This is a genomic window from Hyalangium ruber, assembly GCF_034259325.1.
Lineage (GTDB): Bacteria > Myxococcota > Myxococcia > Myxococcales > Myxococcaceae > Hyalangium_A > Hyalangium_A rubrum.
In genome coordinates this window covers 230,112-286,252 of the sequence record NZ_JAXIVS010000011.1, presented here as the reverse complement: position 1 = coordinate 286,252, position 56,141 = coordinate 230,112, and the positions used below count along the sequence as shown (strand labels likewise).

At 69.7% G+C, this 56,141-nt stretch carries 49 protein-coding genes and 1 tRNA gene (2 of these 50 cut by a window edge); 28 read left to right on the top strand and 22 right to left on the bottom strand.

Translation table 11 applies throughout. The features are described 5' to 3' along the window. The 6 genes in view from SYV04_RS29415 to SYV04_RS29390 are tightly spaced (at most 21 nt apart) and all read right to left on the bottom strand, a layout consistent with a single transcriptional unit that may run on beyond the window. Nucleotides 1-776 carry the start of a hybrid sensor histidine kinase/response regulator gene (locus SYV04_RS29415; protein WP_321549267.1) on the bottom strand. 1,702 nt of this gene lie to the left of the window's left edge, so only the first 776 of its 2,478 coding nucleotides appear in the window; its start codon is at nucleotides 774-776; its stop codon lies off the left edge, out of view. Then, nucleotides 773-2,584, bottom strand: a complete 1,812-nt coding sequence (locus tag SYV04_RS29410) for a methyl-accepting chemotaxis protein (protein ID WP_321549266.1) — start codon at nucleotides 2,582-2,584, stop codon at nucleotides 773-775. The genes SYV04_RS29415 and SYV04_RS29410 overlap by 4 nt, the downstream gene beginning before the upstream one ends. Nucleotides 2,585-2,587: 3 nt before the next feature. Then, nucleotides 2,588-4,384 (bottom strand): methyl-accepting chemotaxis protein, encoded by a 1,797-nt coding sequence (locus SYV04_RS29405; RefSeq protein ID WP_321549265.1) that lies wholly within the window; start codon nucleotides 4,382-4,384, stop codon nucleotides 2,588-2,590. Next, nucleotides 4,381-4,755, bottom strand: coding sequence for a protein CrdC (locus SYV04_RS29400; protein ID WP_321549264.1), 375 nt, complete (start codon nucleotides 4,753-4,755; stop codon nucleotides 4,381-4,383). Before SYV04_RS29400 ends, SYV04_RS29405 begins: the two co-directional genes overlap by 4 nt. A 3-nt stretch (nucleotides 4,756-4,758) precedes the next feature. Further along, complete coding sequence (locus SYV04_RS29395; protein WP_321549263.1) at nucleotides 4,759-5,193, bottom strand: chemotaxis protein CheW; 435 nt, start codon at nucleotides 5,191-5,193, stop codon at nucleotides 4,759-4,761. A 21-nt stretch (nucleotides 5,194-5,214) separates the two neighbouring features. After that, nucleotides 5,215-5,970, bottom strand: coding sequence for an OmpA family protein (locus SYV04_RS29390; RefSeq protein WP_321549262.1), 756 nt, complete (start codon nucleotides 5,968-5,970; stop codon nucleotides 5,215-5,217). A gap of 212 nt (nucleotides 5,971-6,182) precedes the next feature. Here SYV04_RS29390 and SYV04_RS29385 point away from each other — a divergent pair, with 212 nt between their 5' ends. Then, a complete protein-coding gene (locus SYV04_RS29385; protein ID WP_321549261.1) occupies nucleotides 6,183-7,688 on the top strand; it encodes a sigma-54-dependent transcriptional regulator in 1,506 nt (501 codons plus the stop codon). Between the two features lie 3 nt (nucleotides 7,689-7,691). Continuing rightward, nucleotides 7,692-8,084 (top strand): DoxX family protein, encoded by a 393-nt coding sequence (locus SYV04_RS29380; RefSeq protein WP_321549260.1) that lies wholly within the window; start codon nucleotides 7,692-7,694, stop codon nucleotides 8,082-8,084. A 15-nt stretch (nucleotides 8,085-8,099) separates the two neighbouring features. Here SYV04_RS29380 and SYV04_RS29375 read toward each other — a convergent pair whose 3' ends face one another. From SYV04_RS29375 to dgt, 3 genes are all read right to left on the bottom strand, one after another. Then, nucleotides 8,100-8,774, bottom strand: coding sequence for an SOS response-associated peptidase (locus SYV04_RS29375; protein WP_321549259.1), 675 nt, complete (start codon nucleotides 8,772-8,774; stop codon nucleotides 8,100-8,102). Nucleotides 8,775-8,962: 188 nt separating this feature from the next. Then, a complete protein-coding gene (locus SYV04_RS29370) occupies nucleotides 8,963-10,954 on the bottom strand; it encodes a S8 family serine peptidase (protein ID WP_321549258.1) in 1,992 nt (663 codons plus the stop codon). 198 nt (nucleotides 10,955-11,152) lie between these two features. Further along, complete coding sequence (gene dgt, locus SYV04_RS29365; RefSeq protein WP_321549257.1) at nucleotides 11,153-12,559, bottom strand: dGTP triphosphohydrolase; 1,407 nt, start codon at nucleotides 12,557-12,559, stop codon at nucleotides 11,153-11,155. Between the two features lie 152 nt (nucleotides 12,560-12,711). Between dgt and SYV04_RS29360 the strand changes: the two genes are divergently transcribed. Together SYV04_RS29360 and SYV04_RS29355 are read left to right on the top strand one after the other, a co-directional pair. Beyond that, the gene (locus SYV04_RS29360) at nucleotides 12,712-13,227 is read left to right on the top strand and encodes an OmpA family protein (RefSeq protein WP_321549256.1); all 516 of its coding nucleotides are present in this window, start codon (nucleotides 12,712-12,714) and stop codon (nucleotides 13,225-13,227) included. A gap of 128 nt (nucleotides 13,228-13,355) precedes the next feature. Then, nucleotides 13,356-15,749 carry a glycoside hydrolase family 31 protein gene (locus tag SYV04_RS29355; RefSeq protein ID WP_321549255.1) on the top strand — a complete coding sequence of 798 codons (2,394 nt, stop codon included), beginning with the start codon at nucleotides 13,356-13,358 and terminating at the stop codon, nucleotides 15,747-15,749. 55 nt (nucleotides 15,750-15,804) lie between these two features. Here SYV04_RS29355 and SYV04_RS29350 read toward each other — a convergent pair whose 3' ends face one another. Continuing rightward, nucleotides 15,805-16,086, bottom strand: coding sequence for a hypothetical protein (locus SYV04_RS29350; RefSeq protein WP_321549254.1), 282 nt, complete (start codon nucleotides 16,084-16,086; stop codon nucleotides 15,805-15,807). Nucleotides 16,087-16,259: 173 nt separating this feature from the next. Here SYV04_RS29350 and SYV04_RS29345 point away from each other — a divergent pair, with 173 nt between their 5' ends. Both SYV04_RS29345 and SYV04_RS29340 read left to right on the top strand, forming a co-directional pair. Continuing rightward, nucleotides 16,260-17,288, top strand: a complete 1,029-nt coding sequence (locus SYV04_RS29345; RefSeq protein WP_321549253.1) for an alpha-hydroxy acid oxidase — start codon at nucleotides 16,260-16,262, stop codon at nucleotides 17,286-17,288. A 132-nt stretch (nucleotides 17,289-17,420) separates the two neighbouring features. Next, nucleotides 17,421-19,484, top strand: coding sequence for a hybrid sensor histidine kinase/response regulator (locus SYV04_RS29340; protein WP_321549252.1), 2,064 nt, complete (start codon nucleotides 17,421-17,423; stop codon nucleotides 19,482-19,484). 7 nt (nucleotides 19,485-19,491) lie between these two features. Here SYV04_RS29340 and SYV04_RS29335 read toward each other — a convergent pair whose 3' ends face one another. Next, entirely contained in the window at nucleotides 19,492-20,454 is a 963-nt protein-coding gene (locus tag SYV04_RS29335; protein WP_321549251.1) for an NAD-dependent epimerase/dehydratase family protein, read from the bottom strand. Nucleotides 20,455-20,559: 105 nt separating this feature from the next. Between SYV04_RS29335 and SYV04_RS29330 the strand changes: the two genes are divergently transcribed. After that, on the top strand, nucleotides 20,560-21,201 hold the full coding sequence (locus tag SYV04_RS29330) for a TetR/AcrR family transcriptional regulator (RefSeq protein WP_321549250.1): 642 nt from the start codon (nucleotides 20,560-20,562) through the stop codon (nucleotides 21,199-21,201). 6 nt (nucleotides 21,202-21,207) lie between these two features. On the opposite strand, the gene SYV04_RS29325 is transcribed toward SYV04_RS29330, so the two are convergent. Then, complete coding sequence (locus SYV04_RS29325; RefSeq protein ID WP_321549249.1) at nucleotides 21,208-22,833, bottom strand: GMC family oxidoreductase; 1,626 nt, start codon at nucleotides 22,831-22,833, stop codon at nucleotides 21,208-21,210. A gap of 138 nt (nucleotides 22,834-22,971) precedes the next feature. Then, entirely contained in the window at nucleotides 22,972-23,463 is a 492-nt protein-coding gene (locus tag SYV04_RS29320; protein WP_321549248.1) for a hypothetical protein, read from the bottom strand. Nucleotides 23,464-23,637: 174 nt separating this feature from the next. Here SYV04_RS29320 and SYV04_RS29315 point away from each other — a divergent pair, with 174 nt between their 5' ends. Continuing rightward, nucleotides 23,638-24,090: an ABA4-like family protein gene (locus SYV04_RS29315; RefSeq protein ID WP_321549247.1), complete on the top strand. Its 453-nt coding sequence runs from the start codon at nucleotides 23,638-23,640 to the stop codon at nucleotides 24,088-24,090. A gap of 25 nt (nucleotides 24,091-24,115) precedes the next feature. Continuing rightward, on the top strand, nucleotides 24,116-25,072 hold the full coding sequence (locus SYV04_RS29310) for a hypothetical protein (protein ID WP_321549246.1): 957 nt from the start codon (nucleotides 24,116-24,118) through the stop codon (nucleotides 25,070-25,072). A gap of 20 nt (nucleotides 25,073-25,092) precedes the next feature. On the opposite strand, the gene xth is transcribed toward SYV04_RS29310, so the two are convergent. Then, on the bottom strand, nucleotides 25,093-25,863 hold the full coding sequence (gene xth / locus SYV04_RS29305) for an exodeoxyribonuclease III (protein ID WP_321549245.1): 771 nt from the start codon (nucleotides 25,861-25,863) through the stop codon (nucleotides 25,093-25,095). Between the two features lie 130 nt (nucleotides 25,864-25,993). Here xth and SYV04_RS29300 point away from each other — a divergent pair, with 130 nt between their 5' ends. From SYV04_RS29300 to SYV04_RS29280, 5 genes are all read left to right on the top strand, one after another. Then, nucleotides 25,994-26,977, top strand: coding sequence for a tetratricopeptide repeat protein (locus tag SYV04_RS29300; RefSeq protein WP_321549244.1), 984 nt, complete (start codon nucleotides 25,994-25,996; stop codon nucleotides 26,975-26,977). Between the two features lie 99 nt (nucleotides 26,978-27,076). Further along, a complete protein-coding gene (locus SYV04_RS29295) occupies nucleotides 27,077-29,668 on the top strand; it encodes a penicillin-binding protein 1A (protein ID WP_321549243.1) in 2,592 nt (863 codons plus the stop codon). Beyond that, nucleotides 29,665-31,020, top strand: coding sequence for a VCBS repeat-containing protein (locus SYV04_RS29290; protein ID WP_321549242.1), 1,356 nt, complete (start codon nucleotides 29,665-29,667; stop codon nucleotides 31,018-31,020). Before SYV04_RS29295 ends, SYV04_RS29290 begins: the two co-directional genes overlap by 4 nt. After that, on the top strand, nucleotides 31,017-32,402 hold the full coding sequence (locus tag SYV04_RS29285) for a peptide ABC transporter substrate-binding protein (protein ID WP_321549241.1): 1,386 nt from the start codon (nucleotides 31,017-31,019) through the stop codon (nucleotides 32,400-32,402). Before SYV04_RS29290 ends, SYV04_RS29285 begins: the two co-directional genes overlap by 4 nt. Nucleotides 32,403-32,412: 10 nt before the next feature. Further along, a complete protein-coding gene (locus SYV04_RS29280) occupies nucleotides 32,413-34,062 on the top strand; it encodes an ATP-binding protein (RefSeq protein ID WP_321549240.1) in 1,650 nt (549 codons plus the stop codon). Nucleotides 34,063-34,075: 13 nt separating this feature from the next. Here the strand turns inward: SYV04_RS29280 and SYV04_RS29275 are convergent, their stop codons facing one another. Further along, entirely contained in the window at nucleotides 34,076-36,004 is a 1,929-nt protein-coding gene (locus SYV04_RS29275; protein WP_321549239.1) for an MXAN_5187 family protein, read from the bottom strand. Between the two features lie 143 nt (nucleotides 36,005-36,147). After that, a complete protein-coding gene (locus SYV04_RS29270; RefSeq protein WP_321549238.1) occupies nucleotides 36,148-36,507 on the bottom strand; it encodes an HPF/RaiA family ribosome-associated protein in 360 nt (119 codons plus the stop codon). Between the two features lie 145 nt (nucleotides 36,508-36,652). Here SYV04_RS29270 and SYV04_RS29265 point away from each other — a divergent pair, with 145 nt between their 5' ends. Both SYV04_RS29265 and SYV04_RS29260 read left to right on the top strand, forming a co-directional pair. Beyond that, nucleotides 36,653-37,015 carry a response regulator gene (locus SYV04_RS29265; RefSeq protein ID WP_321549341.1) on the top strand — a complete coding sequence of 121 codons (363 nt, stop codon included), beginning with the start codon at nucleotides 36,653-36,655 and terminating at the stop codon, nucleotides 37,013-37,015. Nucleotides 37,016-37,071: 56 nt separating this feature from the next. After that, nucleotides 37,072-37,515, top strand: coding sequence for a putative signal transducing protein (locus SYV04_RS29260; RefSeq protein WP_321549237.1), 444 nt, complete (start codon nucleotides 37,072-37,074; stop codon nucleotides 37,513-37,515). Between the two features lie 10 nt (nucleotides 37,516-37,525). Here SYV04_RS29260 and SYV04_RS29255 read toward each other — a convergent pair whose 3' ends face one another. Both SYV04_RS29255 and SYV04_RS29250 read right to left on the bottom strand, forming a co-directional pair. Continuing rightward, on the bottom strand, nucleotides 37,526-38,413 hold the full coding sequence (locus SYV04_RS29255) for an N-acetylmuramoyl-L-alanine amidase-like domain-containing protein (RefSeq protein ID WP_321549236.1): 888 nt from the start codon (nucleotides 38,411-38,413) through the stop codon (nucleotides 37,526-37,528). Continuing rightward, entirely contained in the window at nucleotides 38,410-39,390 is a 981-nt protein-coding gene (locus SYV04_RS29250) for a HEAT repeat domain-containing protein (RefSeq protein WP_321549235.1), read from the bottom strand. The genes SYV04_RS29255 and SYV04_RS29250 overlap by 4 nt, the downstream gene beginning before the upstream one ends. 163 nt (nucleotides 39,391-39,553) lie before the next feature. On the opposite strand from SYV04_RS29250, the gene SYV04_RS29245 reads away from it, so the two are divergent. Continuing rightward, the gene (locus tag SYV04_RS29245) at nucleotides 39,554-39,895 is read left to right on the top strand and encodes a DUF4398 domain-containing protein (protein WP_321549234.1); all 342 of its coding nucleotides are present in this window, start codon (nucleotides 39,554-39,556) and stop codon (nucleotides 39,893-39,895) included. 20 nt (nucleotides 39,896-39,915) lie between these two features. Next, complete coding sequence (locus tag SYV04_RS29240; protein WP_321549233.1) at nucleotides 39,916-41,355, top strand: OmpA family protein; 1,440 nt, start codon at nucleotides 39,916-39,918, stop codon at nucleotides 41,353-41,355. A 55-nt stretch (nucleotides 41,356-41,410) separates the two neighbouring features. Here the strand turns inward: SYV04_RS29240 and truD are convergent, their stop codons facing one another. From truD to SYV04_RS29225, 3 genes are read right to left on the bottom strand one after another with little or no spacing between them, the layout of a single operon-like run. Next, on the bottom strand, nucleotides 41,411-42,427 hold the full coding sequence (truD, locus tag SYV04_RS29235) for a tRNA pseudouridine(13) synthase TruD (RefSeq protein ID WP_321549232.1): 1,017 nt from the start codon (nucleotides 42,425-42,427) through the stop codon (nucleotides 41,411-41,413). Further along, a complete protein-coding gene (locus tag SYV04_RS29230) occupies nucleotides 42,424-43,740 on the bottom strand; it encodes a DUF4388 domain-containing protein (protein WP_321549231.1) in 1,317 nt (438 codons plus the stop codon). The genes truD and SYV04_RS29230 overlap by 4 nt, the downstream gene beginning before the upstream one ends. 10 nt (nucleotides 43,741-43,750) lie before the next feature. Then, on the bottom strand, nucleotides 43,751-44,734 hold the full coding sequence (locus SYV04_RS29225) for a DsbA family protein (protein ID WP_321549230.1): 984 nt from the start codon (nucleotides 44,732-44,734) through the stop codon (nucleotides 43,751-43,753). Nucleotides 44,735-44,802: 68 nt separating this feature from the next. Here SYV04_RS29225 and SYV04_RS29220 point away from each other — a divergent pair, with 68 nt between their 5' ends. Beyond that, entirely contained in the window at nucleotides 44,803-45,855 is a 1,053-nt protein-coding gene (locus SYV04_RS29220; RefSeq protein ID WP_321549229.1) for an asparaginase, read from the top strand. A gap of 70 nt (nucleotides 45,856-45,925) precedes the next feature. Continuing rightward, the gene (locus tag SYV04_RS29215) at nucleotides 45,926-46,837 is read left to right on the top strand and encodes a GGDEF domain-containing protein (protein ID WP_321549228.1); all 912 of its coding nucleotides are present in this window, start codon (nucleotides 45,926-45,928) and stop codon (nucleotides 46,835-46,837) included. 32 nt (nucleotides 46,838-46,869) lie between these two features. Here SYV04_RS29215 and SYV04_RS29210 read toward each other — a convergent pair whose 3' ends face one another. Beyond that, complete coding sequence (locus SYV04_RS29210) at nucleotides 46,870-48,462, bottom strand: HEAT repeat domain-containing protein (protein WP_321549227.1); 1,593 nt, start codon at nucleotides 48,460-48,462, stop codon at nucleotides 46,870-46,872. A gap of 119 nt (nucleotides 48,463-48,581) precedes the next feature. On the opposite strand from SYV04_RS29210, the gene rpsU reads away from it, so the two are divergent. From rpsU to SYV04_RS29170, 8 genes are all read left to right on the top strand, one after another. Then, nucleotides 48,582-48,776 (top strand): 30S ribosomal protein S21, encoded by a 195-nt coding sequence (gene rpsU, locus SYV04_RS29205; RefSeq protein WP_002614080.1) that lies wholly within the window; start codon nucleotides 48,582-48,584, stop codon nucleotides 48,774-48,776. Between the two features lie 91 nt (nucleotides 48,777-48,867). Then, on the top strand, nucleotides 48,868-49,326 hold the full coding sequence (locus SYV04_RS29200) for a GatB/YqeY domain-containing protein (RefSeq protein ID WP_321549226.1): 459 nt from the start codon (nucleotides 48,868-48,870) through the stop codon (nucleotides 49,324-49,326). Nucleotides 49,327-49,642: 316 nt separating this feature from the next. Next, nucleotides 49,643-51,469, top strand: coding sequence for a DNA primase (gene dnaG, locus SYV04_RS29195; RefSeq protein ID WP_321549225.1), 1,827 nt, complete (start codon nucleotides 49,643-49,645; stop codon nucleotides 51,467-51,469). An 88-nt stretch (nucleotides 51,470-51,557) separates the two neighbouring features. After that, nucleotides 51,558-53,696: an RNA polymerase sigma factor RpoD gene (rpoD, locus tag SYV04_RS29190; protein ID WP_321549224.1), complete on the top strand. Its 2,139-nt coding sequence runs from the start codon at nucleotides 51,558-51,560 to the stop codon at nucleotides 53,694-53,696. Nucleotides 53,697-53,776: 80 nt separating this feature from the next. Beyond that, nucleotides 53,777-54,073 carry an MGMT family protein gene (locus SYV04_RS29185; protein WP_321549223.1) on the top strand — a complete coding sequence of 99 codons (297 nt, stop codon included), beginning with the start codon at nucleotides 53,777-53,779 and terminating at the stop codon, nucleotides 54,071-54,073. A gap of 69 nt (nucleotides 54,074-54,142) precedes the next feature. Next, nucleotides 54,143-54,215: transfer RNA gene (locus tag SYV04_RS29180), tRNA-Ile, on the top strand. A gap of 222 nt (nucleotides 54,216-54,437) precedes the next feature. Continuing rightward, nucleotides 54,438-55,802, top strand: coding sequence for an AHH domain-containing protein (locus SYV04_RS29175; protein ID WP_321549222.1), 1,365 nt, complete (start codon nucleotides 54,438-54,440; stop codon nucleotides 55,800-55,802). 9 nt (nucleotides 55,803-55,811) lie between these two features. Beyond that, nucleotides 55,812-56,141, top strand: the 5' portion of a protein-coding gene (locus SYV04_RS29170; RefSeq protein ID WP_321549221.1) for an imm11 family protein. It continues 234 nt past the right edge of the window; only the first 330 of its 564 coding nucleotides appear in the window; it begins with the start codon at nucleotides 55,812-55,814; the stop codon falls past the right edge of the window.

Below are 56,141 nucleotides of genomic sequence, written 5' to 3'. Positions count from 1 at the left end.
GGAGGCTGCACCGCCGCGTTGGGCCCGGGCCCTGAAGGCGCGGGCGCGGGAGCCTTGAGCGGCGTGGAGGGCTCCGGATTCGGAGGGGTCCGTCGCACGGGGTTGCCCCCGGTCGCGGGAGTGGCCCCCTGCGGCTGAGCCGTCGTCCCTTGAAGCGCTGCCCCCTGGAGCGCCTTGGCGTGCGTCGCCACGGACTGCCCGGTCGCCGTCCCGGTCGAACCGAGGGAACCCTGCGGCAGGGGCACGGGCGTGGAGATCCGCGGGGCCCCCTTGGCCGGAGTGGGCGTGCGGGGCGGCGGGTTCGCCAGCGGAACGGGCGTCCGAGGCCCGCCGACAGTCGGGGACTTCGTGACGGCCGGAATCACCACCGGCTCGGGGGGCGGGCCTCCGAGCTGGGTCTGCTCCACCCGGGTGCGCTCACGCAGCCACGACACCAGCTTCTCCACCTCGGGCGCGTCGTCCGAGGCCACCAGCCCCGAGAGGATCGTCACCGCGTCGGCGGACTTGAGCAGCGCGTCGGCGGAGTCATGGGACAGGGCGTACTGGGCCGGCTCGATGGAGCGGACGAGCTCCTCCATCTCGTGGACGAGCACGTTGATGCTGTCGAAGCCCATCATCCGGGCCTCGCCCTTGAGGCCGTGCAGCTCCCGGAGCGCCTTGCGCCCCGTCTCCACGTTCCCTGTGGCCTCCAGTTCCACGATGGAGCGGTTGATCTTGTCGAGCCGTACGCCCACCAGGTCCCGGAACTGCTTCAGCAGACGATCTCGAGGTGTCACCCGTCACCCCTCGATTGCCCCTGCCCGATCTGGAAGCGCTCCACCACGTTGCGCAGATCCAGCGCGAGCACCAACAGGTCCCCGTTGGCGGTGCTCACCTGCTTGGTGGCGTTGAGGCTCTGCTGGGTGATGCGGAGGATGTCCGCCATGGTGTCGGCGAGCTGATCCGTACCCGTCTGCTGCTGCTGCGTGGCCAGCGAGATGGAGCGCACCGCGTCGGAGGTCTGCCCGGCCAGATCGACGATCTGCTTGAGCGACTCGGAGACCTGCTGTGCCAGCGAGGTGCCCGTCTCCGTGGCGCGCACGCCGCCACCGGTGGCCGCCACGGCGGCGCGCGAGGCCTCGCGCACCTCCTCGATGAGGCCTTCGATCTCCTTGGTGGACTCGAGCACGTTCTCGGCCAGGCGGCGCATCTCCGCGGCCACCAGCGAGAAGCCCCGGCCCACCTCGCCCGCCTTGGTGCCCTCCAACTCCGCGTTGAGCGCCAAAAGGTCCGATTTATCGGCCACGCCGTTGATGAACTCGACGATCTTGCCGATCTGCTGCACGCGCTTGTTGAGCCGGGTCACCGCGCCCGCGATGGCCTGGTTGTCGTTGCGCATGCGGCTCATGGAGGACAGGAAGGCCTCGGCGCTGCCCTGCCCCGCCTGAGCAGCGGCCAGCGTGCGCTGGGCGATCTCCGCCACCGAGCCGGCGTTCTCGGCGATCTGCCGCGCGGAGCGGGCCAATTCCTCGGTGGTGGCGCTCGTCTCATCCAGCGAGCTGGCCTGCTCGGCGGCGCCGGCCTCGTAGCGACCGGAGGTGGCGAGGATCTCCTCGGTGGTGGCGCTGATCTGCGCGCCGGCGCGCTGCAACTGCGAGAGCACATCGGCCAGGTGCGCCCGCATCATCGCGAAGGCGGCGGAGACGGCCCACGACTCGTCCTCGGCGGTGATGAGGCGCGGGGTGGCCAGGTCTCCGTCGGCGATGCGGCGCGCCTCGTCGGCCAGTTGGCGCATGGGGCGCCCCACCAGCGTGCTGCCCAGGTACGCGGTGGTGAGCGCCAGCGCGAACACCAGCAGGCACAGCGCCCCACCGGAGGTGAGCGCCTCCACCCGGAGCTGCCGCACGCGCTGGGGCTGGGCCTCTTGGGGGGTGGAGAGCACCTCCTCATAGGCATGCTCCGCCAGCGCCGAGGCCAGGTTGGCCGAGAGCACCGCGGGCGTCAGCACGGCGATGGCGGTGAAGATGACGAGCCGCGTGCGGATCTGCGCCCGCCGGGGCATGGCGGCGATGATCTGCGACTGGCTGAGCCCCAGCTCCCCGAGCCAGAGCACCACGCGGCGCGCCCGCAGGGTGACGAGGCACAGCACGAGCAGCGAGGTGATGGGGCCGAACAACAACCCCAGCCCGGCGACGCCCAGCCCCGCGCTCCAGCCCCCCTGGCCCATCGTCCCCACCAGCACGCCCAGGAGCACCGTGGTGGCAAGCCAGAGGATAAGCGAGGTGACGAAGCTGGAGTCGGCGGCGCCCGTCGCCTCGGCCACGGCCTGCGACAGCCGCTCCGATGTGGGCGAGAACTCGCCCCGCTCCAGCCCGCGCAGCACGTGAAGGCGGCGGCGCAGCAGGATGCCACCCACGGCCATGGCGATGACGCACGCCACCGAGCCCAAACCCACGAACAGGTGGAAGGCCCCCTGGAGCTTCTCCTCCAGGGTGAGCCAGGCGTAGTGGCAGGCCAGCGCCGCCCCCACCATGTTGGCGAGGGTGACGGGGATGACCAGGTGACGGCTGAAGAAAGCCCGGTGGCGCGCAGAGGTGGAGCTCATGGGCTAGCCCTCCCTGCCGGCGAGCTGGAAGCGCTCCACCACGAGCTTGAGGTCGCGCGCCAGCGAGGACAGATCGCTGTTGGCGGCCACCATCTGCTTGGTGGCGGCGGCGTTCTGCTCGGTGACGCGGAGGATGTCGCCCATGGCGGCGGCGAGCTGATCCGTACCCGTCTGCTGCTGCTGCGTGGCCAGCGAGATGGAGCGCACCGCGTGGCTCGTCTGCCGCGCCAGCTCGAGGATGAGGCTCAGGCTCTCGTCCACCTGGGCCGCCAGCATCGTGCCCGCCTCCGTCGTCTTCAGCCCCGCCTCGGTGGCCATCACCGCCGCGTGGGTGGCGTCACGGATCTCCTCGATGAGCTGCTCGATGGTGCGCGTGGAGCGGATGACGTTCTCGGCCAGGCGGCGCATCTCCGCGGCCACCAGCGAGAAGCCTCGGCCCACCTCGCCCGCCTTGGTGCCCTCCAACTCCGCGTTGAGCGCCAAAAGGTCCGACTTGTCGGCGATCTCGTTGATGAACTCGACCACCTTGCCGATCTGCTGCACGCGCTTGTTGAGCCGCACCACCGCGTCGGCGATGGCCTGGTTGTCCTCCTTCATCCGCTGCATGGCGGTGAGGAAGGCCGCCGCGTTGCGCTGGCCACCCTGGGCCGCCGAGAACGTGCGCTCGGCGATGCCGGCCACCGACTCGGCATTACCGGCGATCTGCTGCGCGGAGCGGGCCAGCTCCTCCGTGGTGGCGCTCGTCTCGTTGAGCGAGCTGGCCTGCTCGTCCGCACCCGACTCCTGCTCGGTGGAGGTGGCCACCAGCTGCTCGGTGGTGCTGGAGATCTGCATGCCGGCGCGCCGCATCTGCGCCAGCGCCTGCCCCAGCTGCGCCTGCATCCGCACGAAGGCGGCCGAGGCGGCCCACACCTCGTCCTCCGAGGGGATGACACGCGGCGGGCGCAGGTCTCCCCGGGCGATGCGCGTGGCGTCCTCGGTGATGGCGCGCAGCGGCTCGGACAGCGCGGTGCCGGCCACGTACGCCGTCCCCAGCACCAGGAGGATGACGATGCCGGACATCAGCCCCAGCGCCAGGCTCCCGGAGCTCCGGGCGTGCGCCACCACCGCCTGCTGTGCCTGCCAGTCCGGCGCCTCCAGCATCTTGTCCATCACCCGCACCGCGCGGGCGATCGACACGTCGAGGATGAAGATGGAGGGGCTGAGCACGGCGATGGCGGTGAAGATGATCAGCCGGCGGCGGATGTTCTGCCGCTGGGGCGGCACCGCGGAGATGAACTCCAGAGCCGAGAGCCCCTCTTCGGCGATGCGCTCGGCGGCCTTGCGGCTGCGGCGCACCACCAGCAGGTAGACGAGCATGGCGCTCAAGGGCCCCAGGCTCAGGGCCACCGCCCCCACGCGCAGGCCCAGCGTCCACTGCGCCTCCGTCAGCGGCACCACGGCGATGGCCACCAACAGCACCCCACCCAACCACGCCTGCAGGGTGAACCAGAAGCAGCGCTCGGGGATGGCGCGCGCCTCCTGCAGCGCCTGGCGCAGGTTCTCCATCGTGGGCGGCAAGCGGCCCTTCTCGATCGCCCAGAGCACGCGCAGCGCGCGCCGCTCCATCAGGCTGGTCAGCCCCAGGCTCGAGCCCAGCGCCAGCGCCAGCAGCGCCAGGAAGTAGCCCCAGGAACTGGAGGGCAGCGTCTGGGACATCTGCCAGTGCGCCAGCGCCAGCACGAGCCCCACGCCGCCGCCCAGCCAGGACGGCCGCGTCATCCACCCCGCCAGCCCCTTGAGCCCCGAGGGCGTGCTCATGCGGCCTCCCGAGCGGCGCCAGACAGGTAGTGCTCGAAGTCCACCAGCCGCACCAGCGGCCAGAGCGCGCCCCGCGTGTAGATGAAGCCCAGCAGGCTGCCGCCCGCCAGCCGCGCCAGCACCGGCGGCGTGTCCATCACCCGATGAACCTCCGAGTCGATCTCCAGCGTGTCCACGCCCACCGTCTCTCCCGAGGGCGCCAGCAGCACCCGCGCCGCGGCCGGAAGCTCTCCGAACGCCTCGCGCGCCGAGCGCGAGCGGCCCGCATGCAGCGCGGGCGCATCAATGACCGCCACGTCCTGGGCGGGAAAGGCGATGCGGAACGGGCCCGCATGGCAGAGCAGCGTCCCGGCGAGGTGCTGGCCCGGCATGGCTCAGCCTCCCTGGCTCAGGTGCTCGAACAGCCCGTCGGGGTCAATCACCGCCACGTCCCGCTGGGCGCCCTTGGCCGGGCCCCGCAGGTGGACGTGGACGCCATTGGCTCCCAACGGCTCGAGGGTGCCGGACACCGGGGACACGCCCGCCACGGTGCTGGCGGTGAGCGCCAGCGTGCCGCGCGGCAGCCGCACCAGCACCGCTCGGCGCGTGGACTGGCTGCCCGTGCCCACCAGGAGCCCCATGTCCACCACGGGGATGACCTCGCCGCGATGGGCGAACACCCCCAGCAGGTGTGACGGGGCACCCGGTACCCGCGTCAGCTCGGGGAAGGTAACGACCTCCGCCGCGCTCTCCGCAGGCACCGCATACCAACTACTCCCACATGCGAATACAAGGTAGGACTGTCGCGCTTCAGACTCAGGTACGCCCATCGGGCGACAGCCTACCTCAGATTAGCGGCGGAACTCGACGCGGCGATTCTGGCCCCACGCTTCCTCGTCTGAGGCGGTGCTGAGCGGGCGAGTCTCGCCGAAGCCCACCGCCTGCAGGCGGTTGGAGGCGATGCCCAGGTCGGTGAGGTAGCGCTTGACCGAGGCGGCGCGGCGGTTGGACAGCTGGAGGTTGTACTCCTCGGTGCCGCGCTCGTCGGCGTGGCCCTCGAGGGTGACCTTCTCGCCCGAGGCCTTCAGGCACTCGGCCAGGGTGGACAGGCGGCTCTGGGCCTCGGAGGTGAGGTTGGACTCGTTGAAGCCGAAGGAGATCGGCTCCCAGCTGCACTGCGAGGCGCCACCGGACACGCAGCGGCCATTCTGGCACTGCTGGCCCTCGCCGCAGTCGGCGTTGCTGGAGCAGGTGTCACGCGGCGCCTGGCAGCGGCCGCGCTCGCACTTGCTGCCGGAGGGGCACTGGGTGTCGGCCGCGCACTGGGCGGTGGCGCACTTGCCCGCCTCGCAGATGCGGCCGCTGCCGCACTGGGTGTCGGTGGTGCACTCCGGGCCCTTGGGCGTACACTTGTTCGCCTGGCAGGTGAAGCCTTCCTTGCAGTTGGCGTCCGTGGCGCACTCCTGGCACTGCCCCTGGACGCAGACCTCGCCCTTCTCCTGGCAGTGCGTGTCGTTCTCGCACTTGGGATAGGTGGGAGTGGACGGACAACCGCTCAGCACCACCACGGCAAGGGCCAGCCCCGCCACCATCGAAATCTGACGCATCGTTCCCTCCTGCGCGAAATCAGGTGCCCGCCTGCTGGGCGGGTCATCGGCGAGGCGTGTAGTCGTAGCAGCCGATCGAGTCAAAGCAATTTGACCCGGCCGAAGCCTTGCAGCGCAGCGGGCAAGCTCCGCCGAAGTCCTTGAAACCCCTACGAGCTTCCCAGACAGTGTGGCACGGCGGCCACACCGTGCCGGCCCGAGGTCCACACCGCATGCCCGCGTCCGTCCTCATCGTCGATGACGAGAAGAACATCCTGCTCACGCTGAGCCAGTCGCTGCAGCTGGCGGGCTACCGCACGGAGCTGGCCAGCTCGGGGCAGGTGGCCCTGGACGTGGTCTCCGCCCGGCCGGTGGACGCCATCCTCATGGACGTGAAGATGCCGGACATGGACGGGCTGACGGCCCTGGGCCGGCTGCACGAGATGAAGCCGGAGCTGCCCGTCATCATGATGTCGGGCCACGGCACCATCGACACGGCGGTGAAGGCCACGCAGCTGGGGGCGCGCGACTTCCTGGAGAAGCCCATCGCCCGCGACCGACTGCTGGTGGCGCTGCGCAACGCGCTCAAGCACCAGGCCGTCATGGAGGAGTTGCAGGAGCTGCGCTCGCAGATGAGCCGCTACGACATGGTGGGCGGCGGCCCGGCCATGCAGCGCATCTTCTCGCTCATCCAGCGCACGGCGCCTTCCGAGGGCCGGGTGCTCATCACCGGCGAGAACGGCACCGGCAAGGAGCTCATCGCCCGGGCGCTGCACCAGAACTCGCGGCGCAAGGGCGCCCCCTTCGTGAAGCTCAACTGCGCCGCGGTGCCGCACGAGCTGATCGAGAGCGAGCTGTTCGGCCACGAGAAGGGCGCCTTCACCGGGGCGGTGAGCGTGCGGCGCGGCAAGTTCGAGCTGGCGCACGAGGGCACCCTGTTCCTGGACGAGATCGGCGACATGCCGGCGGCCATGCAGGCCAAGCTGCTGCGCGTGCTGCAAGAGGGCGAGCTGGAGCGCGTGGGCGGCGCCGAGACCATCAAGGTGGACGTGCGCGTCATCGCCGCGACGAACAAGAACCTGGAGAAGGAGATCTCCGGGGGCCACTTCCGCGAGGACCTCTACTACCGCATCAACGTGGTGCAGATTCACTCGCCCCCGCTGCGCGAGCGGCGCGAGGACCTGCCGGACCTCATCGACACCTTCCTGAAGGAGGCGTGCGCGCGCAACGGGCGCAAGCCGCTGACGCTCTCGGCGGAGGCGCTCTCGGTGATGGCCTCCTATGACTACCCGGGCAACGTGCGCGAGCTGCGCAACCTGGTGGAGCGGCTGGCCATCCTCTGCGAGGGCCCGGTCGTCTCCGGCAACGAGGCCCTGGAGCTGCTTCCCCGGGGCCGGGGCCTCTCGGCTCCCCCACCCCTCAGCGCGGTACCCTCTCCCCTGCCCCCACCGCTCCCCAACGCGGCCATTGCCGCCTCCGAGCCGGCCCTGCCGCGCGCGCCGGAGCCACCGGCCCCCACGGGCTTCCGCCCCCGGGTGGACCGGACCTTCCGCGAGCAGGTGGAGGACGCGGAGCGGGAGATCATCCTCCACGCGCTCTCGCACACGCAGGACAACGTGACCGAGGCGGCGCGATTGCTGGATCTGGAGCGCGGCCACTTCTACAAGAAGATGAAGGCGCTCGGCCTGCGTCGCAGCGCGGCCGACAAGGACCCTTCACCTGGAAGCAGCGGAGACTGAGACATGCTGGGGCGTAATTGGATCGCGGGCTGGACGCTGGTGCGGATCGTCTTCGGAGTCATGCTCTGCGCGGCGCACGGCATACCCAAGGCCATGGGAGACCTGACGCCCTTCATCCAGCGCGTGGGCTCGCTCGGCTTTCCCATGCCCACCTTCTTCGCCTGGTGCGCGGTGCTCACCGAGGTGGTTGGCGGGATACTCATCGCCCTGGGGCTCTTCACCCGCCCCGTGGCGGCCTTCGCCAGCTTCACCATGATCGTCGCCGCCTACCGGCACCAGGCGGACCCGTTCTCGGCCATGGAGAAGCCGCTGCTCTTCCTGACGGTCTTCGTGGCGCTGATCCTCGGCGGCGCGGGCCCCTGGAGCCTCGACGCCAAGGTGCGGCGCAAGGCGTAGCGCCCCTGCTCTCGCCTACGCCGCCACGCGCAGCACGCAGTCGGGCACGTCGTTGGCGGGCGAGTTGACCACGCGCGCCACCTCGTAGGCCTCCAGAATCTCCTCCGCGAACGGCGTGAGCAGCGGCTGGAGCACCGAGGGCTCCATCGGCTCCGAGCGCAGCCACATCTCCTGCGCGCCCGGCGGGAGGATGACGGGCATCCGGTCGTGAATGGGCGCCATCAGCGCGTTGGGGCCGGTGGTGATGAGGGTGCAGGAGCGCACCACCTCGCCGGTGTCCGGAGCGGTCCACTCCTCCCACAGCCCGGCCAGGGCGAAGGGCTTGTGGTCCTTGCGGTGGAAGAAGAAGGGCGTCTTCGGCTTGGTCGTCTGCTTCCACTCGTACCAGCCATCGACGAGCACCATGCAGCGGCGGCGCCGGAGCGCGGCGCGGAAGCTGGGCTTCTCGGACACCGTCTCGCCCCGCGCGTTGATGAGCTTGTTGCCGATGGAGGCGTCCTTGGCCCAGGACGGGATGAGCCCCCAGCGGTAGGCGTCCAGCATCCGCTCTCCGTCATTGATGACGACGGGGATGAGCTGGGTGGGCGCCAGGTTGAACCGGGGGCGATCAATCGACGCGCGCACGCTGGTGAGGGCGAACTCGCGCGCGAGCTCCACTGCCGAGGTCTGCACGGTGACACGTCCACACATGGCCCGGAGTATCGCCCCGACTCCGGGCGCCACCAAGCCTCACGAGGGGTGATCCGTACACCACTGGAACAAGCTGCCCGGGAAACCGGCCAGCCGAGCCAGCGCCCCGTCGCACCCCGCAAAAGAAAACCGGCGTGGGCCGGAGAAGCTCCGAACCCACGCCGGCGAATGTCCCAGAAGGGCGGTGATTACTGGGTGATGTTCAGCGAGGTGTCATCCAGGAAGAAGCTCGTCGCCAGCGACGAGTCCTCGGTCCCGTTGAAGTACACGCGGATCGTCTGGCCCTTGTACGCGGCCAGGTCGAACGTGCGCTGCACGTAGGCCGTGCCCTTGTTCAGGTTGCTGTAGGTGGCCAGGGTCGACAGCACCGTGTTGGCGCTGTTGCGGACCTGGACGGTCAGCTTGTCGTAGGCCGTGACGGTGGTCGTCTCGGAGCTGGTGATCTTCACCCAGAAGCTGAGCGAGGCGCTGCAGGCCGTCGACGGGATGGTGATGTCCTGGTAGGCGAAGTCGGTCATCGTCGTGCCGTAGCCGTTCAGCCACGCCGCCTGAGCGCCGGTGCGCGCGTTGGCGGTGGCGGCGATGACGCCCGAGCTGGTCGTCCAGTTACCCGCGCTCTCGAAGCCCGGGTTGAGCAGCAGGTTGGTCGTGGTGGAGCACGAGCCGGTGGTGTTGCTCACCGTGACGTTGACGGCCGCCGAGTTGGCGCTGTTGCCCGAGGCGTCGAAGGCCCGGCTGGTCAGCGCGTAGCTGCCGTTGGACACGCCCGCGGTGTTCCAGCTGATGCTGTAGGGCGAGGTGGAGTCGCTGCCGATCAGCGTGGCGCCGGCGTAGAAGTCGACCCGGCTCACGGCCACGTTGTCGGCGGCGTTGGCGCTGACGGTGGTGGTGCCGCTCAGGGTGGCGCCGCCCGACGGAGCCGTCAGGTTGGTGGTCGGAGGCGTGGTGTCACCCGGCGTGCCGCCGCCGATGAAGCCGCTGTAGAGCAGCACGTTGGGCGAGCCCGTCTTCGCGTCGGTCACCTTGCCGGCCGAGCCGTTGTTGACCAGCGCGTCACGCACCTGCTGCGGCGTGGCGGCGGGGTTGGCGCTCAGGTACAGCGCCGCGACGCCGGCCACGTGCGGGCTGGCCATCGAGGTGCCGCTGATGGTGTTGGTGGCGGTGGCGCCCGTGTGCCACGCCGAGGTGATGCTCGAGCCCGGCGCGAAGATGTCGAGGCAGGTGCCGTAGTTGGAGAACGACGAGCGGGCGTCCGTGTTGGTGGTGGAGCCCACGGTGATGGCCGTCGGGGTACGCGCAGGCGACTTGGTGCAGGCATCGCCGTTGTCGTTACCCGCGGCGACCGCGAACGTCACGCCCGCGCTGACGGCCGCGGCGACCGCGTCATCCAGCGTCTGCGAGGCGCCGCCACCGAGGCTCATGTTCGCCACGGCCGGCTTGATGTGGTTGTTCTTCACCCAGTCCACGCCGGCGATGACGCCCGCGGTGGTGCCCGAGCCGTTGCAGTCCAGCACGCGCACCGGGTGGATGATGGTGCCCTTGGCAATGCCGTAGGTGGTGCCGCCCACCGTGCCCGCCACGTGGGTGCCGTGGCCGTTGCAGTCATTGGCGGTGCCGCCGGAAGTCACGGCGTCAAATCCGTTGCCGATGCGGCCCGTGAACTCGCTGTGGCTCGTCAGCACGCCCGTGTCGACGATGTACGAGTGAACATTGTTGGCGGTGTTCGCGTAGTTGTAGGTGCTGTTGAGCGGCAGGTTGTTCTGGTCCGTGCGGTCGATGCCCCACGTGGCGCCCGTCTGGGTACCGGTGGCGACGAGGATCTGGTCCTCCTCGATGTAGGCCACGCGCTCATCGGCGAGCAGCTCGCGCATGCGCGCCTCGGGCATCTCCACCGCGAAGCCCTTGATGGCGTTCTGGTAGGTGTGGAGCACCTTGCCGCCGCGCGCGATCGACATCTCCTGGGCGATCCCAGCGGCGCTGACCTGCATCGTCTCCTTCAGGTCGCTCTTCAGGACGACGATGTAGCGGTTCGGGATGGCCCGGGGGCTGCGCAGCAGCTGGGCCATCTGGCCGATCTCCTGCTTGGGCTCGGTGGCCTCTACGTCCTGCTCCATGCCGGTACCGCAGGCGCTGGCAGCGAGGAGAGAGAAGGTGCACGCAGCTTGCTTGAAACGCTTCATACGACCTCGGGGGATTGCGGGTGCGATGGCGGCTTGAACCGCCGGTGAAACCGCGCGTGAAACTACACGTTGTCTTCAAACACGGTCAATCCCCACTAATGTAAAAACCTCTTTTTTCCTTTCAGCACGTTCTTTCTCGGTTTGTCGCAAATTTACAAAGTTCCCTATTTGCAACCGGGTGGCGAGAGCCGACCCGACTCACGAGGGAAGTTTGATGCCGGAGAGCCGCTGGTAGAGCTCCACCGCGAAACCATCCGTCATGCCCGAGATGTAATCGGTAACGCAGAGGAGCCGCTGGTAGGGAGAGAGACTACCTATGGCCTTGTCGCGGTCCGGCTGGTGGGCGCCGGGGCGCTGCAGGAAGTCGATGGGCAGCAGCTGGCGCAGCTTCTTCTGCTCCTTGTTGGGCGCATCCTCCATGACGGCCGAGGCGAACATGTCCAGCAGCCCGCCCAGCGTCTTGAAGCCGGCGCTCTCGATCTGGAGCACGCGCTCGCTCTCGTAGCCCTTCAGGCGGGTGATGCGCTTGATCTCCTTGAGCTGGGCCTTCACCTCCGGGCGAGCTGAGGCCAAAGACTGCTCCCAGCGGCCCTGCTCCATCTCCTCCACGGCCTCGGAGAAGACGGCCACGCACTCGTGGATGAGAGCGCCAATCGCGCCCGAGCGCAGCACGCCCAGGCGGCTCTCGAGCTGCATCTCCTGGGAGGGGCTGTAGAAGTCGCGCATCCGCCGCGCCACGCCCTCCAGCAGGGCGCAGGCCTCTTCCTTGGGGATGAGGCCCTGCATGGCCGAGTCCTCCAAGTCGATGACGGCGTAGCAGATGTCATCGGCGGCCTCGACGAGGAAGGCCAGCGGGTGGCGGGAGAACACGCCCGGCTCGCGCTCGTGCAGGCCGAGCTTGCGGAACGCCTCGTGCGCCAGCTCCTGGTCGTCCTGGAAGTACCCGAACTTCTTCTCCGAGCTGCGCCCCTCATCGGGCTTTCGGCCGGGGATGACGGAGGGGCGCGGGTACTTGCTCATGGCCCCCAGGGTGGCGACGGTGTAGCGCAGACCCCCGTTGCGCTCGCGGGACTGGAGCCGATTGAGGATGCGGAAGCCCTGGGCGTTGCCCTCGAACTGCACCAGGTCCTGCCACTGGGCCTCGGTGGCGAAGGGGCTCGGCTTCTCCCCAGGAGTGGGCGACCAGCGCACGAGATGCTGCTCGGCCCAGTGCTGGATGGCGGCCTCGCCCGAGTGGCCGAAGGGCGGGTTGCCAATATCGTGCGCCAGACAGCCGGCGGCGACGAGGGTGCCCAGGTGCGCGGGCTCTACCTCTACCAGCCCCTGGGTGCGCAGGGCCCTGCCCGCGAGCTGGCCCAGGGTGCGCCCCACGCACGAGGCCTCGATGCTGTGGGTCAGCCGCGTCCGGGGGGTGTAGTCGCTGGTGGACAGCGGGAAGACCTGCGTCTTGTCGTGCAGCCGCCGGAAGGCGCTGGAGAAGACGATGCGGTCATAGTCGCGGTCGAATTCGGTGCGCTCTTCCTGGAGTTCCCCCGGGGGGCGACTGGAGCCCAACCGATGCCCCGATAGCAGCTGCTGCCAGCGCGCTTTGCGTTCCTTGCTCATGGCCGTTGTCTCCTCCCGGTGTGGCGGGCGGCGCATCCTGCTTCGGCTGCTCTTGGGACGCCAACCTTCCCGGTGGAGCCTCAAGGGCATGGACGCGAGCAGCGCGCCTGGGCAGCCTACGCGCGCTGGAACCCATTCACCGGAGGCACTCCATGAAGCTCAAGGCGCTGTGCATCACCGTGTCCCTGCTGGCCACTCCCGGAGTGGCGCTCGCGCAGAGCCCGCTCGACCAGTTCAAGAAGGCGGCGGGGGATGCGGGCAAGGCCACGCTGGAGAAGAAGATCAACGCGAAGCTCAAGACGGAGGCGAGCAAGAACCAGTGCAGCTTCAAGTCCGGCACGGACACGCTGGAGCCCGGCTGCGATCAGAAGCTCAAGAAGCTCGTCTCCGCGCTCGTCGACGCCAAGAAGCAGCTCGATGCGGGCGGGGTGAAGAACTACAAGTTCGAGGTCTCCGGCCACACGGACTCCGTCGGCGACGCGGCGAAGAACAAGGAGCTGAGCCAGAAGCGCGCCGCCGTCATCGTCAAGGAGCTGGTGGCGCGCGGCATCTCCTCCGGGGAGATCCTCGCCGTGGGGCGCGGCTCGGAGCAGATGCTGGTCAAGCCGGATGACACCCCGGCGAAGAAGGCCAAGAACCGGCGCTACGAGATCCAGGTCCGGTTCTAACCTCGCGACTCCAGGGCGCGGATGTGCGCGGGGCGCCGCGTCACGGATCCGCGCCCGGCCAGGACGTTTGTCTCCCCTGCCCTCCGATTGCAGTCGCCTGCTCGGCTGGCCTCCGTACAATCAGGGTCATGCGCCTCCACGAGTCCGCCATCGAGCCCACCCGCCTGCACCTCTGGGGAACGCGCGCCGCGCTGGAAGTCCGGTGTCCCATGCCGGGGGTGCTGCGCCTCCGCCACGCTCCCTCCTCGGCCGGCGTCGGGTTCCTACACCCCCAGCTGACGCCCAAGCAGTCCTGGGCGGTCGTCACCGATGAGGAGCAGCCCATCCAGGTCCGCCGCGAGGGAGACACCTTCCATGTGACGGCGGAGGGCGTGGCGCTGGAGGTGGCGCGGACGAGCGGGACGTGGAGCTTCCGGGACGCCACGGGCCGGGTGCTCGCGCGCTGTGAGGCGGTGTCCGGGGAGTACGCCCCCAACATGCCGCTGAACCACTCGCGCGCGCGGCTGGCGCTGCATGCGCCCGAGGACGAGGCGTACCTCGGCTTCGGCGAGAAGGTGGGGCCGCTCAACAAGCGGGGGCAGCGCTTCAAGTTCTGGAACACGGACGTGATGCCGCACCACCCGGACACCGATCCGCTCTACATCTCCATCCCCTTCTCCATCGGCCTGCGCGAGGGCATCGCGTGGGGCTTCTTCATGGACGAGACGTGGCGCTCCGAGGTGGACGTGGCGTACACGGACGCGGAGCGGGTGCAGTGGGAGTCCTGGGGCCCGGAGCTGGACGTGTACCTCATCACCGGCCCGCACCTGGCCGACGTGGTGCGCCGCTACGTGGCGCTCACGGGACGCCCGCCGCTGCCGCCCCTGTGGAGCCTGGGCGCGCAGCAGTCCCGCTGGGGCTACGAGCACGCGGATGACATCCGCGGCGTCATCCAGGCGTACCGCTCGCGCGGGCTGCCGCTGGATGTCGTGTACCTCGATATCGACTACCTCGAGGGCTACAAGGTGTGGACGTGGGACCGCTCGCGCTTCCCGGATCCGCAGGGGCTGACGCGCGAGGCGGCCAGCGCGGGCGTGCGGCTGGTGCCCATCATCAACCCCAACGTGAAGGCCGAGCCCGGCTACGCTCCTTATGAGGAGGCCAAGGAGCAGGACTTCCTGGTGCGCGCCGACAGCGGCGATGTGCTGGTGGGCGAGGTGTGGGCCCGACCGGCGGTCTTCCCGGACTTCACGCGCGAGGAGGTGCAGCGCTGGTGGGGCGACTGGCACAAGGAGTTCCTCGAGCAGGGCATCGCCGGCATCTGGAATGACATGAACGAGCCGGCGTGCTTCTCGCTGATCGAGGCCACCGGCAGCGTGATGGCGACGGGCGGGCGGAGCGAGGAGGCCAAGCGGACGGAGGGCAAGACGCTGCCGTTCGCAGCACGCCACGGCAGGCAGCGCCACGTGGAGGTACACAACGTCTACGGCATGGCGATGACGAAGGCGGGCTACGAGGGCTTCCGCAAGCACGCCCCGCAGCGCCGGCCATTCCTGCTGACGCGCGCGGGCTACGCGGGCATGCAGCGCTACGCGGCGGCATGGACGGGGGACAACTCGAGCCACTGGGAGCACCTGGAGCTGTCCATGCCCATGCTGGTGGGGCTGGGGCTGTCGGGGGTGGCCTTCACGGGCGCGGACATCCCTGGCTTCATTGGCCAGCCGAGCGCCGAGCTCTTCACCCGCTGGACGCAGCTGGGCACCTTCTACCCGCTGATGCGCAACCACGCGGCCAAGCCCATGCCGATGCAGGAGCCATGGCGCTTCGGCGATCGGTATCTGCAGCTGGCGAAGGCGGCGCTGGAGCGGCGCTACCGGCTGCTGCCCACGCTGTACTCCCTGATGCACGAGGCGTCCGAGAGCGGCCTGCCGGTGCTGCGTCCCCTGCTGATGGTGGATCCGACGGATCCGGAAGCGATTCACGCCTTCGATGCCTTCCTCTTCGGAAGGGATCTGCTGGTGTCGCCCATCACGAAGCCGGGCCACACGAAGCGGATGGTGTACCTGCCCCGAGGCCAGTGGCTGGAGTGGCCCAACCTCGACAAGCCCCGTGCGGTGCGAGAGGGAGGCCAGCACGTCATCGTCGACGGCCCGCTGGACACGGTGCCCCTGTGGCTGCGCGCGGGAGGAGGCGTGGCGCTCACCCGGCCCGCGGCGCACACGACGACGGCGAACTGGGACTACCTCGAGTGGCACATCCACGCCGGGCCCGACGTGCGCCTGAGCCTCTATGAGGATGCGGGTGACGGGTACGGGGAGTCACGCCTCACCACCATCACCGGAGGCATGGACCGGGGGCGCTTCTGGCTGGAGCGCCGCGTTCAGGGCAACCTGGCCACTCCGCGTGAGAAGGAGACGCTGCGCATCTACGGCCTCAAGGGCGTACGCGCCATCACCGGAGCCCTGGAGCTGGGCTCCCTGGTCGATGGAGTGCTCGAGGTGCCCATGAGCGTGAAGTGGGACCGGCTCGTGGTGAGCTTCTAGCCCTCAAGGGAGGCGGCGGGAGCAAATCCCGCCGTGCTCCAGGGAGGGTCGCTCATCAGGTCTTCAGGGGATGGTGATGGTCCTCGAGGAGGGCGTCGCCCGTTGGGTTGCCCAACCTGGCCATCTCCGCCTTGGTGGCATCGCGCTCGTACTGCCAGGGGTTGCTCTCGATGTCGTTGATGTCCCCGGGACGTTGCCCCGCATCCACCCACTCGGTGTTGAAGTAGACCTTCCCGTTGAAGATGACGTGGAACCGCTCCGCCCGAGTGCTCTGTTGCCCATTCCAGGCGGCAAGCGGCTCATCGCGGCTCGACAGCTCCTGACCTCTCTGAAGCATTTCCTTGAGTGACTCCGTTCGATGCATGGGATTCCCTCCTATGCGTTCAACGGTGAGCACTCCCCGTGGAAGATGGGACGCGAGGAGGGAAAGGCTCTGGCCCGCCGGGCGCACGGCAGGCCGGCGAGCAGGGGGTTGGCGCACCGCCCGGGTGATGGTGCCAAGCTAGGGCCATGACGCCCTACGCCATCCTCGAGGAGCGTGCTCGCGCCGTCCTCCCGCGGCCTGTCTTCGACTACTACGCCGGGGGAGCCGGCGACGAGGACACGCTCGCGGCCAACGCCCGCGCCTGGAGCGCGGTGCGGCTTCGCCCCCGCGTCCTGAGAGATGTGAGCCGGGTGGACACCTCCACCACGGTGCTCGGCGCGCGCATCGCGGCGCCCGTGCTCGTGGCGCCCACCGCCTTCCACCGGCTGGCCCACCCGTCCGGAGAGCTCGCCACGGCGGAAGGCACCGCCGCCGCTGGGAGCCTGCTGGTGCTCTCCACGCGCTCCTCCACGCGAATCGAGTCCGTGGCGGCGGCGGCAGGTCCGTGGTGGTTCCAGGTCTACCTGCTTCGCGACCGCGGTCTCACGAAAGAGTTCGTGCAGCGCGCCACGGCCGCGGGAGCCCGAGCGCTCGTCCTCACGGGAGACACGCCCTATGTCGGCCGCAAGCGCCGAGACCGAGGCAGCCTGGCCATCCCGGACGAGGACTTCCGCGCCAATCTGGAGCGGCTCACGGACGTGGCGCTGGCCGAGCAGGCCGCGAACGTGACGTTCGATGACATCGGCTGGCTGCACGAGCTCTCGCGACTGCCAGTGCTGGTGAAGGGCGTACTGCGCGGAGACGACGCGGCGCGCTGCCTGGAGGCGGGCGCGGCGGGAGTGGTCGTCTCCAACCATGGAGGCCGGCAGCTCGACGGGGCGGTCGCCACGGCGGAGGCGCTCCCCGAGGTGGTCGAGGCCATCGCGGGCCGAGGCGAGGTGCTGGTGGACGGAGGCGTGCGCAGCGGCCGGGACGTGGTGCGCGCGCTCGCACTGGGAGCGCGCGCCGTCCTACTCGGAAGGTCCGTGCTCTGGGGGCTGGCCACGGAGGGCGCCGCGGGCGTCCAGCGCGTCCTCACGGAGGTCCAGGAGGACACCGCGCATGTGATGGCGCTCGCGGGAGCCTCCTCTGTCGACGAGGTCACCTCGGACCTCGTCACCCTGGGTGCGGTGTAGCGAGGCCACGAGCACCGCCTTGGTCGACTGCGCCGCATGTCCCGCGACGCCGCTGGCCTGCCAGGCGGCCACCCGTCGTCCCTGGCGGTCGGGCCTTGTGCAACACCGGATGTTTGAGGGCACACTGCCGCCATGGCGCATCCTCCCTCTGATCCGCCCTTGGAGCCGCCCCCTCGTGAGCAACGCGCGGGAGATCGGGAGGATCCACGGAGCGACGCCCCTCACCCTCCGCGCTCCCCTTTCAACATCCTGGAGGAGACGGCGTTCGAAGCGGCCCAGCCGTGGCGGCTGAGCGATGACCTGCCGCTCGGGCTCTATCTGGTGGACGCCCGCTCTGGTCGCGTCCTGTATGCCAATCCCCGCTTCTTCCAGCTCTGGCACATCGAGCCGCTGGAGGAGTCCTGCCGGCGCGGCGAAGGCCTCCATGCGACGGTGCTCCAGCACTGCCTGCCCGCCGTGGCGGACGGCGAGTCCTTCCTACGGCGGTACGCCTCCCTCGGTGACGACGTCTCTCTCGAGCCGAGGGAGGACGAGGTGGTGCTGAGCGACGGGAGGACCCTCCAGCGGTTCTGCTCGGCCATCCGGGACGCGCACGGCACCGCGGGCTGCTGGCTGAACGTGTTCAAGGACGTCACGGACCGCAAGCGCACCCAGCACGCCCTGCAGCGCACCGAGCTGAACTTCCGCAAGCTCATCGAGAGCGCGCCCGAGGGCATCTGCGTCCACCGGAACCAGCGCTACGTGTACGTCAACCCGGCGATGCTCACGTCCCTGCGCTACGAGCGGGCGAGTGACTTGATCGGCCGTCATGTCCTGGAGCTCATCCACCCGGACGACCGGGAGATGGTCACCCAGCGCGTCAAGAACATCATCGCCACGGGCCAGCCAGCGCCTCCCCAGCAGATGCGCAGCCTGCGCAGCGACGGCACCTGGTTCTACAGCGAGACCGTGGCGCTGGCCCTCGAGTTCGATGGCGAGCCGTCGGTGCTCGTGCTGGGGCGTGACATCACCGAGCGCAAGCAGGTCGAAGCCCAGCTGCTCCAGGCCGACCGGATGGTGATGATGGGCACGCTCGCCGCCGGCGTCGGTCACGAGATCAACAACCCCCTCACCTACGTGCTGAGCAACCTCGTCCTGGCCGGCGAGGAGGTGGATCAGCTCACCCAGGAGCTCGAGCAGCACGCCCCCGCCCTGGCGGCCGCGCGAGGCTGGCGCTCGCGACTGAACGAGCTGAAGGAGCTGCTCACAGAGGCGCACTCGGGCGCCGATCGGGTGCGCACCATCGTGCGGGACTTGAAGGTCCTCTCGCGCCAGGGCGAGGAGCGGCGCACCGCGGTGGACGTGCGCGAGGTGATCGAGTTCTCCATCAAGATGTCGCTCCATGAGGTGCGCTCGCGCGCGCGCCTCGTGAAGCAGTACGAGCCCGTGCCCGCCGTGTATGCCGATGGTGCGCGCCTGGGGCAGGTCTTCCTCAACCTGCTGGTGAACGCCGCTCAGGCCATTCCCGAAGGCAACGCGCAGGGGAGCGAGATCGCCGTCCGGGTGCGGCACGATGCCTCTGGCCGCGTGGCCGTGGAGGTGAGCGACACCGGCACGGGCATTGCGCCCGAGGTGCTGCCGCGCATCTTCGAGCCCTTCTACACCACCAAGCCGGTGGGCGCCGGCACGGGGCTGGGGCTGTCCATCTGCCACAGCATCGTCCGGGACATGGGCGGAGAGCTCACCGTCCGCACCGAGCTGGGACGCGGCTCCACGTTCACCGTCCTGCTGCCAGCGGTGCCCTCGGCGCCTCTCGCCAAAGCGCCCTCCCCGGCTCCTCTCGAGAAGCGCCGCGCGCACATCCTCGTCATCGATGACGAGCCGGGGGTGGGCCGGGCAGTGGCCCGGATGCTGGGCCCTCAGCACACGGCCACTGTGGTGGACAGTGGCCAGCAGGCTCTGGAGCGGCTGCTGGCTGGCGAGTCCTTCGATGCCATCTTCTGCGATCTGATGATGCCCGGGGTCTCGGGCATGGATCTGTACGAGCGCCTGGGCGAGCTGAGGCCTGAGCTCACCTCGCGCTTCATCTTCATGACGGGAGGCACCTACACTCCGCGCGCGCGCACGTTCCTGGCGACGATCCCCAACGGCTGGCTGGAAAAGCCGTTCGACGCACAGCAGCTTCTCCGACTCCTGGCCCAGACCCTCCGGGATTGATGGAAGCTCATCGAGTTCCAGCGGCGGCGGGTGTACGCAGCGCCTCGATCGTCCGGCGGATCCCCTCCTCGTAAGGCGTCTTGCGCACCTCGCCCAGCAACCCGCGCAGCGCCGAGTCGTCCATCAAGACCGGCGTGGTCTGCAGGTAGTGCATCTCCGCGAGCTCCCGCATGAAGGGCTGGAACAAGCCCAGGGCGCGCACCATCCAGGGGCCCGCGACGCGGAGCTTCGGCGGCCGGCCCGCCTCGGCGAAGATGCGCACGACGAGCGTGCGCTGCGTGGTGACACCGGCGCCCGCGAGGTTCCAGGTGCGCCCGTAGGCGCGCGGCTCGTCCGCGAGCGCGGTGACCACTGGCCCCACGTCCGGCACGAAGACGTACTCGTGCGGGGTGTCGATGGGCCCGATGAGATCGGCACGGCCCCCTTCATGCGCGGCGCGGAAGGCGAGGTGCAGGAAGCTGCGCTCGACGTTCGGCCCGTAGAAGTCCGGCAGCCGCAGGATGGTGGTCTGGAGGCGCCCCTGCTGGTGGGCCGCGAGGACGAGGTCCTCCTGCTCCTTGCGCATCTTGCCCTTGAACGTGTGGGGCTCTCTGGGGTGGTCCTCGGCCACCCGCTCCGTGCGCGGCCGCCCGAAGGGGTACACCGTCCCGATGAGCACCAGCTTGGAGACCCCCGCCGCGACCGCCCCCTCGATCGTCTGGCGCATCAGCACCGGGTGGAGGCGGAAGTCCCAATACGGTACGCCGACCAGGTAGACGAGTGTCTCCACCCCCTGCGCCGCGGCCTGCACCGAGGCGGGCTCCTCCGGGTTCCAGGTGACGATCTCCGCCAGGGGATCGCTGCCAAAGCTCGCCTCAAGCGACGCCTGGGAGCGCCCGACGACCCGGTAGGGACGGCCCTGCGACCGCAGCGCATCCGCCACACTGGAGCCAATGGCCCCCGCCGCTCCGAACAGCGCGATCTTGCCCATGGAAGCACCCTTCTCTGAACAACCGAATTGAAAGTGAACACTGTTCACTGAACGCTGTTCATTTAATGGTGGCCGTTCGGTCCGTCAAGTCGTAGCTTTCATTTCATGGGGAGCACCGAGCGCAGGCAGCGCCAGAAGGAGCAGCTTCGGGAGCAGATCCTGGAGGCCGCCCGGACCATCGTGGTCCAGGAGGGATTTGACGCGCTGTCGATGCGGAAGATCGCGGACGCGGTGGAGTACGCGCCGGCGACGCTGTACCTGCACTTCCAGAGCCGGGACGAGATCGCTCGGGAGCTGTGCGTGCGCGGGTTCCGGGAGCTGTGGAACTTCCTGGCGCCAGCAGCCCCTCTCGCCGACCCGCTGGAGCGGCTACGCGTGGTGGCCGAGGGCTACGTGCGCTTCGCGATGAGCCATCCGGAGACCTACCGGCTCATCTTCATGGAGGATCCGAAGTACACCGGCACGGTGCTTCGAGGCGGCCCGGATGACCCCGGGGAGCAGTCCTTGCTCCTGATGGTCCGGGCCTTCGAAGAGCTCCAGGAGCAGGGGCGGCTCGCCAAGGACGCGGTCCCTCGACGACTCTCGGAGGTGTTCTGGGCGGGAATGCACGGCGTGGTGAGCCTGAAGATCACCTGCTCCGACTTCCTGCAAACGCCGGCCGAGGAGATGACCACCACCCTGACCCGCGCGCTGCTCGACGGCCTGATCTCCCCCGCGACGCGTCCTCGCGCCGCCAGGCTGCGCTGAGCCTGCTCACCCGACCAGGGCGGCCGGGAGCTTGGCCTCGGGGAGCGCCTGTCCCGACTCCAACCGTTGCCTGGCGGGGATGAAGGTCATCGCCCGCTCGGCCAGCGCGGCGATGGTCAGCGACGGGTTGACGCCCGGGTTGCCCGAGACCGCCGAGCCGTCGATGACGTACAGGCCCTCGTAGCCGAACAGGCGGTGCTGGGAATCGATCGTCCCCGTCTGAGGTGAGTCTCCCATGCAGCAGCCGCCGAGGATGTGCGCCGTCGTGGGGATGCCCAGCACCGTCTCGCTGGCGAGGCTCATCGGCATGCCGTCGAGCTTGTCGGCCACCCGGCGCGCCAGCTCGGCCGCCTCGGGGATGTTGGCCGTGGGGGCGGGGCCCGTGTGCAGCGACGTGGTGACACCCTTGCGCAAGCCGGTCGTCAGCCCGCGCCCGCGCCGCATGCTCAGGTGCCCATCCAGCGTGCGCATATAAAGGAGGATCATCGACTGCTTGGACTGGTCGCGCACGGTCATGACGCGCAGCAGCTTGAGCGGGTGTCGCAAAATCACGCCGATGAGCCGCGCCAGCCGCGTCACCACCTTGTCGCCGGAGACATAGGGCGCCATGAGGGTCCGGAAGAAACCCGAGCCCGCCGAGTAGCGCACCGGCTCCAGGTGCGAGTGCGCGTCGGTATGGAGGATGGAGCCGATGGCGATGCCCTTGGACAGGTCTCGCTCGCGGTTGGGCGTCACCACGCCGATGAGGGCCTCGGAGTTGGTACGCACCTCATCGCCCAGCCGGTCCGACAGCCGGGGTAGCCCGTCCGGGCGCTCCTTGAGCTTGAGCAGCAGATCCACCGTCCCCAGCACCCCGCCGGCGAAGATGACCTGGCGCGCGGTGAAGCGCCGCTTGCGCCGGAAGAACGAAGTGCCCTCCAGCGCCTCCACCTCGTAGCCCCCTTCTGGCAGCGGACGCACCCACGTGGCCTCCGTGTCCGCGTGGATGGTGAGCCCGAGCTTCTCGGCGAAGTAGAGGTAGTTCTTGTCCAGCGTGTTCTTCGCGCCGAAGCGGCAGCCCAGCATGCAGCCGCCGCAGGAGTTGCAGCCGGTGCGCGGCGGGCCCTCGCCGTTGAAGTACGGGTCCGGCACGGTGACGCCCGGCTCCCCGAAGTAGACGGCCACGGTGGTGGGCTGGAAGTCCTCGCGGCCCATCTCCTTGCCCACCTCCTGGAGCACCTGATCCGGGTAGGTGCGCAGCGGGTTCTCCCTCGCCCCGAGCATCCGCCGCACCTCGGTGTAGTGCGGCGCCAGCTCCTGCTTCCAATCCGCGAGGCGGCACCAGGAGCCGTTCTGGAAGAAGTCATCCTTCGGGATGGGCAGGGTGTTGGCGTAGACGAGCGAGCCGCCGCCCACCCCCACGCCCGAGAGCACGGTGACGTGGCGGAAGAAGGTCATCTTGAACAGCCCGCGCCAGCCGAGCTGCGGCATCCACAGCCACCGCTTCAGGTTCCAGTTCGTCTTCGGGAACTCCTGTGGCCCGAGGCGCCGGCCCTTCTCCAGCATCACCACGCGGTAGCCCTTCTGCATCAGCCGCAGCGCGCTCACGCTGCCGCCGAACCCCGAGCCGATGATGAGGAAGTCGCAGTCCATTGCACTCTCCGCCCTGGAGCCCCGGGCCTTCACGCGTGGGGCTCTCGCTTCACTATCGCAGGCAAGGCTTTTCGGAGCAGCCCCTGCTTCCCCGGCGGGGAGCGGACCCTCCCCTGCCTCGCTCGCTCCAGGCCAGGCTCAGCGCTCGCCAGCGCGACCCAACTCATACAGATGGCCGATGGGCTCTTTGTCACTGTCCTCGCGCTTGCCAGCCCAGCTCAAGCTCAGGTGCAGCATGAGGTCGTCGGTGTTCTTCACTTTGACCTCCTCCCGGTAGGGAAGCGTGATGCGGAACTTGATGGGCGTGCCGAGCGGAGGGGGCTGGTCACCCGTGGTCTCGGTGTTGATGGCGTGCCCCTTGAAGTCGCCCAACGCGATGACATCCCGCTCCGCGATGTCCGCCCAGCTCATGACGATCTGATCGCCCAGCACCGTGGAGTCCAGGGTCAGCTCGACGTCGGTCGGGTCGCCCTCCTGGGGCAGCTCCTTGAACGTCAGGGTGATCCACACCTCCGCCGCGCCCACGTTGGCGGCGCCGGGGGTGACGTCGGAGATCTCCGCCTTGGAGCAGGCCATCAGGGCCACCACACACGCCGCCATCCATGGGTACCGCCGCACTGCTGACTTCATGAGCCTCCTGTTCGCGGCGCGGATGGTAGGGGGCCGAGGCTGAGCGCCACAAGCGGGCGCCCGCCCAGTCGAAGAGCCAGCCCCTCGGACACTTGCCCAGGGGAAGGACGACCTCAGTGTTGACAGCGTCAACTTCATGGTTTACATCGTAAACATCAGAGCGCGAGGTGTCCCGTGAACGAAGAGCTGATCTTGAAGGTGCTGAACGTCCCGGTGCTGGTGGGCTGGCTGTCGATGCTGCTGGCGCCCCGCTCCCGCTTCACCCGGTGGCTGGTGGAGAGCGATGTGCTGCCGCTAGGCATCGGCGTGCTGTACCTGGTGCTGGTCGCCCCGCACCTGCCGGGGCTGCTGCGCGAGTTCGACACGCTGGCGCACATCGGCGCCGCGCTCCAGCGCCCCGGCATGTTGCTGGCCGCGTGGATCCACTACCTCGCGTTCGACTTCCTGGTGGGCCGAGTGGTGCTCGCCGATGCCCAGCGCCGAGGCATCCCCCACCTGCTCGTCGCGCCGTGCCTGGTGCTGACCTTCATGCTCGGGCCCGTGGGCTACCTCGCCTACGCGGCCGTCCGGTTGCTGTCCCGACGCTTCCTGCCGGCCGTGGCCCCACTCCCCGCTCCCTCCCACTGATACCTTTCCCTCTCAGGAGAACCCCATGTCCACCCTGCCCGCCCCACGTGGCCTCTGGAACCGAGCCTGGGCCCTCTCGCCGGTCCTCACCGTGAGCACCGTGCTGATGCTCCTCGGCGCCGCGTTCACCACCGCCGGCCTCATCCTCGACACGCGCCAGCTGCTGGGTGAGCCCATCTGGCTCAAGCCCACGAAGTTCTACGTCTCACTGGCCATCTACAACGCCACCGTCCTCTACTTCCTCGGCTTCCTCTCCGAGCGCCGCCGGTTCGTGCGCGGAGTGGGCGCCATCCTGGCCACGTGCGGCGTGCTCGAGATGGTGGCCATCACGCTCCAGGCGGCGCGCGGGGTGCGCAGCCACTTCAACATCGCCACGCTGTTCGACAACGTCGTCTTCGCGGTCATGGGCATCGCCATCCTGGTGCTCTGGGTCACGATGATGGTGCTGGCCTACGCGCTGCTGCGCGCGAAGCTCGCGGACCGCCCGCTGGCCTCGGCGCTGCGCGTGGGCCTGGTGGTGGGGATCCTGGGCGCGGGGCTGGGCTACTTCATGACCACTCCCCGAGCGGAGCAGATCGAGAGCATGAAGGCGGGCCAGGTGGTGGAGTCGGGCTCGCACACCTTCGGTGGGAAGGACGGAGGCCCGGGCCTGCCGCTCGTCGGTTGGAGCACCACCGCGGGCGACATGCGGCCGGCGCACTTCCTGGGGCTGCACGGCATGCAGGTGCTGCCCTTCCTCGCGGTGCTGCTCGCGCGGCGGCGGAGCCGCTCCGAGTCCCTGCGCCTGGCCCTGGTCCGCGCCGCGGGCGTGGCCTACCTGGGGCTGACCCTGGCGCTCGCGGTCCAGGCGCTCCGGGGCATGCCCCTCGTCGCTTGGGATGCGGCGGGCCTCGTGAGCCTCGCCATGGTGGCGGTGGCGAGCCTGGTCACGTACGCGGCCAGCCTCGCGCGCCAGCGTGCGCCCACCATCGCCGCGGCCTGACCCGGCGATGGGCGCGGGCTTCAGTCCTTGAACTCGGCCCACACGGGCGCGTGGTCCGAGGGCTGCTTGCCCTTGCGCTCCTCGCGATCCACCTCCGACTGCACCGCCCGCTCCATCAGCGGCGCCGTGGCCAGCAGGTGATCGATGCGCAGCCCCTTGTTCTTCGGGAACCCCAGCTCCCGGTAGTCCCACCAGCTGAACTTCTGCTCGTTCGGGTGCAGCTTGCGGAACACGTCCGTGAGCCCGAACGCGCACAGCCGCTGCAGCGCGTCGCGCTCCTTCAGCGTGAAGAGCGTCTGGCCCTCCCACAGCTTCGGGTCCCACGTGTCGATGTCCTCGGGGGCCACGTTCCAGTCGCCGCACAGCACCAGCGGCTCGTCCGGCTTGTGCCGCGTGTCCAGGTAGCGCCGCAGCCGCGAGTACCACTCCAGCTTGTACTCGTACGCCGGCGAGTCCACCGCCTGCCCGTTGGGCGCGTACACGCTCACCACCCGCACCCCCTTCACCGTCGCGGCGATCACCCGGGCTTGCGCGTCCTCCACGCCGTCGGAGATGCCGCGCACCACGTCCTGGGGCTCCTCCTTCGAGAGGATGGCCACGCCGTTGTACGTCTTCTGCCCATGGATCGCCGCGTGGTAGCCCAGCTCGCGCACGGCCTCCATGGGGAAGTCCGTGTCCACGCACTTGAGCTCTTGAAGGCAGAGCGCGTCCGGCTGGTGGGTCTTCAACCAGTTCAGCAGCCGCTCCTGCCGGGCCCGAACCGAGTTCACGTTCCAGGTCACGATTTTCATCGCGCGGCACCGTCGCACGACCCTCCGGCGCCTTCCACGCTTTTCCCCCGCCCCTGTGGCTGCGGGGACACACCCTTCCCCGCTTTCGAGGGAAATCCCCCTGGCATGAGCATCGCAATGAGGGGAAGTCATGAAGACGAAGGCCCGTGCGCTCCATCCCCACCTGCTCCCCGCCCTCCTGCCCATCCTCGCGGTCCTGGGCATCGCCGGCTACGAGGGACTCCTGGCCCTGCGCCCTTCTCGGCCTACCTCGTCCGACATGGCTGCCGCGAAGGCCGTAACGTCCGCGCCGCCTTCTCTCTCTCTTCCGGTGGAATCCACTCCCGCCACGGAAGAGGGGCTGCCGCCCTCGGACGAATTGTCCCTGGCGCATGAGCACCTGAGCCGCATCAACCACCTCGCCCGCGCCCGGACCCTGGGGGAGCTGGGTGACTTCGCGGGTGCGCTCACCGAGTGCCGCCGTGCTCTCCATGACACGCCCGAGGACGAGGAGACCCTGCGGGCGCTCGCCCGCCTGGCCCAGCTCACCGAACAGCCGGAGCTCGCCGTCCACGCCTTCGAGCGACTCGGCCGCCTGCGCCCGGACGATGCCTCCCCGCTCGTCCAGCAGGCCCGCCTCCTCATCACCCTGGGCCGGTACGCCGACGCGGCTCGCGCGGGGGAAGCGGCCCTCCTGCGCGACTCCGAGGAGCCCGAGGCGTACCACGTGATTGGCCGTGCCCACCTGGCCGCGGGCAACCTCCCCGAGGCCCTGCCGCGCCTGGAGCAGGCCGTCCACCTGGCGCCGGAGCATGGCCATGCGCTCAACAACCTGGGCCTCGCCTACCTGCGCTCCAGCCAGGACGCGAAGGCCGCAGAGGTGCTCGCCCGCGCCGCCGCCCGGCTGCCGCACGTGGCCTACGTCCACAACAACCTGGGGGTCGCCTACGAGCGGCTCGGCCGCGCCGAGGAGGCCCAGGCCGCCTATGCCGCCGCCACCCGGCTCTCTCCCCGCTACGTCAAGGCGCGCCTCAACGGGGACCGGGTGAACAAGGTGGCCCGCCTCGACGTCCCCCCTCCTGGGCCTCGGGACGGCCTGGCCCCGGGGCAGCCTTCCGAGGACACGGGCCCATGAGGCCCGCTTGTGGGCGCCGGCCCGGGCAGGTTCCCGTTCCGCGCCCATCGGTTTAACGTGCGCTGCCCTTCACCGCGCCCCATGACTCCGGCCCGAGCGATGAACACACCCCCTGAAGCCCCCTCCACCCCCGAGCTGCCCCCGGCCCCGCCGCCGCCTCCCGCGCGTCCGGGCCTCGGCGCCCGCATCTGGAAGTGGACGAAGCGGCTGCTGGTCGTCTCGCTGGTGCTCGTGCTGCTGGCCTTCGCGACGGGCACCGGCGTCTACTTCTACTTCAGCCGGGACCTGCCCTCGGTGGAGGCCCTGCGCAACTACCGGCCGCCCCAGGTGACGAAGGTGACGTGCGCGGACGGCTCGCTGTGCGCCGAGTTCTACCTGGAGCGCCGCACCCTGGTGAACATCGAGGAGTTGCCCAAGCACGTGCGCGACGCGTTCCTCGCCGCCGAGGACGCGGACTTCTACAAGCACGAGGGCCTGGACTTCTTCGGCATCACCCGCGCGGCCATCAAGAACCTCATCCCCGGCAGCCGCAAGTCCGGCGCCTCGACGATTACGCAGCAGGTGGTGAAGAACCTGCTGCTCACGCCCGAGCGCAGCCTGGCGCGCAAGATCCGCGAGTGGATCCTCACCCCGCGCGTGGAAGAGGCGCTCACCAAGGATCAGATCCTCAACCTCTACATCAACCAGATCTACTACGGGCAGCGCCGCTACGGGCTGGAGGAGGCGGCGCTCTACTACTTCGGCAAGCACGCCAAGGACCTGAGCATCGGCGAGGCGGCGGTGCTCGGAGGCACGCCGCAGTCTCCGCACCGCATCAACCCGGAGACGAACATCGTGCGCGCCAAGTCCCGCCAGCGCTACGTGCTGGGACAGCTCGCGCAGCACGGCTTCCTGCCCAAGGAGGTGGTGGACGCGGAGATGGACAAGCCCATCGTCCTGGCACCCCGGCCGCCGCCCCCGGTGGGCGCGTACTACGCCGAGGAGATCCGCCGCACGCTCATCGAGCGCTACGGGGAGAAGGCGGTGCTGGAGGGCGGCCTGCGCGTGGAGATCGCCATGATGCCCAAGCTGCAGGGGGCGGCCGAGGACTCGGTGCGCAACGGCCTGGAGGCGGTGGACCGGCGCCAGGGCTACCGCGGTCCGCTGGGCACGATGGAGGCCGAGCGCTTCGAGCGCTTCAAGGGGCTCATCGCCCACCGCATCGAGGAGGCGGGCCGCCGGCAGAAGGAGGCCGAGCACGTGGCGGACCTGGCGCCGCTGGCCACGGCTGCTCCGGAGCCGGAGAAGACCCCCGACGAGGGCGTCGAGGAGCAGCGGCCGGAGCTCACCCCCGAGGGCGAAGCGCCCCCTTCCGCGGAGGAGACCCTGGCGCGCTCCGTTCCCCTGCGCCCGCTGAAGGAAGGCCTGCGCCTCAGCGGCTACGTCACCTCGGTGGATGACAAGAAGGGCACCGCGAAGATCGACCTCGTGGGCCGCACCGCCGAGGTGTCGTTCGCCACGGTGAAGTGGGCCCGCCAGAAGGGCAAGGGCGCACCGTCGAGCATCTCGAGCGTGTTCCAGGTGGGAGAGCTGGTGCGCGTGCGCATCCTCAAGGCGCTGCCCGCTCCCGCCAACGTGGAGGCCACGCTCGATCAGATCCCCGAGGTGCAGGGAGGGCTCGTGGTCATCAACCCCGCCAACCGGTACGTGGTGGCCATGGTGGGCGGCTATGACTTCGAGCGCTCCTCCTTCAACCGCGCCACGCAGGCCAAGCGGCAGCCGGGCTCGTCCTTCAAGCCCTTCCTCTACGCCGCGGCGCTGGGCAGTGGGCGCTTCACGCCGCTGAGCACGGTGAACGACGCGCCCGAGGCCATCCGCGACCCGTACACGGGCAAGCAGTGGAAGCCGAAGAACTATGATGGGCGCTTCGACGGTCCGATGACGCTGCGCCAGGCGCTCACCAAGTCCAAGAACACCGTGTCCGTGCGCCTCATCGAGGCCATCACCCCTGCCACGGCCATCGACTACGCGCGGCGGGCGGGCATCCATTCGGCGCTGCCGGAGAACCTCACGCTGGCGCTAGGCACTGGCGAGGTGACGATGCTGGAGGCCGTCAACGCGTACGCCACCATGCAGGCCAATGGCCGCTACGCGGAGCCGCTGCTGGTGCTGCGCGTCCGGGACACCAAGGGCACGGTGCTGGAGGAGCACGCGCCCGCCTTCGAGGAGACGCTGCCTCCGGCGGTGGCCTACCTCACCACGACGCTGATGCGCAGCGTGGTGGAGGAGGGCACAGCCACGGCGGTGCGCGAGCTGAACCGCCCCGCCGCCGGCAAGACGGGCACCACCAACGAGTCGAAGGACACCTGGTTCTCCGGCTACACCATGGAGTTCGTCGCCAGCGCCTGGGTGGGCTTCGACGACAACTCGCCCCTGGGCAGCACGGAGACGGGTGGCCGCGCCGCCCTGCCCATCTGGCTGGACTTCATGCGCGTGGCGCACCAGGGCCTGCCGGCGCGCGAGTTCGAGGTGCCGCCCGGCATCGTCACCGTGCGCATCGACCCTTCCACCGGCCTGCTCGCGGGCAACTCGGTGCCCGGCCGGCTCGAACCCTTCCTCGAGGGCACCCAGCCCACCGAAGAGGCCCCGCCTCCCGGCCAGGTGGATACCAGCGAGTTCTTCCTCGAGGACGGCAAACGGGGAGGCTTGTGAGCCACGCTCTCGCCACGCTGCTGTTGTCCACTCTCGCCGCCGCTCCGACCACCCCTGCTCCGGGCGCGCCACCCTCCGTGGTGCGGCTGGCCCAGTTGGTGGCCGAGGACGTGCGGGCCCACAAACCGGAAGCCCCCATCGCCCTGCACCTGAGCAGCACTTCTCCCGAGCTGCGGCGCGCGGTGAGCACGATGCTGGCCGCTCAGCTCTCCACCGAGGAGCAGGGCCCCGTCGTCCTGGAGGCCCCCTCTCCTGAAGCCGCCGAGCAGGTGGCCCGGGAGCAGGGCGCGCGTTCCCTGGTGCGCCTGACGATCTCCGTGAGCGACGGACAGCTCCGCGCGAACGGAGACCTGCTGGGAACGTGGGTGAACTTCTGGGCCGGCCGCACGCCCAGCCGCCCACCCGAACCAGCCATGGCCGTGGTCCGAGCGGTGGAGGCGGACGCCGGAGCGCTGGCCCTCGCCGCCATCTCGCCGCAGTCGATCGCCACTTCGCCCCTGCCCACCACGAGTGGGCCTCGGCCGGTGCGGTTGATGGGCGCGGTGCTGGTCCGCCTGGAAGGGCCTCCCGCCGGCCTCGCCGCCGGAGACCTCGATGGCGATGGCAAGGACGAGGTGGCCGTCCTCACCGAGCGGGCCGTGTCCGTCTTCGGGGGCGACGGGCGGCTGCTCGCGCGCCGGGAGCTGGAGGGCCTGCCGTTGAACTCCTCACCGCCCCGCGAGCCCTTTGGCGTGGTGGCCATCATTCCCCAGCCCGCGCGGCTGGCGGCCTGGTCCACCCGCTACGCGCACGGCGAGGTGCTCGTATTCGACCGGGCCAAGAGCGCGCTGCGCCCCATCGGCCCGCTGGACACCGCCCCGCTGGGCGCCACCGAGCGCGCCACCTTCACCGCGGGCCAGACGACCTTCACTCCCGAGGTGCGGCTCAGCGAGGGCCGGGTGCTCACCGTGCCCGCGCCCTTCACCGCCTCGAGCATCGCCCCGCCGCGCATGCTCTTCGTCCACCTGGACGGCAGCGCCTCCCTGTATCAGCGCGCCACCACCCCGCCCATCCGCATGCAGGGGCTCGGAGCAGGCAGCGCGCTCGGAGATCTGGACGGGGACGAGACGCCAGAGCTGATCACCACCGCGCCGCAGATCTACCCCTCGCCGGACTCGGTGCGCGTCTACGCCCTCACCGGCGACGACCCGACCGCGCACAGCCCCCTGTGGCAGAGCACCCTGCCCGCGGGCCGCGCGCTGCACATCGTCACTGCCGATCTGGACCAGGACAAGCAGCGCGAGGTGCTCGTGGGTGTCTGGCACATCGACGGCACCGGTGAAGTCTTCCTCATGCGCCAGGGTGCGCCATGACGCTCCGCCCCGCTCTCGCAACCCTCCTCCTGCTCGGCGCCATGCCTGCCCTCGCCGCCGGCCGTGTGCCCTATGGCGGCGAGCTGCGCGTGGCCCACACGGGCACCTCGGGTGACCTGGGCGACCCCACGCTCGCGGACACCCCGGTGGACGCCACCCTGTTCGGCCTGCTGTCCCGCCCCGTCTGCCGCATGGATGTCAGCGGCGCGTTCCAGCCCGCCGTCGCCCGCGAGGTGACGCGCTCCACGGCCCAGACGGTGCGCCTCAACCTGCCCTCGCTCGTGCTGGCCAACACCCTGGCCCGCGCGTGGACGCGCCTGTCCAACCCCAAGGACGCCTCGCCCTACCGCGCGCTGCTCTTTCCCGTGCAGGCCGAGGGGCGGCAGCTCTCCGCCAACGGCACCGCGCTGGAGCTGCCCCTGTCCTTCCCGTGGCCGGATTTGGAGCGCTCGCTGTGCCACCCGGCGCTCGCGCTGCCGCTGACCACCGTGGCGCCCTCGCTGGGCCCGTTCGCCGCCACCGCGAGCAAGGGCGTGCTGGAGGCTCGGCTCGGCTACCCCGAGGGCCGCCCCTACCTGGACCGGCTGATGCTCACCCCGACGGATGAGCGCGGCCTGTCGCGGCTCTGGTCCTCCCGGCAGGTGCAGTTGGCGCTGGGCTCGCTGCCCGAGGCGGGTGTCCTCACCGGCCCGGCGCTCCACGCCACGTACCTGGCCTTCTCGCCGCGCCGCGTCCCCACCGACTTCCGGCAGGCCTTCGAGAGCGCCATCGATCGCGAGGATCTCACCCGCCTCTTCGTGCGCGCGCCCGCCGTGGCCATGCCGCACCTCCTGCCCCCCGCGCTGTTGACCCAGGCGCCCCGGCCTCGCCCGGGTGCTCCCGGCTCGGGCGGGATGAAGACGGTGACGCTGCTCTACGACGCCAGCCTCGAGGACCAACGCGCGGTGGCCGAACGCATCCAGGTGAAGCTCCACGACCGTGGCTACAAGGTCGCGCTGGAGCCGCTGTCGCGCGCCACGCTGCGCGCCCGCTGGGCCAAGGGGGACTTCGAGCTGATGCTGCACTCGCTGCTCCTGCCGCCCCTGCCCGGCCCGGCGCTCGCCGTGGTGCTGGACGCGGCCGGGCGCAAGGATCTGCTCGGCGTGGAGCTGCCCCTCATCGGCTCCGTGGCGGACCCCGCCGCCCGGGACACCAAGGCCCGTGAGCGGGCGCTGGCGATCGCCCCCTCGGTGCCGATCATCCCTCTCTACGCCCAGGGCCTGGGCGTGCGCGTGGCACCCGAGGTGGGCGGGCTGGTGATGGATGCCCAGGGGCTGCCCATGCTCGACGGCGCCTACCTCCTGCCTGCCGAACAGTCCCCGGCGGCGGGGACGCGCCGGTGAGGAGCCCGTCATGCGACTGAGGACCCGGCTCGCGCTCGCCTTCGCCCTGCTGGCGCTGGTGCCGCTGGCGGTGGTGGTGCCGCTGACCATGAGCCGCCTGCGCAGCACCCTCTCGCGCGAGCTGGACACGCGCATGGAGGGAGCCACCACCTCCGCCCAGGAGTCGCTGGAGCGCTCCGCCGAGCGGGCCCGACGCGCGGTGGAGGAGCTCGTCGAGAGCACCGCCATGGAGGATCTGGCTCGGGACGCACACGAGCGCCCTACCCGCGCCATCCAATCCGACACGGCCGAGGGGCTGATGCGCAGCCGAGGCCTGACGGTGCTCAGCCTCTTCGACCGCCAGGGCACCACGCTGTCCTCGGGCCACCTGCCCGCGCGGCGCGGAGACCCGGATCCCGCCCTGTTCGCCGTCACCCAGCAGAAGTCCCCCAAGCCCGTCCCGGTGCGCGTGAGCGTGCGCTCGGACGAGGGGCTGCGCGAGGTGCCCGCGCTCGTCACCGCCCGCCCGGTGGACTACGGCGATCTGCGGCTGTGGGCCGTGGGCGGGGTGCTGCTGGACGAGGGACTTGCCCAACACCTCTCCCGACTCACCCAGGCCGAGGTGTCCCTGCGCTCCGGAGACAGGGTGGTGGCCCGAGCCGGCGGCGCCGCGCCGCCCACGGTGGAGCGCGTGCTGCCCCTGGGGGACGCGGCGGCGGTACACCTGGTGTTCAGCCGCGCGGCGGTGCTGGAGGCCGAGCAGGGCGTCACCACCGCCTTCCTCTTGCTGGCCGGCTCGGGGCTGGGCTTCGCGGGGCTGCTGGGGCTGCTCATGGCCCGCCGGATTACGCGCCCGGTGGAGGCGCTCACCGAGGGCGCCCGCCGCGTGGCCGAAGGCGCTCGGGACGTGCAGGTGACGGCCCAGGCCAGCGGCGAGGTGGGCGAGCTGGTGCGCGCCTTCAACCACATGACCTCCGAGCTGCGCTCCACCACCGAGCGCCTGGTGGCCAGCGAGCGCATCGCCGCGTGGCAGGAGGTGGCCCGGCGGCTGGCGCATGAAATCAAGAACCCGCTCACGCCCATCCAGATGTCGCTGGAGACGCTGCTGGCGGCGCAGAGCGCCCAGGACGCGCGCTTCCCCACCCTCTTCCGAGACAGCGCCGCGGTGGTGCTGGAGGAGGTGGACCGGCTGCGGCGCATCGTCGACGAGTTCAGCCGCTTCGCCCGGCTGCCCAAGCCGCAGTTGGCGCCCGTGGACCTGGGCGAGCTGGCGCAGAGTGTGTTGTCCCTCTACGCCACGCCGCCCCCGGGCATCACCCTGCTGCCCACGCTGCAGACGGGCGTGGTGGCGCGCGCGGACCGCGATCAGCTCACCCAGGTGCTCGTCAACCTGGTGAAGAACGCGGAAGAGGCCATGAAGGACAAGGGCGGCAGCGTGCGCGTGCGCGTGAAGGGCACGGAGACCGACGCCATCGTGGAGGTGGAGGACACCGGCCCGGGCATCCCTCCCGAGCACCGCGCCCGCATCTTCGAGCCCTACTTCACCACCAAGGAGGGCGGCACGGGGCTGGGGCTGGCGATCGCCTCGCGGATCCTCCAGGAGCACGGCGGCAAGCTGGAGGTCGGCGGCGAGCCCGGAGAGGGCGCGCGCTTCAGCCTGGTGCTGCCGCGCGCGCTCTGAGTCCGGCGCCGCGTCAGTCCTTGACGGGCGTGGCCTTGAGGGCGGCCTTGCCCTCCTTCACGTACACCTGGAAGCGCACCGTGCGGCAGGTGTACTTCGACATGAGCTGCTCCTTGTTCTTGCGCAGCTTCTGAACGAACTTGTCGTAGGTGAGCCCGTCGGACGGCTCCAGGCAGCGCTCGCGGGTGAGGACGAACTCCCGGAACACTTCCTGGAAGTGGTAGTCCTCCTCCGAGAAGGCCTCCTCGGTGTTGCCCATGAAGGCCTGGTAGGCCGAGCCCGGCAGCGGGATGGCCTGGGCCTCGGGCGTGTTCCACGGCACGGGAGCGACGGAGGGAGCGTGCGGCGGCGGCGTCGCGGGACGCGGGGGCGCCACGGGCATCTCCTGCGTCACGGGGCGGACGGAGGCCTGGAGCAGCTCGCGCGGGATGGCCGCCACGCGCGTCGTCTCCGGGTTGTCGTCCATCGCGCTCGCGGCGGCGTACGGATCGGCCGCCTGCTGGAGCGAATACGCCGCCGTGGGGATCTCCTCGAAGGCGAACGCCCCGGCGCGAGGCGAAGCCGTGGCCACGGGAGGCGGCAGCGCATCCGGAGGAGGCGGCAGTGCATCGGCATCGAAGGGCACCGGCGCCGGACCGAACGCGTGCGCCTGGGGGTGCGCCTGCGGCTCCGGCGGCGGCGGGAACGCGAAGGGATCCGCGGCGGGAGGCGGTGGCTCGGCGGCGTAAGCGTCCGGGTAGGCCTGCGGCGGCGGGCCGAAGGGGAACTCACCCGAGGCCGAGGGAGCCGGCTCGGCATACGGCGTGGCGCCGGTCAGTTCGAGCCCGGGGTGGGTCACGGGCGGCGCCTCGGGAAGGGCCTCGACGATGGGGGCCTGCTCCTGCGGGGGCATGGCATGCATCGCGTTGCCCAGGCCCAGCGTGTCTCCGCCCTGCCGCACCTCCTCGGGAGCGGAGGCGGCGCGCTTGCCAGCGCCCATGATGACCGTCCACAGCAGGCTCACGCCGAGCAGGCCCGCGAGCCCGAAGAGCGCGTTGCGCTGGTAGTCCGCCAGGGTGACCATCAACCGAGGGCTGATCAGGGCGATCACCTCGTAGGGCGTGCCCTCCAGCGCGCGGCGCGAGCCCACCAGCAGCGGGGCCTGGCCACCGAGGAAGTCCTTGCCCGTGGTGAGCACCGGCAGCTTCACCGGGCCCAGGGCGGAGACCTGACCCCGCTTGACGACCTGGGCCGGCTCGCCCTCCTTGAGCGAGCTTCGCACGCCCTCGATGAGCCCCTTCTGGGGACCACCGCTGGCCACTACCGTCTGGTCCTTCACCAGCTCGAGCGCGGGAACACCCGAGGCCACGGCCGCGCCGTCCAGAGCACCCTCGGGCAGCAGCGGCACGCCCACCACCAGCGTCGCGGCGAGCTGCACCTCGAGACGCTCGGCGCCGGGGATGCGCACGAACTTCCACACCAGCGGCACGGTGGCGAACGCATGCGGAGCACCGAAGGCCTCCACCACGGAGGGCGCATCGGCCTGGGTCAGCGCCTTCACATCCAGCGCGGCCGTGTCCGCGGACGGCTCACCGCCAGCGCGCGCGTGCCAGGCGCCCGACTCGGTCGCCACGCCGATCACCACGCCCTGCAAGTCCTTGGGCAGCGCGGCCTCGGCGGCGGCGCGCAGGGCAGCGAAGCGCTCGGCGGCCGGCGCCTCGGGGCCCGTCATCTCTTGAGCGGCGGAGACCAGCTCGGCATTGCCCGCCAGCTTCAGCCCCAGGGCGCGGGCGATGCCACGGCGCGCCTCCAGGGTGCGCACCACCTCGGCGGTGCCTGCCCCGACCTGCGCCTGCGCGTCCTTGATCGCCTGCGCCTCCATCGGCCCCGAGAGCACGAAGAGGTGAGCCAGGCCCAGCCCGATGGCCAGGAATGCGAAAATGAGGAACTTGACGCGAACCATCGCCGTCCTTTAGCCCCGGGAAGAGAGGTTGTCGCTTATAGCGTCCACCGCTCTTACCCAGCAAGAATCGGCAAAGGCACACACCCAGGGCTCGGGCGCCAGGCAGGGAGCCTGGAAACCCGAGCCCTCGCTCACCTGCTCGCCTAGTACGTAGGCACGTTGGACGCCACGTCCTGGGGCAGCCCCTGGTTGCTCACGTCGCGGCGCTTCTCCAGGGTCCGCTTGAGCGCCGTCACCAGCCGATCCCGCGCCAGATCAATGGCCTCATGCAGCGTCCCGGCGGTCTCCGTGACGTGGATGGCCGACAGCGCCGGCAACCGCACCGTCACGCGACACTCCTTGTCCACGCCGCCCTTGGGGCCGTTCGTGTCCACCAGCGAGATGTCGATCTCCGCCGCCTCGTCATCGAACAGCCGCTCGACGTGCTCGACCAGATGCTCCTGCATATACGCCTTCAGCCCGTCCGAGAGGGACAGGTGCACGCCCCGCATCAACACCTTCATGGAATCACCTCCGGACATGAAGATGCACAGTCCAATCCCGGCTGGTGAGGGGCCAACTCTTACACCCTTGCTCGCTCTCCGACCGAGGGGCGAAGGGCCTGGGGGCCGCGGACGTTTCGGATGCGCACATGGGTTGCTCAGGCGCATGGGCACGGACCGCATCAAAGTGTTGCTGATCGAGGATGATGGCGATAGCCGCGAGCTGCTGGCGGAGATCCTGGAAGAAGCCTTCGAGGTCCGCACCGCGGGCGACGGGCTCTCGGGGCTGGCGGCCTTCGAGGCGGATCACCCCGACGTGGTGGTGACGGACGAGTCGCTGCCGGGCATGTGCGGCACGATGCTGGCCCAGCGGGTGAAGCAGATCCACCCCGAGGCGCGCGTCATCCTCGTCTCTGGCTTCGCGCAGGTGGATGGCGCCGAGCACTGTGACGTGGTGCTGCGCAAGCCCATTGACGTGGACCGACTGTCGGCTGCCGTGGAAAGCCTGGGGGAAGCCGCTCGACACTGAGGGGGCCGTGCTAATTTCGCTCTCAGGCCCCAGTTTCTCGGGATAGGGAGGGAGCGATGAAATACTGCATCGAGTGTGGCTCGGAGTATCAGGACAGCGCGACGGAGTGCTCGGACTGTCCTGGCAGCCAGCTGGTGGACGCCGACGGCATGCGCCAGAGAGGGTTGCCGCTGCCACATGAGCGGGACACCCGCGAGTTCATCCGGGTAGGCACCGCGGAGGATCCCCTGACGGCGGAGCAGTTCGTGCGGATGCTGGAGGCCGAGAACATCCCCGTCTTCTCGCGGCCGCGCCGGGCCGGAACCGTGGACGTGCTGACCACGGGCAACCCGATGCCCTGGTGGGAGATCCTCGTACCGGAGGAGCACACCCAGCGGGCCGCCGAGCTGCTGGCCCGGGAGAAGGCCCGGCTGGAGGCCACCTCCGACGAGGCCTCGCGCGCGGCCGAGGAGGAGGAGCTGGAGACGGAGGCCGCCAGCGCGCCTCCCGGGGTCAGCTGAGCGACGGACGTCAGGGCGAGCGGACGACTGCTCCCTCGCCCTGCTCGGCGGGGCGGCGGGCCTCGAAGAGGCTCACGCCCGTCACCTTCCACTTCGCGTAGCGCGAGTTGCGGGCCAGGAACGTCTCCAAGTCCTCGTCCACCACGCGCAGGTAGCCGTTGCGCGCCGCGTGCCGCAGCCAGGTGCGCTTGCCCTTCTGCACCACGAAGCCCAGGTGGGTGATGCGGGTGGCCTTCAGCGGCAGATCATCCCGGAGGATGATGAGGATGGTGCCGGTGGGCAGCTCGCGCGCGTGCGCCATCACCCGGTCCAACGGGAGCATGTTCAGCGTGAAGGTGCCCGTCACCTGCTTCTCGCGGGGCAGCGCCAGCGCCTGGGAGGACTTGGAGGTCCACGTGCGCGCGGTGAGCGTCTTCTGGACCTGGACGGCGTCCTCGCCCGCGTAGCGCCGGGTCACATCCACCAGGAAGCCCTTGCGCAGGTTGTTGGGCAGCCACTGGGCCTCCATGAGGTGATTGCGGTCCTCGTAGACGGGGGTGCTGGCGTAGCGCAGGCGCTCCAGCAGCGGCCCCACCTCTTCCTCGTTGCGCGCCATGCCCAGCGCCAGCGTCTGCTCCACGAAGGTGAGGCAGTCCACCGCGTCCGTGCGGAACGTCGGATCCGGATCCACCCCGGAGCCCTCGCCCAGGGGAGAGGCGACATAGGGCGTGCCGATGAAGCGCTCGCTCACGCGCAGCAGGCGCTGCGAGAGCGGAGCCTCCAGCTCGGCGGCCTTGAGCAGGGCGGCCTTCTTCTCCACCGGGAGCGCCGCCCAGCCACCCGCGGTGAGCGGAGCGGGGGTCGCGGTCGTCTGTGCCAGGAGCAGCGCCGTGGTGAGCGCGCCAGCCAACCCCATCATTTCGCCACGCCCGCCTTGCGCAGGATGGTCTTGCGCACATCATCGGCCAACTGCAGCGTCTCCAGCTCCTTCTCGTAGGCTGCCTTCTCGTCGTAGCCCTTGGCGTTCCACGAGGCCAGCACCAGCCATTCCATCATCTGCTTGTCGCCGCCCTGGTAGAGGACGCGTGCGGCGCCCGCGGCGAGCGTCCGGTCCTTGTCCTCGAGCAAGGGGCGCAGCGCGGGCTCGGCCTTCTTCGCGGGCACGCCCTCGTACAGCACCAGCCCCTGGCGGCGCACGAAGCGGTCCTCGGCGCCCAGCAGCTTGTTGGCGAAGGTGAAGCCGTCCGGGGAGCCCAGCTGGCACAGCCCCCGGGCCGCGGCGAAGCGGGTGCTCTCCGAGTCGCTGGCGAGGAACTCCTTGAGCGCGGGGATCTGCTTGGTGTCCCCGGCCCTCCCGGCGGCCACCAGCATCTCGGCGCGGACCTCCAGCTCCGGCTCCTTCTTGGCCGCCGCCAGCAGCATCCTGCTCATGGCGGAGTTGCGCGAGGCGCCCAGCGCCTTGGCGGCCTCCTTGCGCACACCGCTGCTCTTGTCCTCCAGGAGCGGCAGCAGCACCTCCACGTTGCGGCTCCGGATTCGCCCCAGCCCTTGCGCCGAGTACATGCGCACCGCGCTGTCGGGGTCCTGCGCCAGCTTCACCAGGGCGCCCTCCGCGCCGCGCGTCTCCAGGCCGGCCAGTACGGCGACGAGGTTGCGGCGCCCGCGCTCATCCACCGTCTTGCGCAGGTAGATGAGGATCTCGTCGGCCGCGTACTCCGTCTCGCCGTTGTACTTCAGCTTCGAGATGATGGTCTGCACCGAGCCGCCGTCGACCAGTTGTTCGAGCATCCCGTCGACCTCCGCGCGGTTGCGCAGCCGCTTCTGGGCGGATGGCGGCAACGCGAAGGCAAGGGGGGCGAGGAGCAGAACGGCCAGGCCGAGGGAACGAAAGGGCATGCGCACGGTGTCGGACGATGACAAGGGGTATGCCAGCCTGTCAAAACCTCTGCCCTGGCCGCCCGCCTGGCCAGCGGATGCGCCCGTTTCTTGACCCCCCTGGACACGATTGATACGACCTGAACGTTCGTCTCTCCAGCCCTCTAGAGCCCAAGGCCTCCCCATGAAGCATCTGTCGGTACTGGTGGCAGTGGCGGGCGCCCTCGCCGGGTGCGGCCCTGTGCGTTCCACCGCGAACATCCTCGACGCCGAGGTGCAGATCCAAGCAGCGCGCACCGCGGGGGCCGGGGAGAAGGCACCCTACGAGTTCACCGCGGCCGGTCTCTACCTGGACAAGGCCCGCGAAGAGGTGGGCTACTCGGACTACGAGGTGGGCGTGAAGTTCGCCAAGAAGGCGTCCGAGTGCGCCGAGGCGGCACGCCAGAAGTCCACGGGCGAAGAAGAGGACGAGCGCACCAAGGCCGCCATCGCCAACTGCCACCCCCCTCCGCCCGCCAAGCCATGAAAGAGCGAGGACGCCACCCGATGAAGCGTTTGCTGGTCTCCGCGCTCCTGCTGGCCTGCTCCGCGTGCGTGAGCGGGGCCCAGGTGCGTGAGGAATCCAAGGTTATCGAAGGCGATCTGCAGAAGGCCCGCAGCAATGGGGCGCTGACGTGCGGAAAGCCCGACCTCCTCCGCGAGCTGGCCATCGCGGACGCGAACCTGTCCTTCGCCCGGGGTGAGCTGAGCCAGGGCAACAGCTCGCGGGCGCGGGAGCACCAGCGCCTGGCGAACGCCGCCTCCAAGAAGGTGGCGGAGCTGACCAAGGGCTGCGCCACCACGGTGGTGATCCGCGAGAAGCCCGATCAGCCTCAGCAGCCCCAGCCTCAGCAGCCCCAACAGCCGCAGCAGCCTCAGCCTCAGCAGCCCCAGCAGGTGGTGGTGCGCATCGAGGAGACGGACTCGGACGGCGACGGCATCATGGACAAGGACGACCCTTGCCAGGAGCAGGCCGAGGACAAGGACGGCTTCGAGGACCTGGACGGCTGCCCGGACCCGGACAACGACAAGGACGGGGTGAACGACGCGGCCGACAAGTGCCCGCTCATCGCCGGCCTGACCGACAACGCCGGCTGCCCGGAAGAGGCGCCCAAGGATCGGGACAACGACGGCATCGTCGACAAGGACGATCGCTGCGGTGACCAGGCCGAGGACCGCGACGGGTTCCAGGACGAGGACGGCTGCCCCGAGTTGGACAACGACCAGGACGGCATGGTCGACACGGCGGACAAGTGCCCGAACGAGGCGGGACCGCCGCAGAACCTGGGCTGCCCCATCGTGGACAAGGACGGGGACGGACTCAACGATCCGCAGGACAAGTGCCCGGACGAGCCGGAGGACAAGGACGGCTTCCAGGACGAGGACGGCTGCCCGGACCTGGACAACGACGCGGACGGCATGCCGGACGGCCAGGACAAGTGCCCGGCGCAGTCGGGCCCGGCGGAGAACGGCGGCTGCCCGGACACGGACAAGGACGGGGACGGCGTGGTGGACCGGCTGGACGCGTGCCCGGATCAGCCCGGCATCCAGGAGGAGAAGGGCTGCGCGAAGCAGTACAAGCTGGTCGTCGTGAAGAAGGACCGGATCGAGATCAAGAAGCAGATCAAGTTCGGTACGGGCTCGGCGAAGATGATCGGCAAGGAGAGCTTCGCGATCCTGGGCGACGTGGCGCAGGCGCTCCGGGACACGCCGTCCATCAAGAAGCTGCGCATCGAGGGCCACACGGACTCGGTGGGCAACGACACGGCGAACCTGAAGCTGTCGCAGAAGCGGGCGGACTCGGTGATGGCGCAGCTCATCAAGCTGGGCATCGATCCGGGTCGGCTCGAGGCGGTGGGCTTCGGCGAGACCCGGCCGGTGGCCTCCAACGCCACGAAGGCGGGGCGCGCGGAGAACCGGCGCACCGAGTTCAACGTCGCCGAGTAGCAGGCCGCTCGGCAGGGGGTGAGGGCTTCCCCGCCCCACCCCGTGCCCGGGCGCCCTAGCCTTCCTTCAGCAGTTCGGCCAGCACCTCGGTGGCGTACGCGCCCCGAGGCAGGTCGAAGGCGAGCACCAGGTCCTCCCCTTCGGGAGTGAACTCGGGGCTGCCCATCAGGACGCGATAGGGTCGTCGGGTGCCTTCCGTCTCACCGCCCCCGCGCGTGAAGTCGGAGAGCGTCACGCCCTCCTCGGCCAGCAGCGCGGCTTCCGCCTCGGCCACGCCATGGGCGGAGGGCGTCATCTTCGGGCCGAACATGGGCCCGGCGGGGCTCACCTCGAAGGCGGCCACGCGCGGGCCATCCACCTCGGGCGCCTCGCAGACGAACAGGCCACCCGTCTCCTCTTTGCGAAGCACGTCTCCCAGGAGGGCCCGGTCGAAGGTGCCCTCGCGCAGGCGCGCGGCGAGGGCCCGGTTGAACAGGAGCGACTGGAAGGCGGACAGGTACATCTTCCGCTCGAAGCGATCGGGCCGCTTGGGCAGGCGCTGCCCCAGGATGAGCAGCTTGCCCAGGTCGGCGTTGGCCCGCTCGCGCCCGAAGCGCTGCTCTCCAAAGTAGTTGGGCACGCCCTGCGCTCCCAGCCGGGAGAAGGCCTCCCGCGCGGCGCCCAGATCCCGCACGCCCCGCATGCGCAGCCGGAAGCGATTGCCCTTCAGGTGGCCGGTCCGCAGCTTGTTGCCGTGGCGGCGCGCCCACAGCACACGCACCCCCTCCAGCTCGAAGCCTGGCAGTTGCGCCTCCGCCCGCGCCGGCACGGAGAGGAGCTGGCGGGTGACGGCGTGCCGATCCTTCATGCCCGCCACGCCGATGTCGCCCTCGGCCACCCCGAGCGCCTTGGACAGGGCGCGCACCACCTCGCGCGTGTCCCTTCCCCGCTTCTCCACCCAGAGGAAGAGGTGCTCCCCTTCCCCGCCGGGCGCGTATGCGGGCAGCTCCTCCACCTCGAAGTCCTCGGGCACGAGCTTGAAGGCACCGCCGCACCCGGGAACGCCCTCGGTCAATCGCGGCAGGGCCGTCACGGCGTCTCGAGTTGGGCGAGCAGTTCCTTCACGCGCCGGGCGAGGTCCTCATCGGCGCGGGACTCCAACAGCTCTCCGGCCTGGAAGAGGAGGAAGAACATCACGTCACTGAGTGCCTGCTTGAAGGAGGCGACGGGCTCGGAGCCCATGTGCGAGCGGTGGCGCTCGAAGGCCTCGATGAGCTTCGGCTCGGGCATGGTGCCCTCGACCGAGAGCTCCAACCCCTCCAGCACGGGAGAGGACGTCAACGCCTGCCCGGAGAGCGCCGCGTTGGCCGCGGCGATGAACTCGGCGTCCATGCCCTGCTTGGCCACCTCGTCGCGGATCTCCCGGAAGATGCGGTTGAAGACGCGCGCCACCTCGCGAGGGTCTCCGCGGGTCTGGCGCGCCGCGGCCACCGGCCGGGAGGTGGCGGCGGGCGCCCTCTCCGCGACGGGAGCGGCAGGCACCAGCGGCTTCTCGGACAGCACCGCGAAGCCGCCCTCGAGCAGGCGGAAGACGACCTTGGTGATGTCGAACTCGGACAGCTTGGCCATGTGGCCCAGCTCCACCAGCGTGCGCCGTCCATCCAGCATGGCCAGCACGCGGTCCTCGTCCTCCTCCAGCTTGCCGTCGGAGGCGCGCTTCCTGCCCACGTACATTCGGCCGTGGGAGATGCGCTTCCGGAAGTGCGCCATCTCGTCGATCTTCCGGATGCTGTCCATCAGCAGGCTCTGCGTGGACAGCTGGATGTTGTTGCTCGTCTTGTCGTCCAGCGGCTGGTCGATGAGGAAGAACGAGCCCTCGCGGCACAACACGATGGAGTGGAAGATCTCGCTCACCTGGTGGGTGACGCACTTGAACAGGTCATGCGCCTGCAACACACCCCGCTCCACCAGGGCGCGGCCCACCTTGGAGGGCGGCTGCTCGCGCAGCACTTCCTCGAGGCGATTGCGGTCCACGTAGCCCAGGCGGATGAGCACCTCGCCCAGCCGGTCCGACGGGTCATCCGAGCTGGCCCCGCGCACCTCGCCCTCGCGCAGGGTGATGGAGCGCTCGCCGCCGGGCGTGCGCACGCGAATGAGGCCGCTCCAGCGCGACTGGCTGAGGAAGGCGATGAGATCCGACAGCGGAAAACCGCTGGCGTCGCCCGCCATCACCACGCGGGGGGCGGGGATGGAGCCTCCCTGAGCCGGCACGCGCGAGAAGACGAGCAGGTCCGACGACGTGGTCATCAGCGCATACGAGCCCGTACGTCCGCCGAGCGCGGGTGGCCCGAGACGCTCCTCGGGGACGAGCTGCTGCCCGTCGATGCGGAAGCGGGGGGGCGTCATGGCCGTGTCGTCAGTCGGCGCCCCAGGCGTTGTTGTGGGTGCGCCACTCGATCTCGTCCTCCACGCTGTGGGCGAGCTGCTCCGGCTCGAGCCCCAGGCTGTAGGTGCGCCCGTTGAAGAAGAGCGCCGGCGTGCCCGAGATGTTGGCCGCCCGACCCATGGCCTTGAAGGACTCCAGCTCCTGCACGTAGGTGCCCGCCTTGAGCACCTCCTGGAGCTTGGCGCCCGACAGGCCGATCTTCTCGGCCAGGGCCGGCAGGGCCGCGGGGGACAGGTTCTGCTGGTTCATGAAGAGCGCGTCATGCATCTCCCAGAACTTGCCCTGGTCGCGCGCCCACAGCGCCGCCTGCCCCGCGGGGATGGCGTTGGCGTGGCCCGGCAGCGGGAAAGGCAGGTAGCAGAAGCGCACCTGGGGGTTCTTCTTGGCGAAGTCCTCGAGGATGGGACGGGCCTTGGCGCAGAAGGGGCACTCGAAGTCGGAGAACTCCGCCAGCGTCACCGGGGCGTTGGCGTCGCCCATGCACATGCGCGGGTCCACCTTCAGCTCCACCCGGCGCTCGCGGAACGTGGCGTAGTAGCGCGACAGGCTCACAATCACCTCGGTGGCCGGCATGCCGTCGGCCACGCTCATCGCCGACAGCCGCGCCATGCGCTTGGCGTGGCGGCACCCGGTGTGCTGCTTGAGGCAGGCGCCCAGGGTGTGGGGGCAGCCGCAGTAGCAGAACTCGTCACTGAAGACGGTGGCCAGCTCGCGCTGGGCCGTGGGCGGCAGCGCGGAGAAGTCCATGCCCGGAATACCCGCCAGGGGGTTGCCCTCGGCGGCCGCGGGGGCCTTCGCGGGGGGCTGGGCGGGCGTGGTGGGCGCGGCCGTGGGTGTAGGTGCGGCTCCGGCCTTGTCGGCGGGGGCCACCTCGGGGTTCTTGGTGCAGGCCAGACCGGTCAGGGACACGGTGGCGAGCAGGAGGACGACTCGCTTCCAGCAGGGAGGGAACACGCCGCCGGTCTTAGCTACGCGCGCAGGGCTTGTAAAGGAAGGCGGGCTTTGTCAGTGAAGGGCCGCTCATGCCCAAAGTCCTGCTGCTACATACCGGGGGAACGCTGGGGATGGCTGGGGGGCGGCCGTCCGCGCTCCGCCCCGCGGCCTTCTTCCGGACGCTGAAGCAGCGCGCCCCCGAGCTCTTCCACCTGGCCGACATCGAGTTGGAGCTGTTCTCCAACCTGGACAGCTCGGAGATGCAGCCCGAGCTCTGGAGCCGGATGGCGGCCCACCTCCACCGCCGGCTGCCGGACTTCGACGGGGCGGTGGTGACACACGGCACGGACACGCTCGCCTACACGGCCAGCGCGCTCTCCTTCATGCTCCGGGGACTGCCCCGCCCGGTGGTGCTCACCGGCTCACAGCGCCCGCTTGGGGAGATTCGCAGCGACGCGCGGCTCAACCTCATCGACGCCGTGCTGTCGGCGCTCCATGGGCCGCGCGAGGTGACCATCTGCTTCGACTCCCACCTCTACCGTGGCAACCGCACCCGCAAGGTGAAGGTGGCCGAGTACGACGCCTTCGAGAGCCCCAACTTCCCGGTGCTGGGCACGCTGGGGGTGGACGCCACCTATGAGCCGGGCCTGCGTCCCAAGGGCCCTTTCCGCCTCTTCGAGCGGCTGGACCCGCGCGTCTTCCTCCTCAAGACGTACCCAGGGCTGGACCCGGCCCTGCCCCTGGCGCTGCTGCCGCACATCCGCGGGCTGGTGCTGGAGGCCTACGGGGCGGGCAACTTCCCGATCGACCCCTCCCTGGGCCGCTCGCTCCGCCCTCTCTTCGCCCAGGCGCGCGAGCGGGGCATCCCCGTGGTGGTGGTGAGCCAGGCCTACCGCAACGGGGTGGACCTCACCTTGTATGAGTCCGGCGCGGCGGCCCGGGAGGAAGGGGCCATCGGCGGAGCGGACCTGACGCCCTCGGCGGCGCTGGTGAAGCTGATGCAGGCGCTGGCCTACCACCGCTCTCCCGAGGCGGTGGGTCGCTTCATCCAGACCCCCGTGGCAGGGGAGCTGACGCTCGGCCGCCCGCCCGTTCCACCCTCCGAACCCCGGAAGCGAGGCCGCAAGCCCCACTCCCGGTAAAGGGGAGATCACCCATAAGAGGTGACCGTATGCTTGCCGCCACGAAATCCCGGCACTTAAGATGGGGCCGATGTCCGAGGAGAAAACAAACGTCCACTCCATCGCGGACCTGCTGAGCAACGCTCAGCAGCAGAGCGCGTACCTGATCGTCATCAGCGCGAAGTCCGCTGCGGGCATCGGTCGGATGTTCAAGCTGGACCGCTCGGAGACGACGATGGGCCGAAGCGCCGAGGCCCAGTTCCAGGTCGAGGACGACGGCATTTCCCGCAAGCACGCCAAGGTGGTGGCGCTGGGGGACGGGCGCTTCCAGCTCGTGGACCTGGGCAGCACCAACGGCACCTACCTCAACGGCCTGCGGGTGAACACCGCCCCGCTCTACGACGGCGACAAGATCCAGATCGGCTCCAACACCGTCCTCAAGTTCTCCATCCAGGACGCGCTCGAGGAGCAGTACCAGCGCAGCATCTACGAGTCGGCCACGCGCGACGGGCTCACGCGGCTCTACAACAAGAAGTTCTTCATGGAGACGCTGCGCAAGGAGTTCGCCTACTGCCTGCGCCACCGGGTGCCGCTGTCGCTGGTGATGTTCGACGTGGACCACTTCAAGAAGATCAACGACGTGTACGGCCACCCGGCGGGCGACTACGTGCTGACGCGCATCGCCCAGCGGGTGAGCGACACGGTGCGCACCGAGGACCTGCTGGCGCGCTACGGCGGCGAGGAGTTCGCGCTGATGCTGCGCGAGTCCGCCGAGGAGCAGGCGCTGGCGTGTGCCGAGCGGTGCCGCAACGCGGTGGACCGCAGCGACTTCATCTTCAGCGGCACGCCCATCAAGGTCTCCATCAGCCTGGGCGTGGCGACGCTGCTGGACTCGGACTTCTCCCAGCCCGATGACCTGCTGGCCGCGGCGGACAAGTACCTCTACCGGGCCAAGCGCGCGGGCCGTAACCGCGTGGACGCCAAGGCCGTCAGCGGTCCCTGAAGCGCTCCCAACGGAGGACTTCAGCGTCGGCTTCAGCGTCCCGAGAAGCCCAGGCGCTTGAGCGCCTCGCGTGACACGTGCTGCACGTGGGTGTCGGGATCCTTCTTGGCCGCCTCGCTCAGCGCGGAGACGGCGAACGGCCCCCCCAGCACCCCGAGCGTCTGCGCCGCGGAGACCCGGACGGCGGGCACGGAGTCCTGCCGCAGGCACTCGGAGAGCGCCTTGACGTGCTGCGGCTTTCCGAGCCGCTCCAGGGCGAGCGCCGCGGCCTGACGGACCTGCGGGTGCTCCGAGCCGAGCAACGCCGCGATGACGTCGGCCTGTGGCGACTGCCGCTTGAGGGCCGCCGTGTCGATGGCCGCCGCGACCACCTCCGGAGCAGGGTCCTCCAGGGCGGCGGTGAGCGCCTCGGTCATCTCGGCGCCCGCGGCCACCGCGCCCAACGCCCGCACCGCCCCGGCACGGATGGGCGCCTGGGCGTCACGTAGGAACGGAGCGATGCGCTTGAGGCGATCGCGGCCCCCCATGTCGCAGTCGACGAGCTGGGCGAGCGCCTCTCCGCGCACGGGGGCGGGCTGCTTGGAGTCCTCGGCCACGGCCAGCAACGTCGCCTGGCAGTTCTTCTCTCGCGCCAGCAACTCCAACCACGGCCGCTGCGCGTCGACGTCCGCGCCGGACCGCAACCGCTGGCCAACCGCCTCCTGCACCTTGAGGCCCTCGGCCTGGGCCAGCGCGCGCGCGGCATGCTGGCGCACCTGCCTGTCCGGGTCCTTCAAGGCCACCTCCAGCTCACGCTGGGCCAGGGGGCCATAGATGCGCAGCGAGGCCACGGCGGTCCTGCGCTTCTGCGGATCCCCCGAGGTGAGCTCCGGCTGCAGAGCCTGCAGTTCCTGGGAGTAGACGGCGAAGAGCCGGTTGACGCGCTCCTGGTCCGCCGGCTTCGCCACCTCGAGGAGCATGCGCCCCACGGAGGTGTCCTTGCGCTCGGCGATGGCGCGCAGTCCTCCGGCCACGGCCGCGTCGCCGGACTCCGGGCGTCCCTCCATGGACTGAAGCGCCACTCGGGCCGGAGGCTGGTTGAGGAACGTGGAGAGGTGGGACAGCGCCCGCTCCCGCGTGCCCGGGTCCTCGGCATACACCTCGACCTCCAGCGCCTGGCGGATGACATCCCGGCGGGCCTGGATGCGGGAGACCGCGGCGGGCCCCTTGTCTCCAGCGCCCTGGAAGAAGTCCTGCGGAGACTTTCCGGCCTCGGCGGCGGCCCGGGCGGCGGTGAGACAGGCAGGCAGATCGGCGGCCGCCTGGCCTGCCGTCACCCACTCCGCCAGGGCGCGGTTCTCCGGTACCCCGCGCGCCTTGGCCCCGGCACGCACCGAGGCCCAGCGCACGCGCCAGTCCTCATCCTTGAGCGCCGAGCGCAGCACGTCCTCCGGTACGGGCTTCAGGCCCCCGACCGCCAGCACCCAGGACTCGGGGCCGCCCCGGGTAATGCAGGCCTTGCAGACCCGGGCTCGGAGCGAGGCATCCTGAACGTGCCGCTGGCAGGACACCCAGCAGTCAGTGGCCCCCGTGCCGCCACGCGGGCTGGCCGAGAGCAGGACCAGGAGGAGGAGAGCGGGACTCACGTGGCGAGTCTAGTCGAATACCCACATCCTTATTAGCGGCGTCCTTGCGTTTTGACGGCCGGTGCGCCATATCCGCTGCCCTTTTTACCTTTTGACGCAAGCGGAAGGAGGTGACTGCATTGCCCGGTATTCGAGTCAAGGAAGGTGAGTCCATCGAGAGCGCTCTCAAGCGCTTCAAGAAGGCCACCGAGAAGGCCGGAATCCTCTCCGAGATCCGCAAGCGCGAGCACTACGAGAAGCCTTCCGTGAAGCGCAAGAAGAAGGCCCTCGCCGCCAAGAAGCGCGCGGTGAAGAAGGCGCGCAAGTCGTTCTAACGACGCGCAGAGAGGCGCCGGGGCGCTGGCAGTCAGAAGCCCCGGCCCTTTCCCGTCGACCCCTTCCCCCTCCCACTCTGGAGCTATTGCCATGGCCACCCTCAAAGAGCGCATCGACGCGGACCTCAAGGACGCGATGCGGTCCAAGAACGAGCTGAACACGAGCGTCCTGCGGATGCTCAAGAGCGCCATCAAGTACAAGGAAGTGGAGCCCGGGGCCTCCGCGCTGGATGACGCGGGCATCGAGAAGGTCATCGCCGGTCTGATCAAGCAGCGCCGCGACTCCGTGGATCAGTACAAGTCCGGTGGCCGCGACGACCTGGCCCAGAAGGAGGAGTCGGAGATCACCGTCCTCCAGAACTACCTGCCCAAGCAGCTGACGGCCGACGAGCTGCGCGCCGAGGTGCAGGCCGCCATCACCGCCGTGGGCGCCAAGAGCGCCAAGGACATGGGCGCGGTCATGAAGGCCCTGCAGCCCAAGATCGCCGGCCGCGCCGAGGGCCGGGCGGTGTCCGACGAGGTCAAGGCGCAGCTGGCCAAGCTGTCCTGATCATTCAGCAAGCTTTCGGCCTTCGGCTGATCCGGGGGGGTGAACTTGCCCTCCCGTCGATCTCCCGTTAATGGCTACTCCCTGCCCGTTTCGCGCCTACTTTTCGGCGTCTGCGGGCGGGAGGAGCCGTACCTGTGCCCACCCCGCTGGAGAATACCGCCCAGGTCCCATGCCGGCGCGGCCCTGCCCCGGCCCGGCTTCCCTGGTGGGGCACAGGCACTAGATTCAAAGGCGCCATGCGCCAATGCAACCCACCCGGGGCGTCGGAGCCTTGGGGCATGCTTCGTGGCACTCACCTCCAGCCGAGGGGGGCCGCGTGATCCCTGAGCACAAGATCGAAGAAATCCTCGACCGGGTGGACATCGTCTCCCTGATCTCGCGCCACGTGGAGCTCAAGAAGTCCGGGCGCGAGTTCAAGGGCCGCTGCCCCTTCCACCAGGAGAAGACGCCCTCCTTCTACGTGGTGCCCGAGAAGCGCTTCTACTTCTGCCACGGGTGCCGCGCGAGCGGGGACGCGGTGTCCTTCGTCCAGCGCTACCTGGGGAAGACCTTCGTGGACGCGGTGAAGGACCTGGCCCGCGAGGTCGGCGTGGACATCGAGGCCGCCCAGGATCCGGGGGCCCGCGAGCGCCAGCAGCTCAAGGAAGTCACGGACCTCGCCGCCGAGCACTTCAAAGCGCTGCTGTGGCAGGACGAGGGCCGCGCTGCCCGGGCGTACCTGGCCAATCGTGGCGTCTCCGAGGAGACGGCCCAGGCCTTCGGGCTCGGCTGGACTCCCAGTGGTTGGAGCGTGCTGGCGGACAAGCTCACGCGCGCCGGCATGGTGGACTGGGGCGTGAAGGCCGGCCTCGTCCAGCGCCGCCCCAACGCGGAGGGCTACTACGACTTCTTCCGCAGCCGTCTGATGGTGCCCATCCGCGCCCCGGAAGGTCGCCCCATCGGCTTCGGCGGCCGCCTGGTGGGCGCTGAAGAGGGCCCCAAGTACCTCAACTCCAAGGAGTCCCAGCTCTACAACAAGAGCGAGACGCTCTACGGCATGGATCAGGCCCGGGACGAGGTCCGCAAGCGCAAGGCCGCCGTCCTCGTGGAGGGCTACTTCGACTGCATCGGCCTGCACCAGGTAGGGGTGCGCCACGCCGTGGCCCTCTGCTCCACCGCCCTCACCCCCGGCCACCTCCAATTGCTGCGCCGCGCCGAGGCGCGCGACCTGATCCTCCTGCTGGACGGGGACCAGGCCGGCCTCAACGCGGTCGAGCGACTGGCCGGTCCCCTGTTCGCTGCCGGAGCAGCCGCTCGGGTAGCCCTGCTGCCTCAGGGGGATGATCCGGACACCTTCGCGCGTCGAGAAGGCTCGGACGGAGTGGAGCGGCTCCTCCAAGGAGCGCGGCCGCTGACCTCCCACATCTTCGCCAGTGTCCTTCCGCAGGGTGCCCAGGCGAGCTTCGAGGAGAAAATGGCGGCGCTCGAGCGCCTCAAGCCGATGGCGGCCCAGCTCCCCATGGGACTGGTGCGCTCGGCCTTCCTCAACGCCGTCGGCTCCCACTTCGGCCTGCCCGCGGGAGATCTCGAAGGGGCCCTGCGCCCCAAGCCCGCCACGAAGCCCGTGCCCAAGCCAGGCGCGCCCGCTCAGGCAGCCCCCGGCGCCCAGCGCCCGCCCGCGGCCCGCCCGGCCCCCGTGCGCCCTCCGGATGCCCTGGAGGCCATGTACGTCGCCGCCACCCTGCGTGAGCCTCGCTTGATGGCCCGCGACTCCTTCCGCACGGGTGATGAATTATCCCACACCGGACTGCGGGTGGTGCTGGCCCACGCCACGTCCGGACAGGGCGTGGAAGATGCGCTGTTCGAGGCGGCCGAGCCCGTCAAACGCGCCATCGAAGTGGCCCTGCGTCAGCTTCCCGAGGCCGGCGCCGCCCTGGAGCAGACGTTCCTCACCGTGTGCCGCAAGCTGATGCTGCGGCGAATCGACGAGCAGCTTGGCTATATAGAGAAGGCCACGAAGCAGGCTCCTGGCGCGTACGACCTCACGGAGGAGACCCGGCGGCTGCTCACCGAGCGAATCGAACTGCTCGCCCTGAAGAAGCGCGTCCTCGACGAGTTGAAGCCCGCGCCTACGGGAACAAAGGCCCCAGTGCAACCGGTTTGAGTTCGCGTTTGTAACTATCTAGTACTTTGCTGTAGATCGGCCGGCTCGCTCCAGGCCAAGCACCTGTTTTCTAAGGAGAAGTACCCGAATGCCGACGCAGAAGCCCGCGAAGGGGTCCGCCGTGAAGCCCACCAAGAAGAAGGTGGAACCGACGATCCGCAAGAAGAAGGGCCCGGCGGACAGTGCCGCGGCGGCGAAGGGAGCCAAGGCCGCGGCTGCTGCAGCGGAAGAGGCGGCCGCGAGCGCGGAGGCCACTGAGAAGGCCATCGAGAAGCTCAAGAAGCGCAAGGCCGTCACCGAGGCCACGGGCGATGACGTGGATCCCGAGGAGGCCGCGGAGGAGGCTGCCGCCGCCGTCGAGGTTGATCCCGACGCCGTCGAGGACGAAGTCGAGGAAGAGGCCATCGCCGAGCGCAAGGAGGTCAAGGACCTGCTGGCCGCTGGTCGCGAGAAGGGCTTCCTCACCTATGACGAGGTGAATGACGCGCTGCCCGCGGACATCGTGTCGTCGGATCAGATCGACGACGTGATGAGCATGTTCGGCGACAACGACATCGAGATCGTCGACGCGCAGAAGGCCGCCCAGTCCAACGAGATCAAGCCCACCGTCGCCGTCGAGGAGGAGAGCAAGCAGGACGCCGACGAGGAGGAGCAGGACGAGGACGACGAGCCGGGTGGCAAGTCGAACGACCCGGTGCGCCTGTACCTGCGCAAGATGGGCAGCGTGAGCCTGCTCACCCGCGAGGGTGAGGTGGAGATCGCCAAGCGCATCGAAGAGGGCGAGAAGGAAGTGCTGCGCGCGATGCTGGCCTGCCGCGTGGCCGTGGCCGACATCCTCGACATCGCCAACAGGCTGAAGACGGGCAAGCTGCGCGTGCGCGACGTCATCAAGGACGCGCCCGAGGAGGCTCAGGCCGAGGGCGCCGAGGACACTCCCGAGGAGGGCGCCGAGGGTGACCAGCCGCAGCAGCTGGCGCAAAGCGAGCTCAACAAGATCGAGCAGATCAGCAAGCAGATCGAGCGCTTCCGCAAGTTCGCCAAGGACTGCGAGGTGCTGGAGGAGGACCTCTCCGGCAAGAAGAAGCTCACCGATGTGAAGAAGAAGGAAGTGAAGCAGGAGGTGAAGGACCTTCGGACCAAGATGATGGAGGTCCTGGAGGAGATGCGGCTCAACAAGAAGCAGGTGGACCGCATCGTCCTGAACCTCAAGCAGCTCATCGAGCGCGTGGACAAGGCCGAGGAGGAGCTGCGCGACCTGGAGCGTCGCAACGGCGTGAACATGAAGGAGCTGCGCCCTCAGCTGAAGGAGGCGCGCGAGAACCCCAACACCGCCAAGAAGCTCCAGAAGCAGCTGAACTTCACCCCCGAGCAGCTCGAGGCGCTGGACCGCGACGTGCGCACCGCCGTGCGCAAGATCAAGAAGGTCGAGGAGGAGGCCAACCTCCCCGTCGAGGCGCTGCGTCGCAACTACGACGCCATCCGCCTGGGTGAGCGTCGCGCCGAGCGCGCCAAGAGCGAGCTGGTGGAGGCCAACCTGCGCCTGGTGGTGTCGATCGCCAAGAAGTACACCAACCGCGGCCTGCAGTTCCTGGACCTCATCCAGGAGGGCAACATCGGCCTGATGAAGGCGGTGGACAAGTTCGAGTACAAGCGCGGCTACAAGTTCTCCACGTACGCCACGTGGTGGATTCGTCAGGCCATTACGCGCGCGATCGCCGATCAGGCCCGCACCATCCGCATCCCGGTGCATATGATCGAGACGATCAACAAGCTCATCCGCACCAGCCGCTACCTCGTGCAGGAGATCGGCCGCGAGCCGACGCCCGAGGAGATCGCCGAGAAGATGGAGCTGCCGCTCGACAAGGTGCGCAAGGTCCTGAAGATCGCCAAGGAGCCCATCTCCCTGGAGACGCCGATCGGCGAGGAAGAGGACAGCCACCTGGGCGACTTCATCGAGGACAAGAGCCTCGTGTCGCCCTCGGACGCGGTCATCAACATGAACCTGGCGGAGCAGACCCGCAAGGTGCTGGCCACGCTGACGCCGCGCGAGGAGAAGGTGCTGCGCATGCGCTTCGGCATCGGCGAGAAGAGCGACCACACGCTGGAGGAGGTGGGTCAGGACTTCGAGGTGACGCGCGAGCGCATCCGCCAGATCGAGGCCAAGGCGCTGCGCAAGCTGCGCCACCCCAGCCGCTCCAAGCGCCTGCGCTCCTTCGTGGAGAGCTGAGCCGCCTGAGCCCTTGAGGCATTCGAGGCCCCCGCGTCCCACTGTGGACCGGGGGCTTCGTCGTTTCTAGAGTCCGGCGCGTGCCCAAGAAGACGACGACTCCCCTGCCCTTCACCGAGGCGGTGCGCAAAGCGGTGCGTGCCATTCCGCGTGGCGAGGTGCGCTCGTACGCGCAGGTGGCCCTCTACGCGGGCAAGCCGGGGGCGGCGCGCGGCGTGGGGCGGGAGCTGAAGACGTTGCAGAACGTGCCCTGGTGGCGCGTCATCCGCGCGGACCGGACGCTGGCGCCAGCGGTGGCGCACGAGCAGGCCCGGCGACTGGAGGCCGAGGGCGTACGGGTAAAGAGGCAGGGCGATCACTTCCGCGTCCAGCCATGATGGCAGCCCCTTGTCAGAAACACGGGCGACGGGATACTCAACCCGTCGCCTGGCGTTGTGTCTCTGTCAGGGCCCTTAGCTCAGCGGTCAGAGCTGTCGGCTCATAACCGATTGGTCCCTGGTTCGAATCCAGGAGGGCCCACTTGCAGTCCCCCTCCCCTCGCCTCGGGATTTTCCCCCGGGGCGTTGGGGTGGGAGGCGCGGCATTCTCCAGGCGCTGCACCACCGGCGCACCATGCGGGTCGGCGGTGACATGGGCGAGGCTACCCCCTCACGGCAGAAGAACCAGAGCCACCCGGCGGCTCCTCCTCTTCCCCGAGGCAACCCTCTACCCTGCTCCCTTCCGCTCAAGAAGGGGTGGCACATGTTGGCGTGGCGGATTCTGTGGAAGGCCGAAGCGCTGTTCCTGGTGTTGCTCGTCGGGTGCAGCAGCATCCCCAAGGTCCCCCGCGTGGAGGACATCGGCCAGGGAAGAGCCGTCGTCTACCTGCCCCGCACCGCTGACCTACAACCCGTCAAGCTAGAGCAAGAGGAGTTCCAGCGGGCACTGAGGCGCCTTGCCCGCGAAGCACGGCTATCAGGCACCCCGCGCCAGACCGTGGAGAAGATGTTTCAGATGGACCCGCAGTTCGGCAACTACCTCTGGCTGGAGAAGGACCAGAAGCTGGTGCCGCTGGGGCCGGGCGAGCCGCTGGAAGGGGCGTTGACGAAGGAGGACCTGGAGACGGCGGAGCGCTACCGGCTCTGGTGCCAGCGCATTCACAACTTCTACGGCGACTGTCTCGGGGGCGCGCTGGTGGCAGGGCGCTACCTGGACATGCACGGCCGCTACATCTGGGCGCTGGCCCTGAGCAAGAGCCCCGTGCTGGACGAGATGAAGAAAGCGCTGGGCGAGATGGTGGAAGTCCACGCGCTCATCCAAACGGTCCTGTGGACGTTGGGTTCCATGCTGCTGATCCTGGCGCTCAACCCCGTGGCTCCGGCGCTGGTGGCGGTAATCGGCGTGGGGCTGATTCTGTATGTGGGCGTCGACACGCTCCTCAACCTCGCCTCCGGCTGGCTCCGGTTGATGGACGAGGTGAAGGTGGCGACCACCTTCGAGCAGATCCGCGAGGCGGGCGAGCGCTTCGGCAGAATTCTCGGGCGAGAGGCAGCCCGAGCGTTCGCCATGCTCCTGATGGCCGCGATTGGCTCGACGGCGAAGCTGTTCGCGACGAAGGTGCCAGCGCTGCCCGGCTCAGCGCAGGTGGCCGCGCAGGCCGAGGGCACGGCCAGACTCTCGGTGTCCGCCCTGAGCGCGGTGGAGGAGATTGCGCTCAGCGCCGAGGGCGTGAGCGTGGCGGTGGCCGGCACCGCGATGACGATGGGGTCCCGTGGCAGTGGAGGCACGAGCCCCTGCATCGAAAAGCACCACATTGCCACTGTCTGCAACGACAAGGACACCTCGCGCGGGGGGCCGTGGACGCCGAGGTTCCGGGCGATCTTCGCCAAGGCGGGAATGTCGATGGAGGACCCAGCGAACAAGATGCCTCTCCAGGGACACTACGGGCCGCACCCCCAGCGGTATCACGAGGTCGTCCATGAGATACTGAACTCGGCAACACAGACCTGCCGCGGCGTCGTGGATTGCCGCGAGAAGCTGACCCTGGCTCTCAAGGCTCTAGCGAAGGAGATCTCCACACCGGGAGCAGAACTGAACCAACTCGTCACCCGGCGGCACCCGCGCTAAGGGGAGCCCATGCCCAAGCGATTTTTTAAACTCGCCGACGATGTGTATGTCCCGCGTCGCTGGCACTTGGACACGCCGACGAACAGTCAGGGCCTCAAAGTGAACGATGCGCAGTTCACGATTGGGGCACCCGCCCCAATCCAGGAACGCTTGAAAATACCCGTCGAGATCACGGGCACACCCTTGGACTTCACGGAAGCGAACGTCGGCGTCCCGGTAGTTCATGTCCGGGTCGCGTCCATGTTCGCGGAGCTGGCTCCGGATGATGTGCAACTGATCCCAGTGGATGTCGAGGGTCAACCGGATCAGTACCTCATCCTCGTGGCCACACGCGTCATC

What these genes read in the sequence shown, in the direction of transcription:
- SYV04_RS29410 (WP_321549266.1), bottom strand. Translation starts at nt 2,584, where the DNA reads ATGAGCTCCACCTCTGCGCGCCACCGGGCTTTCTTCAGCCGTCACCTG.
- SYV04_RS29405 (WP_321549265.1), bottom strand. Translation starts at nt 4,384, where the DNA reads ATGAGCACGCCCTCGGGGCTCAAGGGGCTGGCGGGGTGGATGACGCGG.
- SYV04_RS29400 (WP_321549264.1), bottom strand. Translation starts at nt 4,755, where the DNA reads ATGCCGGGCCAGCACCTCGCCGGGACGCTGCTCTGCCATGCGGGCCCG.
- SYV04_RS29395 (WP_321549263.1), bottom strand. Translation starts at nt 5,193, where the DNA reads ATGGGCGTACCTGAGTCTGAAGCGCGACAGTCCTACCTTGTATTCGCA.
- SYV04_RS29390 (WP_321549262.1), bottom strand. Translation starts at nt 5,970, where the DNA reads ATGCGTCAGATTTCGATGGTGGCGGGGCTGGCCCTTGCCGTGGTGGTG.
- SYV04_RS29385 (WP_321549261.1), top strand. Translation starts at nt 6,183, where the DNA reads ATGCCCGCGTCCGTCCTCATCGTCGATGACGAGAAGAACATCCTGCTC.
- SYV04_RS29380 (WP_321549260.1), top strand. Translation starts at nt 7,692, where the DNA reads ATGCTGGGGCGTAATTGGATCGCGGGCTGGACGCTGGTGCGGATCGTC.
- SYV04_RS29375 (WP_321549259.1), bottom strand. Translation starts at nt 8,774, where the DNA reads ATGTGTGGACGTGTCACCGTGCAGACCTCGGCAGTGGAGCTCGCGCGC.
- SYV04_RS29370 (WP_321549258.1), bottom strand. Translation starts at nt 10,954, where the DNA reads ATGAAGCGTTTCAAGCAAGCTGCGTGCACCTTCTCTCTCCTCGCTGCC.
- dgt (WP_321549257.1), bottom strand. Translation starts at nt 12,559, where the DNA reads ATGAGCAAGGAACGCAAAGCGCGCTGGCAGCAGCTGCTATCGGGGCAT.
- SYV04_RS29360 (WP_321549256.1), top strand. Translation starts at nt 12,712, where the DNA reads ATGAAGCTCAAGGCGCTGTGCATCACCGTGTCCCTGCTGGCCACTCCC.
- SYV04_RS29355 (WP_321549255.1), top strand. Translation starts at nt 13,356, where the DNA reads ATGCGCCTCCACGAGTCCGCCATCGAGCCCACCCGCCTGCACCTCTGG.
- SYV04_RS29350 (WP_321549254.1), bottom strand. Translation starts at nt 16,086, where the DNA reads ATGCTTCAGAGAGGTCAGGAGCTGTCGAGCCGCGATGAGCCGCTTGCC.
- SYV04_RS29345 (WP_321549253.1), top strand. Translation starts at nt 16,260, where the DNA reads ATGACGCCCTACGCCATCCTCGAGGAGCGTGCTCGCGCCGTCCTCCCG.
- SYV04_RS29340 (WP_321549252.1), top strand. Translation starts at nt 17,421, where the DNA reads ATGGCGCATCCTCCCTCTGATCCGCCCTTGGAGCCGCCCCCTCGTGAG.
- SYV04_RS29335 (WP_321549251.1), bottom strand. Translation starts at nt 20,454, where the DNA reads ATGGGCAAGATCGCGCTGTTCGGAGCGGCGGGGGCCATTGGCTCCAGT.
- SYV04_RS29330 (WP_321549250.1), top strand. Translation starts at nt 20,560, where the DNA reads ATGGGGAGCACCGAGCGCAGGCAGCGCCAGAAGGAGCAGCTTCGGGAG.
- SYV04_RS29325 (WP_321549249.1), bottom strand. Translation starts at nt 22,833, where the DNA reads ATGGACTGCGACTTCCTCATCATCGGCTCGGGGTTCGGCGGCAGCGTG.
- SYV04_RS29320 (WP_321549248.1), bottom strand. Translation starts at nt 23,463, where the DNA reads ATGAAGTCAGCAGTGCGGCGGTACCCATGGATGGCGGCGTGTGTGGTG.
- SYV04_RS29310 (WP_321549246.1), top strand. Translation starts at nt 24,116, where the DNA reads ATGTCCACCCTGCCCGCCCCACGTGGCCTCTGGAACCGAGCCTGGGCC.
- xth (WP_321549245.1), bottom strand. Translation starts at nt 25,863, where the DNA reads ATGAAAATCGTGACCTGGAACGTGAACTCGGTTCGGGCCCGGCAGGAG.
- SYV04_RS29300 (WP_321549244.1), top strand. Translation starts at nt 25,994, where the DNA reads ATGAAGACGAAGGCCCGTGCGCTCCATCCCCACCTGCTCCCCGCCCTC.
- SYV04_RS29295 (WP_321549243.1), top strand. Translation starts at nt 27,077, where the DNA reads ATGAACACACCCCCTGAAGCCCCCTCCACCCCCGAGCTGCCCCCGGCC.
- SYV04_RS29285 (WP_321549241.1), top strand. Translation starts at nt 31,017, where the DNA reads ATGACGCTCCGCCCCGCTCTCGCAACCCTCCTCCTGCTCGGCGCCATG.
- SYV04_RS29280 (WP_321549240.1), top strand. Translation starts at nt 32,413, where the DNA reads ATGCGACTGAGGACCCGGCTCGCGCTCGCCTTCGCCCTGCTGGCGCTG.
- SYV04_RS29275 (WP_321549239.1), bottom strand. Translation starts at nt 36,004, where the DNA reads ATGGTTCGCGTCAAGTTCCTCATTTTCGCATTCCTGGCCATCGGGCTG.
- SYV04_RS29270 (WP_321549238.1), bottom strand. Translation starts at nt 36,507, where the DNA reads ATGAAGGTGTTGATGCGGGGCGTGCACCTGTCCCTCTCGGACGGGCTG.
- SYV04_RS29265 (WP_321549341.1), top strand. Translation starts at nt 36,653, where the DNA reads ATGGGCACGGACCGCATCAAAGTGTTGCTGATCGAGGATGATGGCGAT.
- SYV04_RS29260 (WP_321549237.1), top strand. Translation starts at nt 37,072, where the DNA reads ATGAAATACTGCATCGAGTGTGGCTCGGAGTATCAGGACAGCGCGACG.
- SYV04_RS29255 (WP_321549236.1), bottom strand. Translation starts at nt 38,413, where the DNA reads ATGATGGGGTTGGCTGGCGCGCTCACCACGGCGCTGCTCCTGGCACAG.
- SYV04_RS29250 (WP_321549235.1), bottom strand. Translation starts at nt 39,390, where the DNA reads ATGCCCTTTCGTTCCCTCGGCCTGGCCGTTCTGCTCCTCGCCCCCCTT.
- SYV04_RS29245 (WP_321549234.1), top strand. Translation starts at nt 39,554, where the DNA reads ATGAAGCATCTGTCGGTACTGGTGGCAGTGGCGGGCGCCCTCGCCGGG.
- SYV04_RS29240 (WP_321549233.1), top strand. Translation starts at nt 39,916, where the DNA reads ATGAAGCGTTTGCTGGTCTCCGCGCTCCTGCTGGCCTGCTCCGCGTGC.
- SYV04_RS29230 (WP_321549231.1), bottom strand. Translation starts at nt 43,740, where the DNA reads ATGACGCCCCCCCGCTTCCGCATCGACGGGCAGCAGCTCGTCCCCGAG.
- SYV04_RS29220 (WP_321549229.1), top strand. Translation starts at nt 44,803, where the DNA reads ATGCCCAAAGTCCTGCTGCTACATACCGGGGGAACGCTGGGGATGGCT.
- SYV04_RS29215 (WP_321549228.1), top strand. Translation starts at nt 45,926, where the DNA reads ATGTCCGAGGAGAAAACAAACGTCCACTCCATCGCGGACCTGCTGAGC.
- SYV04_RS29200 (WP_321549226.1), top strand. Translation starts at nt 48,868, where the DNA reads ATGGCCACCCTCAAAGAGCGCATCGACGCGGACCTCAAGGACGCGATG.
- rpoD (WP_321549224.1), top strand. Translation starts at nt 51,558, where the DNA reads ATGCCGACGCAGAAGCCCGCGAAGGGGTCCGCCGTGAAGCCCACCAAG.
- SYV04_RS29175 (WP_321549222.1), top strand. Translation starts at nt 54,438, where the DNA reads ATGTTGGCGTGGCGGATTCTGTGGAAGGCCGAAGCGCTGTTCCTGGTG.